41 protein-coding genes and 2 tRNA genes (2 of these 43 cut by a window edge) are annotated in these 57,671 nt (G+C 59.9%); 20 read left to right on the top strand and 23 right to left on the bottom strand.

The features are described from left to right. Positions 1-839, top strand: partial view of a hypothetical protein gene (locus KQI84_12600; GenBank protein MCB2155716.1) — the end only. It extends 1,216 nt beyond the left edge of the window; the window shows 839 of its 2,055 coding nt (coding positions 1,217-2,055); its start codon lies beyond the left edge, outside the window; the stop codon is at positions 837-839. A gap of 111 nt (positions 840-950) precedes the next feature. Here KQI84_12600 and KQI84_12595 read toward each other — a convergent pair whose 3' ends face one another. The 3 genes from KQI84_12595 to KQI84_12585 all read right to left on the bottom strand — a co-directional run bounded on the left by KQI84_12595 (position 951) and on the right by KQI84_12585 (position 2,219). After that, complete coding sequence (locus KQI84_12595; GenBank protein MCB2155715.1) at positions 951-1,880, bottom strand: ATP phosphoribosyltransferase; 930 nt, start codon at positions 1,878-1,880, stop codon at positions 951-953. 158 nt (positions 1,881-2,038) lie between these two features. Continuing rightward, positions 2,039-2,116: transfer RNA gene (locus KQI84_12590), tRNA-Asp, on the bottom strand. A 26-nt stretch (positions 2,117-2,142) separates the two neighbouring features. Continuing rightward, a tRNA-Val gene (locus KQI84_12585) sits at positions 2,143-2,219 on the bottom strand. 329 nt (positions 2,220-2,548) lie between these two features. On the opposite strand from KQI84_12585, the gene KQI84_12580 reads away from it, so the two are divergent. Next, on the top strand, positions 2,549-2,938 hold the full coding sequence (locus KQI84_12580; protein ID MCB2155714.1) for a hypothetical protein: 390 nt from the start codon (positions 2,549-2,551) through the stop codon (positions 2,936-2,938). Positions 2,939-3,026: 88 nt separating this feature from the next. Continuing rightward, positions 3,027-4,148 (top strand): response regulator, encoded by a 1,122-nt coding sequence (locus tag KQI84_12575; protein MCB2155713.1) that lies wholly within the window; start codon positions 3,027-3,029, stop codon positions 4,146-4,148. Here the strand turns inward: KQI84_12575 and KQI84_12570 are convergent, their stop codons facing one another. The 4 genes from KQI84_12570 to KQI84_12555 form a co-directional block, all read right to left on the bottom strand. Next, positions 4,149-7,502 (bottom strand): hypothetical protein, encoded by a 3,354-nt coding sequence (locus tag KQI84_12570; GenBank protein ID MCB2155712.1) that lies wholly within the window; start codon positions 7,500-7,502, stop codon positions 4,149-4,151. It abuts the gene before it with no gap. Positions 7,503-7,555: 53 nt separating this feature from the next. Then, positions 7,556-9,106: a nicotinate phosphoribosyltransferase gene (locus tag KQI84_12565; protein ID MCB2155711.1), complete on the bottom strand. Its 1,551-nt coding sequence runs from the start codon at positions 9,104-9,106 to the stop codon at positions 7,556-7,558. A 93-nt stretch (positions 9,107-9,199) separates the two neighbouring features. Further along, positions 9,200-10,264, bottom strand: a complete 1,065-nt coding sequence (locus KQI84_12560) for a dipeptidase (GenBank protein ID MCB2155710.1) — start codon at positions 10,262-10,264, stop codon at positions 9,200-9,202. Positions 10,265-10,305: 41 nt separating this feature from the next. Next, positions 10,306-11,667 carry a DUF1015 domain-containing protein gene (locus tag KQI84_12555; GenBank protein ID MCB2155709.1) on the bottom strand — a complete coding sequence of 454 codons (1,362 nt, stop codon included), beginning with the start codon at positions 11,665-11,667 and terminating at the stop codon, positions 10,306-10,308. Between the two features lie 378 nt (positions 11,668-12,045). Here KQI84_12555 and KQI84_12550 point away from each other — a divergent pair, with 378 nt between their 5' ends. The 7 genes from KQI84_12550 (at position 12,046) to KQI84_12520 (ending at position 21,723) form a co-directional block, all read left to right on the top strand. Continuing rightward, positions 12,046-16,521, top strand: coding sequence for a formylglycine-generating enzyme family protein (locus KQI84_12550; GenBank protein ID MCB2155708.1), 4,476 nt, complete (start codon positions 12,046-12,048; stop codon positions 16,519-16,521). Positions 16,522-16,743: 222 nt separating this feature from the next. Further along, positions 16,744-17,457 (top strand): DUF4190 domain-containing protein, encoded by a 714-nt coding sequence (locus KQI84_12545; protein MCB2155707.1) that lies wholly within the window; start codon positions 16,744-16,746, stop codon positions 17,455-17,457. A gap of 18 nt (positions 17,458-17,475) precedes the next feature. Beyond that, positions 17,476-17,979: a pantetheine-phosphate adenylyltransferase gene (gene coaD / locus KQI84_12540; GenBank protein ID MCB2155706.1), complete on the top strand. Its 504-nt coding sequence runs from the start codon at positions 17,476-17,478 to the stop codon at positions 17,977-17,979. Between the two features lie 199 nt (positions 17,980-18,178). After that, the gene (locus KQI84_12535; GenBank protein ID MCB2155705.1) at positions 18,179-18,922 is read left to right on the top strand and encodes a hypothetical protein; all 744 of its coding nucleotides are present in this window, start codon (positions 18,179-18,181) and stop codon (positions 18,920-18,922) included. A 199-nt stretch (positions 18,923-19,121) separates the two neighbouring features. Further along, positions 19,122-20,546 (top strand): B12-binding domain-containing radical SAM protein, encoded by a 1,425-nt coding sequence (locus KQI84_12530; protein MCB2155704.1) that lies wholly within the window; start codon positions 19,122-19,124, stop codon positions 20,544-20,546. Positions 20,547-20,596: 50 nt separating this feature from the next. Beyond that, entirely contained in the window at positions 20,597-21,061 is a 465-nt protein-coding gene (locus KQI84_12525) for a PaaI family thioesterase (protein MCB2155703.1), read from the top strand. 20 nt (positions 21,062-21,081) lie between these two features. Beyond that, positions 21,082-21,723, top strand: a complete 642-nt coding sequence (locus tag KQI84_12520; protein MCB2155702.1) for a hypothetical protein — start codon at positions 21,082-21,084, stop codon at positions 21,721-21,723. Between the two features lie 2 nt (positions 21,724-21,725). Here the strand turns inward: KQI84_12520 and KQI84_12515 are convergent, their stop codons facing one another. Continuing rightward, positions 21,726-22,619 (bottom strand): hypothetical protein, encoded by an 894-nt coding sequence (locus KQI84_12515; GenBank protein ID MCB2155701.1) that lies wholly within the window; start codon positions 22,617-22,619, stop codon positions 21,726-21,728. A gap of 18 nt (positions 22,620-22,637) precedes the next feature. On the opposite strand from KQI84_12515, the gene KQI84_12510 reads away from it, so the two are divergent. Together KQI84_12510 and KQI84_12505 are read left to right on the top strand one after the other, a co-directional pair. After that, on the top strand, positions 22,638-23,303 hold the full coding sequence (locus tag KQI84_12510; GenBank protein ID MCB2155700.1) for an HAD hydrolase-like protein: 666 nt from the start codon (positions 22,638-22,640) through the stop codon (positions 23,301-23,303). A gap of 153 nt (positions 23,304-23,456) precedes the next feature. Continuing rightward, a complete protein-coding gene (locus tag KQI84_12505) occupies positions 23,457-27,578 on the top strand; it encodes a protein kinase (protein ID MCB2155699.1) in 4,122 nt (1,373 codons plus the stop codon). On the opposite strand, the gene KQI84_12500 is transcribed toward KQI84_12505, so the two are convergent. The 14 genes from KQI84_12500 to KQI84_12435 all read right to left on the bottom strand — a co-directional run bounded on the left by KQI84_12500 (position 27,575) and on the right by KQI84_12435 (position 42,907). Then, entirely contained in the window at positions 27,575-30,757 is a 3,183-nt protein-coding gene (locus KQI84_12500; GenBank protein ID MCB2155698.1) for a serine/threonine-protein kinase, read from the bottom strand. The two genes, KQI84_12505 and KQI84_12500, sit on opposite strands and share 4 nt — an antisense overlap. An 88-nt stretch (positions 30,758-30,845) precedes the next feature. Further along, the gene (locus tag KQI84_12495) at positions 30,846-31,799 is read right to left on the bottom strand and encodes a MerR family transcriptional regulator (protein MCB2155697.1); all 954 of its coding nucleotides are present in this window, start codon (positions 31,797-31,799) and stop codon (positions 30,846-30,848) included. Positions 31,800-31,823: 24 nt separating this feature from the next. Next, on the bottom strand, positions 31,824-33,197 hold the full coding sequence (locus tag KQI84_12490; GenBank protein ID MCB2155696.1) for a TIGR01777 family oxidoreductase: 1,374 nt from the start codon (positions 33,195-33,197) through the stop codon (positions 31,824-31,826). Positions 33,198-33,288: 91 nt separating this feature from the next. After that, a complete protein-coding gene (locus tag KQI84_12485; protein MCB2155695.1) occupies positions 33,289-34,377 on the bottom strand; it encodes a radical SAM protein in 1,089 nt (362 codons plus the stop codon). A gap of 77 nt (positions 34,378-34,454) precedes the next feature. Next, positions 34,455-34,724: a hypothetical protein gene (locus KQI84_12480; protein MCB2155694.1), complete on the bottom strand. Its 270-nt coding sequence runs from the start codon at positions 34,722-34,724 to the stop codon at positions 34,455-34,457. A 16-nt stretch (positions 34,725-34,740) separates the two neighbouring features. Then, positions 34,741-36,180, bottom strand: coding sequence for a ribosome biogenesis GTPase Der (der, locus tag KQI84_12475; protein MCB2155693.1), 1,440 nt, complete (start codon positions 36,178-36,180; stop codon positions 34,741-34,743). Between the two features lie 12 nt (positions 36,181-36,192). Beyond that, positions 36,193-37,428 carry a lipid-A-disaccharide synthase gene (gene lpxB / locus KQI84_12470; protein MCB2155692.1) on the bottom strand — a complete coding sequence of 412 codons (1,236 nt, stop codon included), beginning with the start codon at positions 37,426-37,428 and terminating at the stop codon, positions 36,193-36,195. A gap of 30 nt (positions 37,429-37,458) precedes the next feature. Next, positions 37,459-38,469, bottom strand: a complete 1,011-nt coding sequence (locus KQI84_12465; protein ID MCB2155691.1) for a Gfo/Idh/MocA family oxidoreductase — start codon at positions 38,467-38,469, stop codon at positions 37,459-37,461. Between the two features lie 74 nt (positions 38,470-38,543). After that, a complete protein-coding gene (locus tag KQI84_12460; protein MCB2155690.1) occupies positions 38,544-39,503 on the bottom strand; it encodes a decaprenyl-phosphate phosphoribosyltransferase in 960 nt (319 codons plus the stop codon). Continuing rightward, positions 39,460-40,005, bottom strand: a complete 546-nt coding sequence (gene rimM / locus KQI84_12455; protein MCB2155689.1) for a ribosome maturation factor RimM — start codon at positions 40,003-40,005, stop codon at positions 39,460-39,462. The genes KQI84_12460 and rimM overlap by 44 nt, the downstream gene beginning before the upstream one ends. Further along, positions 40,002-40,250, bottom strand: coding sequence for a KH domain-containing protein (locus tag KQI84_12450; GenBank protein ID MCB2155688.1), 249 nt, complete (start codon positions 40,248-40,250; stop codon positions 40,002-40,004). The genes rimM and KQI84_12450 overlap by 4 nt, the downstream gene beginning before the upstream one ends. A gap of 156 nt (positions 40,251-40,406) precedes the next feature. Then, positions 40,407-40,709: a 30S ribosomal protein S16 gene (gene rpsP, locus KQI84_12445; protein MCB2155687.1), complete on the bottom strand. Its 303-nt coding sequence runs from the start codon at positions 40,707-40,709 to the stop codon at positions 40,407-40,409. A gap of 78 nt (positions 40,710-40,787) precedes the next feature. Next, positions 40,788-42,377: a signal recognition particle protein gene (ffh, locus tag KQI84_12440; protein ID MCB2155686.1), complete on the bottom strand. Its 1,590-nt coding sequence runs from the start codon at positions 42,375-42,377 to the stop codon at positions 40,788-40,790. 23 nt (positions 42,378-42,400) lie between these two features. Next, positions 42,401-42,907, bottom strand: coding sequence for a YlxM family DNA-binding protein (locus KQI84_12435; protein MCB2155685.1), 507 nt, complete (start codon positions 42,905-42,907; stop codon positions 42,401-42,403). A gap of 242 nt (positions 42,908-43,149) precedes the next feature. Between KQI84_12435 and KQI84_12430 the strand changes: the two genes are divergently transcribed. After that, entirely contained in the window at positions 43,150-43,767 is a 618-nt protein-coding gene (locus tag KQI84_12430) for a type II secretion system protein GspG (GenBank protein ID MCB2155684.1), read from the top strand. 3 nt (positions 43,768-43,770) lie between these two features. On the opposite strand, the gene dacB is transcribed toward KQI84_12430, so the two are convergent. Beyond that, a complete protein-coding gene (dacB, locus tag KQI84_12425) occupies positions 43,771-45,279 on the bottom strand; it encodes a D-alanyl-D-alanine carboxypeptidase/D-alanyl-D-alanine-endopeptidase (protein ID MCB2155683.1) in 1,509 nt (502 codons plus the stop codon). Positions 45,280-45,637: 358 nt separating this feature from the next. Here dacB and KQI84_12420 point away from each other — a divergent pair, with 358 nt between their 5' ends. From KQI84_12420 to KQI84_12390, 7 genes are all read left to right on the top strand, one after another. After that, on the top strand, positions 45,638-47,023 hold the full coding sequence (locus KQI84_12420; protein MCB2155682.1) for a KamA family radical SAM protein: 1,386 nt from the start codon (positions 45,638-45,640) through the stop codon (positions 47,021-47,023). Positions 47,024-47,467: 444 nt separating this feature from the next. After that, positions 47,468-47,893 (top strand): hypothetical protein, encoded by a 426-nt coding sequence (locus tag KQI84_12415; GenBank protein ID MCB2155681.1) that lies wholly within the window; start codon positions 47,468-47,470, stop codon positions 47,891-47,893. 441 nt (positions 47,894-48,334) lie between these two features. Continuing rightward, entirely contained in the window at positions 48,335-48,544 is a 210-nt protein-coding gene (locus KQI84_12410; protein ID MCB2155680.1) for a cold-shock protein, read from the top strand. A gap of 259 nt (positions 48,545-48,803) precedes the next feature. Then, positions 48,804-50,495: a DUF4173 domain-containing protein gene (locus KQI84_12405; protein MCB2155679.1), complete on the top strand. Its 1,692-nt coding sequence runs from the start codon at positions 48,804-48,806 to the stop codon at positions 50,493-50,495. Between the two features lie 56 nt (positions 50,496-50,551). Then, entirely contained in the window at positions 50,552-53,053 is a 2,502-nt protein-coding gene (hrpB, locus tag KQI84_12400; GenBank protein ID MCB2155678.1) for an ATP-dependent helicase HrpB, read from the top strand. A 127-nt stretch (positions 53,054-53,180) separates the two neighbouring features. Continuing rightward, complete coding sequence (guaB, locus tag KQI84_12395; protein ID MCB2155677.1) at positions 53,181-54,659, top strand: IMP dehydrogenase; 1,479 nt, start codon at positions 53,181-53,183, stop codon at positions 54,657-54,659. 134 nt (positions 54,660-54,793) lie between these two features. Further along, positions 54,794-57,671, top strand: the 5' portion of a protein-coding gene (locus KQI84_12390) for a DNA translocase FtsK (protein ID MCB2155676.1). 227 nt of this gene lie beyond the right edge of the window; the window shows 2,878 of its 3,105 coding nt (coding positions 1-2,878); the start codon lies at positions 54,794-54,796; its stop codon lies beyond the right edge, outside the window.

Below are 57,671 nucleotides of genomic sequence, written 5' to 3'. Positions count from 1 at the left end.
CGCTGTGTTGGCTGTATGGCGGACTGCTGGGGGGAGCGATCGCGTTGTACTATGTCAGCGGTCGCCTGCGCATGCCTCTTGTCTTCCCGGCGGTGATTCTTGCTGCCGTCGGACTGGTGAAGAGCGCGACGCTCGTTCGCGATCACCGACATCGGCTGCTGGCCGTCGCGTATGTGGGATTGCTGCTGGTTGGTATCGGGATGTCGTGGGGCGACTGGTGGGGCGTTCGCAGCGAGAGCTTCCGTTACGCCGACTTCACGCGCATGAGTAACGCGGCCTTCCGCGCCGGCGATGCGCAGCGCGCACTCGAATACGCCGATGAGGCCGAAGTGGAGAGACCGGGCTACCCCGCTGTTCCGCAATTGCGCGGACAGGCTTTGTATGCGCTGGGGCGATTCGACGAGGCGGCCGATGAGTTTGAAAAGTCGATGGCCGTGATGCCCGCCGATCCTGTGGCGCCGTACAACCTTGGAGTCATCGAGTACTACGAACGCGACGATCCGGCAAAGGCGCTGCCACTCTTCCTGGAGGCAGTGAAGCGTCAGCCCTCGTACCATCAAGCCGCCTGGCGCGCGGCGATGGCATCGATGCGACTGGGCGATTGGGAACGGGCGCGAACGGTCCTCATGCCCTATCTGCGAAACGAAGCCGCAGATCCACCGCTGCTGCTGGCAACGGCGCTTGCCGCATGGCATTGTCACGTGGGCGCTGCGGAACGAGCAGCCGCGCTGCAGGCCTATGTGCAACGAGCTTCTGGCAAGAGCGGAGTCGAGGAGTTCCGCGCGGACCTGGAGCGCATGGAACTGTCACAGTGCCTGGGTGAATCGCCCGCCACTTGATTTCAACGAGGCGAACCCACGCGGTTCGGCCGCATTCCGTGGGCTTGAGCAAGGATGCTCAAGTCACTTCAACTGTCCATCTTGTGTGCTTTTTGAGGCAACCGCCCCAGATCAATCCACGATCTTGTTGAGTGGATACTCGATGATACCGGTCGCGCCGAGTTTCTTGAGCGCGGGGATCAGGTCGCGAACGAGGCTTTCTTCCATCACGGTTTCAACGGCGACCCAATCGGAGTTCATCAGCGGGCTGACAGTCGGGCTGGTGATCGCGGGAAGGCGTTCGATGATGGTGTCGAGCTTCTTGCCCGGGACGTTCATCTTCAGACCAACGCGGCCTTCGGCAGCGATGGCGGCCTGGAGGAGAAGGGCGATGGCCTCGATCTTCTCGCGCTTCCAGGGGTTCTTCCACGATTCGCGATTGGCCACAAAGACCGTCCACGATTCCTGAACGGTCTCAACGATTCGCAGGTTGTTTGCACGCAGCGAAGAGCCCGTCTCGGTGACTTCAACGATGGCATCGACCAGTTCCGGGACCTTGATCTCGGTCGCGCCCCAACTGAACTCGACGTTGGCCTTCACGCCGTTGCGGCGCAGATAATCCTTCGTCAGATTCACGGCCTCCGTGGCGATGCGCTTTCCTTGCAGGTCTTTCACGCTCTTGATCTTCGAATCATTGTGAACGGCGAGCACCCAGCGGACCGGGCGACGCGAGACTTTCGAGTACACGAGGTCGCACACACGGTGGACCTTGGCTCGGTTTTCCTTCACCCAATCGAGCCCAGTGAGGCCGCAATCGAACACCCCGTCGTCAACGTAGCGAGCCATCTCCTGCGCGCGGATCAGCAGCGCCTCGACTTCGGAATCGTCGCAGGATGCGCGATAGTTGCGGTCGCCCACGTTGAAGTTGAAGCCGGCCTTGCGAAAGAGCTCGAGGGTCGCAGATTGCAGACTGCCCTTCGGCAAACCGAGGCGGAGCACATGACCCTGGGCTTCGCCTTTGGACTTCGCGGACTTGGATTGGCGAGCTTTTGATGCGGTCATGATGATCTCCTCTGAGGTTAGTCGTGCCGGTGCGGCCTTTGTGAGTGCGAGCGGAGCCCCCCCTCGATCAAGGGAAAAGGGCGTTTATGTCTTTGTAAATCGTGAGTTTGGCAGAAAAAAGCAACCGGCCCTCGGAATGAGGGCCGGTTAGAAGTGGGTGGCGGGAGCGACGAGACTCGAACTCGCGGCCTCCGGCGTGACAGGCCGGCGCTCTAACCAAACTGAGCTACGCCCCCGCAAATCTGTGAACTGCCTTGGGCTGTGGTGGGCGGAACAGGAATCGAACCTGTGACCCCCAGCTTGTAAGGCTGGTGCTCTAACCAGCTGAGCTACCCGCCCGCCGCCAGAGGCATCAGCCCCAAGCAGGTCCGCACTCTGCTCAGGACCCCCTGTCGCGTCAAGCGCGAAATGCAGGTTTTTGCAATCTTTATGACAGGGGCTGGAGCGGCTGTTTTGCCCCCCCGCGAATCCCGCTGAAATTCCCCCAGGAATGGAAACGCTTCATTTATTTTCACCTCCGTCAAACCCATCGCTTCGCCCGAACCCGTTGACAACAGAGCCAGGAGAGCGCTGGAATCGGACTGCATCGTCATTCCGGTTACATCCTGCCGGAGGGGCGCTTTACTTTGGGACCGAGGGATCGTATGCCGACAACAGGAGCACGCCGGATGGCCAGCCGTCATGACATCACGACTGAAGTGATGCTGAACATCATCAACCCGGAAGAGACCTTCACGCCGAAGTTCGTGAATGCGGAGCTGCAGGAGATTTCCGAGAAGGCCATTCGACTGCGCACGCACGAGCTCGACAAGGACGAATGCGAGAGTCTGTTGAAGACACGCTACCTGGCGAAGATCACGCTTGGAGCGTCGTTCCTGCCGAAGCCGCTCAGCTTGAAGGCGGATATCTTCTGGGCGAAGTACGTTCCAGCCACGGCCACCACGCCGCACAGTTCGGATCTTGGATTCAACCTTCGTGCGCCGGAGGAGATGGATCGCATCGCACTTCGGCTGCTGATCCGAACCCTGGATGAGATCAAGGCAAACCAGACCAAGTGAAGTAATTGGGATTCGGGACGAAGAATACTCTGGCAGCAGGTGAATCGGACCGCGCGCGGCCGAACACTCTCAAGGGGCTCTTTCGCCGATGGATCGCCGAATACTAGTCATCGATGACGAAGAACGATTGGCCGAGAGCCTGGCGGAACTTCTGCGTCAGGAAGGCTACCAGGTGGATTGCGCCGTGGGCGGACGCGAGGGGCTGGATCGCATTCGCAAGGGCGAGTACGATCTGATCATCACGGACCTGCGCATGCCGGAAGTCGATGGCTTCACGGTCATGGACTACGTTGGAAAGAAAAGCCCCGACAGCGCTCTGATCGTCATCACTGGGCACGCTTCGACCGAATCCGCCATCGAGGCTATTCACCAGCGCGTTGCCGACTACATTACAAAGCCATTCGAACTGGATTTCCTGATCGCATCGATCGAGAAGGTCTTTGCGCAGATCGAGACGGAACGGCTGCGTGAAGACATGATGCGTATGATCACGCACGATATCAAAGTGCCGTTGAGCAGCATCATCGGATACGCGCGATTCCTGGTCGATCGCAAGACGGGCAAGGTCAGCGAGAACGTACCCGAGTACAGCGAGAAGATCATCCTCAACAGCCAGAAGATTCTCGGCCTGCTTGAGAACTACCTGACACACGCCCGATCGGAAAGCGGACGCCTGGAAATCCACGCGCAGCCGATGCGACTGGAAGATGCAGCGAACGAAGCAGTGAAGTTACTGTCTGCGGAATTCCGTCGGCGACGGATTGAGTTGCAGGCCGAGGTCGCACCTCTGGACGGCCTGTTCTATGGGGATGAGCCGTTGATCTTTCGTGCGATCTCCAATCTTCTGAACAACGCCGCGAAGTACACGCCGAACGATGGGTGGGCGACACTGAGCCTGAGGCGAACGCAGAACGAGAAGGCCGGCGAGTGCGTGATCCTGGAGGTCCAGAACTCGGGGCCGGGGATTCCGGCTGATGAGATCCCGAACGTGTTCGATCGCTACTCGCGCGCGTCAGCCGCAAAGGGCATCGAAGGCTCCGGTCTCGGCCTGTACGTGGTTCAACACGTCGCAAAGGCGCACGGCGGTTGGGCAGAATGCCAGAGCGTCGAGGGGGAATGCACGACATTTCAATTGATCCTGCCCTGGCCGGGCAAGATCAAGCCGCAACGTGCCGATCTGTTCACGCCGACGCCGTGGCCGATCCACTGATCAGCGCAAGTACCATCCCGTTCTCAACATCGACAGGTCCAGGACAACAACGCGTCCATTGCGATAGCCAATGGCCAGGTCGGTTCCGTGCGCCTCGATTGCAGCAATCATCGATGGCCGCATGGGATCGAGTAACCACATGTGCCGCAGGGTGATGTCGAGGTTGTCCTCAACGAAGAAGAATCCAATGTCGCCGTCCGAATCTGCGACAGCCAGAAGATGATCGTTCAGCCAGGCAACGTCCTCAGCATGATCGAAGCCGAAATGCTCATCGCGCGAGTCCAAAACGGCCCCGTCTGCATCGAGCGTGTAGATTGAGAAACCGCGCCTGTTCCGCGCCACGGCCAGGTGATTGCCGGAGGGAGAAAGGTCGCTGCGCCAGAAACGCTGGCCCGCAATGTCCTGCGTCACTGTGCCGTCGGACGTAGCGTTATAGATGCCTTGGTCCACGTTCAGAAAAGTGAGTCGCTCATCGGTGAACGAGCCGATGATGCTTTGCGCCTGATCGCCGGTGGAGATGATCGGCCCGGAAGTGAACTCGCCGCTCGATGAGTCGCGCGTCAAACGCCGCAAGCCCCATTCCGACATTGTCATCCAGTAGGTATTCTGGCCGGCGGGCACAATATCGTAGCCTGCACCAGTGTAACGTTCGAATCCAGGCACAAACGATGAGAAGGTGAGATTGTAGACACCAAGGCCGCGCGCTCCATCCGCCATCAACAGCAGATTGTTGTCTTGGAATTCGACACGCTGTGTGTTCTGAAGACCGGGCTGGGAAACAAACTGGCCAAGCTCGTCGACGAGCAGCGTCGTCCATCCCGCCGCGATCGCGATGCGATTTCCCACCGGGTTGATCGCAATGTCGTAGACAGGAGAGTTCGCGTAGGTGTTGTCGAAGACCTTCGTCGGATCGAATGTCATCGCTGGAGTGGAGATGCTTGACAGGAATCCATCGACGGATCCGGTCGGCATTCGCCATGCAAACCAGTCGCCGGGATGGAGAATGAAATTCGCTTCCCGTCCGTCAACGATCAGATTGTCTCTGCCAGTAATCTCGGTGAGTTCCGTTTGTGAATCGGTGAAGTGCAATGTCGCGGCCAGGTCCCCACGCGTCACCATCGAGACGAGAAAGAGAACCGAGCCGCCATCCGGATGATCCGCCACCGTTGCCAGGACGTTGCTGTTCCCCGTGAGAATCTCGGTATGATTGCTAAGGGAGAGCAGTTCGTCGGTCGCCGCTTCGATGCGCGCATTCTCTTCGCGCCAGATGTCCGCTTCGGGCAAGGGGTTCAACTCGCGTGTTCGCAGTCCTTCCACGCCGCCAATCTGGTAGTAGGCGAAGAGCACGTAGCCGGTGCCGCCGTGGGCCATCGTTATTCCGATCAGCGCACGCGTCGCCTCTGGAGTCGGCGACCTCCAATACTCCGGTGTCGAGAAGACCTGGGGCCAGGCCCAGTACTCGCGATTGCGTTCGCGTGCGAGAGCGACTTGCTCATTCACATGAGCCGAGTACGTGGCGAGCCCTTGATCCATGTTGTACATGTCGACCGACCATGGATAGATGTCCGTCATGTGGATGATCGGCTTGATTGTGTCCCATTTGTCGGCACTGGCCGCCGCATGCCAGATGATCATGAAGGGGCGCTTCCACGCGGGTATTGCACCCGCAATGTCATGCGCCGCGGCGGCACGTTGCGTGTCCAGGTCTGTGAAAGGCTCGTCGATCTGATAGTACCCGAACGCCCACGGGCTTTCGAGCGCCACACCAAGTTTCTGGTTTACGAGATCGATGTAGTCTGCGCGATTGAAGCCGGTCGCGCGTGGCAATTCCTTCAGCGCGTTATTCACATCGAGATTGGCTGGCAGGAAGGGGAACTCGCGGCGGGCACAGGCTTCGACAATTGCCGGCCATTGGTCCTCCCACGCCCAAATCACGCCGAGATTGAAGCCGTCCGCCTGGGCCGCAGCAATGATGTCCGAGGCACGATCGGCGGTCAGGTTTTGCTCATTCAACATCCACAGCCAAACCCCGCGCCCGACGACGTCCGTTGTGAAGGCGTCGTTGTCCGCAACGGCGAGATCATCGTGCAACGTGAAGGGGCGATCGATGATCACGTTTGTGCCAGACGCATTGGCTAGCTTAAAGCGCGCTGTGTACTCCCCTGCCGCTTGTCCGTCGCCACTCCACTCTGCCGTTCCGACTCCCCGGTCTAGCAAAAGAGGGACGGAGTCGACCAATGCGTCCGAACCATTTCGGATTTCAACGGTCCCACTGTCGATCTGGCGAGGCCAGACAGCGATCAGCTTCAGCATCGGATTCGCCGAATCTACGTGCGGGAAATACGCTGGCGGAAAGACCGTCGTGGAGCCGCGGCTGAGGTCATCGATCAACAAATTGCCCGGCCCAGCGTTCTCAAAAGCGACGGTTGATGCCGCAACATTCTCGCGATTCCCAAGGGACACGAGAAAGCGGCCGGCAGATGTCGCAACGGCGACCGTGTACGATGAAGGGCTGCCCTGCGGTGAACCATCGGCCGCGAGCCATTCTTCCCGAGTTGAGAGGGTTGTCGCTTCATCTTGGGCCCGTACGATTCCGGCAAGGAAATACTCCTGCCCATCGAACATCGCTGCGGCGAATTGAGCAGCGCGACCTCCGACGCCCAATTTCAAGGCCTGCGACCCCACAAGCGAATCGGTCGTCAGTGCAGCGTCGCCTTCGAGCACCCAATGCTCGGTGTCGACTTCGAAGCCGCCGTTCTCAAGACCTTCGTCGAGCAGAAGTGCATCATCGGCGTCGATCCATTCGCGATCGCTCGCTCCGCGAACGCGCAACTCGAGTTCCGTGTAGCCAGGCAGGATCGGAATCGGTGCGAAAACGCGCGTGAACTTGGTGCCGACTGACGCGCGAGTTGTGTAGGCCTGGCCGTTTGTCCCGTCCCACTGGACCGATTGCAGTCCAGCGCGTTCGAAACCGGTCTCTCCACGCGCAAGGTATGAGAATGTCACATGCTGGTCCGCTGCGGGCTGCGTGAAGCGCTGCTCGTAGAATGACGAAGCATTCACGCGCACGTAGCGATTGCCTTCCTCTTCCAATAGGATAGGCGCAATTCGCTTGTTCCATCCGACAGGCTCGCCGGCGGCGATCGATTGGAAACCTGGATTGGCGAAGTCGCCGGCGCGCCCGAACCAAAGCAAATCGGCATCGCGCACAAAGCGCGTCTCCTGCCCCGATTCGCCGAGGATGTCGCCGTGTGGATTCGCGGTCGGTTCCCACTCAAGCGGCTGAGCAAGGCATGCCGTCAGGAAGAATACGCTGAACAAACCAGTCAGGATCAGGCGCATAGCGTTCCCCATGATTCAACTCTGTGAAGTATCAGACTTCGGTTCCGCTTCGGCAACAACCCGAGTCAGCCTGACATACGGAACTGGCGAATGAGACGCTGCTTCTCGGCCATCAGTTTCTCCGAAAGGGAGACGTGATACGTATACGGATTGATGAATCGCTTCACGCCAAGGTCCAGGCGTTCCAGGTCCGCGTCGCGGCGCTCGCGAATATCGCCGAGTGGCGGGGTTTGATAAACGCGACGCCCCTCGCGCAGCACTTCGACGTGCAGAGGCTCGATCTCGTCCAGTTCCGCCTTCGGGATCACGCGCTTGGTGTCGTATTCCACGGGATGCCGCAGAACGAGAGGCTCCATCACGTTCGGATCTTCATCGTGGAACGCGAGGAGGTCGGCCGTTGCCTTGTCGCGCTTGTCGTACAGGCGCCAGATCTTCTTGTAGCCTGGGTTCAACGTCTTGGCAGGCGTCTCTGACAACTTGATTGCCGGCGTCCACTCGCCGTCGCGTTCAATCGCGACCAGTTTGAACACACCGTCCAGGGCCGCATCGCCGCGGGATGTGATCATCCGCGTTCCCACACCATACACGAGCCGCCGGATGATGCGATCGGCGCTCATGCCCTGGCCAGGGGCTTCCTCCTCAATCTGATTCAGGATCTGAACCAGCGCCATCTCGTCCAGCAAATTGGAGAGCACGATCTTCACATCCGGGAAGCGCGCCTGGTCCAGCATCTTGGCCGATTGCACCGCGAGGTGCGCGAGGTCGCCGGAATCGAGTCGCACGCCAAAGGGCTCGTGCCCTTTCTTGCGCAGTTCCTGAAAGACCGTGATGGCGTTTGGAATGCCGCTGCGTAGCGTATCGATCGTGTCCACCAGCAGCAGGCAATCGTCCGGATAGACGTCCGCGTAGGCGCGGAAAGCAGCCAATTCACCTTCGCCGACGGCCATGAAAGCCTGCACCATGCTGTGGGCGTGCGTGCCTTTTGGGGGAAGCCCCAACGCGCACGAAACTCCAGTCGCTGAAGTAAAGTCTGCTCCGCCGATCAATGCAGCGCGAATGCCTGCGTTTACGCCACGATCGTGGCCACGCCGCATGCCAAACTCGAGCAACGTCTGGCCCCGTCCGGCCGCGCGAATCCGGGCAGCCTTTGTCGCGATCAGCGTCTGGTAATTGAGCATGTTAAGGAGCGCAGACTCCAGAATCTGCACTTTCGCAAGCGGGCCACAGACGACCGTCAGGGGAACGTTCGGATGGACGACGCGCCCCTCGGGAATCGCCATCATCGAGAGCCCCTCGAAGTTGCCCTCCTTGCGCAGCCAATCGAGGAAGTCGTCCTGGAAGACGCGCTCGCCGGTGCGCCCCTTCTGCGCACGCAGACACTCGATATCTTCATCGCGGAACCGGGCCGTCCGCATCCAATTCAGCAACCAATCCAGCCCTGCATTGATGCAAAATCCCGCCTGGTGCTCGCCGTAATCGGGGTTCTTGCGATAGAAGTGATCGAACTGGACGTTTGTGTCGTGCATGCCCATCCGAAAGAAGAGCTGCGCCATGGTCAGTTGATACTGATCTGTGAAGAGAATGCCTTCAGCAAGCCTCTGCTGGTCGGGCTTCATGCGGATTGCCTCCGTGATTGAAACTGAAGCGGCTGCGAGAACCACCAATCCCACTTTCACCATGGCGGGAAGTACCGCCGGTGCGCAAGAGGATCAAGCCCGGGCGGGATCGGGAGGCTGCCAGGTGGAGGCGAAAATCCGGCGCCAATTGAGGTGGCAGACGCGTTGGAGCTCATCCTCGGTGAATCCCGCACCGCGGAGGGCTTCGACCAGTCGGGGGAGCCCGGCGACGTCGCCTAACTCCTCGGGAATCTGCGTCCCATCGAAGTCCGACCCGAGGGCGACATGGTCGACTCCGGCTCGTTCGGCCACATACGCGACGTGACGAACAATCTCGGCAATCGGGGCATCGGCGGTCACATCGCCGTCGCTGCGGAGCATCGAGCAAGCGTATGGAATCCCGATCAGTCCCTTGGAGGCAGCGACGGCGCCGATCTGTTCATCCGTCAGATTTCGAGTTGAGGCGCAGAGCGCATGAGCCGCGGAGTGCGAAACGACGAGCGGCGCGTTGGAGAGCTCTGCGAGGTCCCAGAAGCCGCGTTCATTCAGGTGGGCGGCATCGACGACAATCCCAAGCTCATTGCAGCGCCGGACAAGCGCCCGACCAGCCGCCGAGAGGCCCGGACCAATTTCCGGTGAGAGAGGATACCCGAACGGGACGCCATACGCGAAGTCATTCGGACGACTCCACACGAGCCCGAGCGAACGCAGTCCCATGCGATAATAATCATCGAGCAGTCGAAGTTCGAGATCGAGGGCTTCGGCCCCTTCGAAGTGCAGAACCATTGCGAGTTGATCGGCGGCCAGGGCCTCGTCGAAGTCGGCGATGTCGCGGATCAGGCGCACGCGATCGCCCGCCTGTTTCAGAAGCCCCCAAAGGCCTTCCAGCACATTATCCGTCTCGGCGCGGGCGATCTCATGCGGGATCTGGTCCAGGTCATCGACACGATAGCCGCCTTCGAAGGGGCTGTATCGATCCCGGGGGGATGCTCCGTGAGAAATGAAGATGGCGAAGATTCCGCCGCAGTAGCCGCCCTCGCGGGCACGCGGCAAATCGATGTGACCGGCGGCATTGCGTGCGAAGAAGTCATGCGGCTCGTTCACGCGAGGTCCAAATATCCGCGTGAGAGTGTCGCAGTGCCCGTCGAAGACCTTCATGCGAGGCCCCTGTCTGGAGGGCGAAACCGGCTGTCAGTCTCTTAGCCGAATCCGACGTTCAAGTCGCGCACGACCATGCCGCAAGGCAACTTCGGCTCGAAGTCCGTGGAACGATGGGGAAGCAGCTCGCCGTTCTCGGCAATCGTCAGCATCTCATCCTTGCCGACGGCGTTCGTGAAGAACGCAACACAGCCCTTGCGCCGGGCGAGCAGTCGGAGCGCCGCACCGATGTCCGTGCGATAGAAGACGTCATCCTCGTCCAGTTCCACCTCCGGATTGCCGATCCAACCGCGCGAAATGACGAAGCGATGAAGAATCACGACGTCCGTGCGCTTCATATCCTCGGTCATCGTCTCTTCTTCGATCATCTCGTGGATGTCGGCATCCTTGCGGAGCGAGAGCTGCCAGGCGCGGCCGTTGGGAAGCACCATGGCGAAGCGCGTCTTGATCGTCTTGGTCGGGCTGATCTTGTCCTTGATGGTCGAGGTCGACTTCTCAACGTCTTCCATATCGAGCTTGAACTCGCTCGTCGTGAAGTACTCCTCGATGTCCTCGAGAATCTCGTCGATCTCGGTATCGGTGCCCAGTTCGCGGGCCAGAACGCGATGCACCGGCTGTGGGAAGAGAGTCTCGTCCTCGGCGCGCTGCAGATACATCATCGTGAAATCGTAGGGCTGGCGGCCGTCGCGGCGGCCGGTCATGTCGCGCATCTCATCGCGGAACTTCAGGGCAGTTTCGTAGCGATGGTGGCCGTCTGCGATGATGAGGCGCTTCGGCTTCATCGCTTCGTGAATGCGAAGAATGGGGTCCTTCTTGTGCATCATCCAGATGCGATGCTCGTTGCCGGCGTGATCCGTGAAGCTCTCGATCGGCTCCTTCTTCTTCATAATCTCTTCGAGGACGTTGTTCACGTCCTGCTCGGGATCGCGATAGAGCACATGGATCGGGCACGTATTGACCTGGAGCGTGCGCAGCAAGCGAAGGCGATCGTTGCGGATGCTCTCGAAGGTCTCCTCGTGGGCGCGGATCTTGGCACTGCGGAAGTCCTGCAGCTTCACCAGCGCGATAAACCCAATCCGGCGGACCGGATCTTTGCGCCCTTCGATGTGCATGGTCTCTTCATGCACGTAGAAGCACTTGCGCTGCTCGTCGACGAGAAGCTGGCGCGCCTTCCACTCGCGATAGCACTCCGCCGAGCGCGTGTAGCGGTTGTTCGACTCGTCGTCGCTGGCGGCCTCGTGGCCCAGCACCAGGCGCACGATGTTGTAAGCGTGCCGGTCGTGGAGCTCTCGCTGCACGGGAGGGGTGATCGCATCGAAGGGCGGACAGATCACGTCCGCCAGGTTGATGTTTTCTTCCTTGGTGGCAAAGCGGGTGCCGGCGAACGGGAGAACATCGGCCATGGAGAGAAGTCCCTTTCTTTCAGCCCGGTGGCTCGGAATCGAGGGGGCGCTGCCCGGGGGAGATCGCCTCCCAGTGCGAGCGGGGCGGAAGGCTGCCTAAGCCCCCGGAAGGCTGTCAACGTCGAACCCGGAGATATTTCGCCGGATATTGATGGAAAAAGAGTTGGAAGCGCGCTCCGGGGGAGGCGGCGCCATATGGACGAAATGCACGATTCGACGCATGTTTGTCTTGCACCCAACGTAAACCTGTGTAAATAGAATGGGTGTAGTGAGGAGCCTGGGAGGTGCGCCGTGAGAACTTCGTTGAAGACTCTTTCGTGTTGGTCTGCATTTCTACCGATCATTCTGACCTGTTTCAGCCTCTGCCCAAGATCGGCATTGGCTCAGGAAACCGAATACAATTTCTGGGGCGACAGCGAAGGCTGGCAACCGTACGCTGTTCCGCCGTTCAGTTCACCGGAATTCGATAACGTCCCCGGCGCTCCTGGCTCCCTGGATATCATCACAACTTCAAACGACGGGCAGGTTGGTGTCTGGGAATCGCCGGCGTTTCAGTTGGTGAGTCCCGAAGCGGAGGCCGATCGCGACGATACCTACAAGATCGACGTGGGACGCGTGGATGGCACGGCGGTCCTGAAGGCAACCTTCCGAATCACCTCTGATCTGGAAGACGCGCGGCTGGTGCCGGAGATTCGGTTGCGTACGACGGCCGAGAACAGCCAGCAGGCTGAGGTTTACTCAATCGTCTCGATGGGCGATGCGGCGTACTCTCCCGGCAGACTTCCTCGGGAGTACACCCTCTATTTCAGTCCCCCGACAAACAGCCCCATCTTCCGCGCGGAGTTCGATCTCCTGAACTTCGATCCGAACGACTCACCCGACGCCAGGGTGCGCCTGGAGAGGTTTCAGATGGAGGTCATGAATCCATCAGATCTGTCGTCTCCGCGACTCGAACAAACCTACGAGTTTCTTGGCGATACAGATGGTTGGCACACCTTCACAATGCACGAGTACTTCTCCAGCCCGCACTTTGGATTCGATGCAACGCTGGGTCGGGCAAGCATGGAGGTCGCCGATCGCCAGGGGTTCCAGTTCGGGTTCTGGGGCTCCACTCTCCAGCAGGAAAACAACATCACAATCGAACCCAATCGATTGTACTTCGCCGATTTCACGGTAGGCACGGACATCGAAGACAAAGATCTGGTGCCCGGCTTTCGGCTTCGCTTGAATGAATCGAGATTCCGTGCGTGTCAAACCACCGTTATTTCCTCGACCGGTTGGGCGCAGAACACGCCGACGATCGATGCGCCGAAGACCTACCGGGTCTTCTTCCCGCCAAACGTGGGGGTCGGCTCCCAATTGGCGTGTTCTTTCGATATCCTGGCCGACCCCGAGCATGAATTCGTCAAGATTGGCGGCTCCATCTTCCTTGAAGACGTCAAAATCTACTCGGTTCCGTCTCGGGATATTGTCCTGATGCTGCCGGGCAATCTGCCCCTGGAGATGGTGCGGATTCCTGCCGGCTCGTACTGGATGGGGTCGCAGGATGACGAGCGCAGCCGCAGCCCAGCCGAGGGTCCGCTGCACTTGGTGACGATTCCGCGCGATTTCTACATGAGCAAGTACGAGGTGACCTGGAAGCAGTACCTGAATGTCGCGGGCATCCCTTACGCAACGGACTACCGGATGCCCCGATCCTATGTCGACTACGAGAACGTCCAGGACTTCATCGAACTCCTGAAAGGCTACATGGAAGTCACAGGCCAGGATACTGTCATCCCAAGGCTTCCAACCGAAGCGGAGTGGGAATACGCCTACCGCGCGGGGACGAATTCGCGATTCTACTTCGGCGACTCCAGAAAGCCAAATGACGAATGCGATCTGGACTTTGGGCGTCACGCATCCATGTGGTTCTGTGGAAATGCTCCGTCGGATGGAGGCATTGAGATCGGCCTGAAGGAACCGAACGCATTCGGTCTCTACGACATGGCGGGAAACGTCTTCGAATGGGTTTCTGATGACTATCACACGGACTACAACGGAGCCCCGAATGATGGAAGCTCATGGGAAGAGGGAGGGGAACTGAAGGTCATTCGAGGAGGATCATTCGCGACAAAGGCAAAGGCCAATCGGGCCGCCGCGCGTCAGGCCTTCCCAATCGATGGCTACGCACCGAACCTGGGCATTCGCCTGGTGGGAGAGATTGTCCCCGGACCAGATGAGACTCCGATTTCCACGCCCACTCCGGCGCCAACACCCACCCCCATCGAACCCATCGACGAAACCGATCCGGAGGTTGAAACGCTGACCATCATGCTTCCCGGATCTGTTCTATTGAACCTGAAGCTGATCCCGGCCCGCTCATTCGAGATGGGATCACCGGAAACAGAAAGAGGCCGTTGGCGCTCCGAATCGCCGCTTCATACGGTCAATCTCGCGAAGAACTACTACATCGGAGAAACCGAAGTGACGCGCCTACAGATGAAATCCCTGTTAGGTCCCGCATGGGGAGGGGATGGCGATCTGCCGGCAACATGCGTTTCACTTGATGAAACCGAGGAGTTTATCACGGCGCTGAATCAGCACATCGCATCCACGGGACAGGAGCCGATCACGGTCCGGCTGCCAAGCGAAGCCGAATGGGAGCACGCCTGCCGCGCCGGCACTCAATCCCGATTCTACTTCGGCGATTCGCTGGCAGTCGGCGACGAATGCGAAATCACTGTGCCGCGAGTCGAGAACATGTGGTATTGTGGAAATGCAAACTCGCTGAGACCAGTGGGCTCCCGGGCGCCGAATTACTTCGGCCTGTACGATATGTCCGGCAGTGTGTATGAGTGGTGCGAGGATGATTTTATTGACGACTACGAAGGCGCGCCGACCGACGGCAGCCCCCGATATACGGACGGTTATTATGTCGGGAAGGTCCTTCGAGGTGGCTCATACGCTGCGGAGGCCGCTCGCTGTCGATCTGCTTCTCGGATGGCATATTATGATGCCTCGAGCGGGAATCAACGGGGCTTCCGAATCGCCGCGGATCCTGCTCCATGGGCCGTGGTGACCCCGATCCCTTCACCCACTCCGATCCCGTCGCCGACGCCGTCGCCGTCGCCTTCCAGGTCCCCAACTCCGCCGCCGACGCCGACACCAGCGCCGCGGGATATTCTTGAGGATTTTTCAGGCTACTGGGGGGGCACGGAGGGCGAGACTGCCCATCTCTACTATGACAATGGATTCGAGGGCAATGGGATCGGATTCGAGTCAACGACAGCAGACTACGATTCCTCTACGACTGCCGTGGCATATGATCCGAACCTCTCTGGTTACTTGAGAGAATTATCCTACTGCTGCTACATCACCGACAGTCGCGACTACCTCTTCGCGTTTGCAGTGAGGATAGACTCCTGGGTGACTGATCCAAACAGCAGTACCAATATTCCCCTGCCATCGGCGATGCAGGATGACTCAGTGTACTACCGTGGCGACTTCGCCCTAAATCTGCGCGGAGCCCAAGGAGACCTCACACTGAGTCCGATTCCCGATATCGGCTATGGCGGAGCCGGGTACACTGGAGGCGTCGTTCTTCCCGCCGCCGGTTCAGTCTGGGCGGGCGACGGCCAGTGGCACCATATCATCGTTCGGAAGTCCATGGAGTTGTATAGGAACTCCGAAATCTATGTCTACGTCGATCCTCCGAACCGGTTCAGTCCTCCGATCTTCTCAGAGGTCGGCTTTGAAAATGGACTTGCATACACGTACCCATACGGCTGGTTTATGGGTGAATACGAATACGAGTCGATCGGAGTTGGAGCATCGATTGTTATCGACAATGTTGGATTCTTCGATGTCTGGTGGGGTGATGCGGGACTGAGCGACAGCCTCGGTCGGGTATTCGAGAGGTATGCCCATCTGAACGAAATGACGACCCCGGCGCCAACGCCATCCCCCACGCCTTCGCCAACACCGTCTCCCACGCCTTCTCCATCCCCAACGCCAACTCCATCCCCGACGCCGACGCCGCGAGATATCGTCGAGGATTTCTCAGGCTACCTTGGAGGCACCGCTGGCGAGACTGCCAATCCTATCTATGACATTGGATTTCAGGGCAATGGGATCGGCCTCGAAGCGACGGCAGCCGACTACGACTCCTCTACGATTGCAGTGGGATATGACCCTGATCTCACGGGTTATTTAGTAGAACTCTCCGTGGTCTCCCATGTGACCAACAGCAGTGACCGCCTGTTCTCATTTGCAGTGAAAGTAGAATCCTGGGTTGCAGACGCAGACAGCAGCACAAATGTTCCACTGCCCTCGGCGATGCAGGATGACTCAGTGTACTACCGTGGGGACTTCGCTCTGAATCTGCATGGAACCACGGGAGATCTTCGGTTGGATCCAGTGGAAGATGATGGCTACGGAGGAGCTGGATACACGGGAGGCATCGTCGTTCCCGCCGCCGGTTCGAATTGGGCCGGCGATGGCCAATGGCACCACATTATCGTCCGGAAAATCATGCAACCGGATGAGGATTGCGAGATCCATGTCTACGTCGATCCTCAGAACCGATTCAGTCCTCCGGACTTCTCAGAGGTCGGTTTTGAAAATGGACTCGCCAACTTGTACCCATACGGCTGGTTCATGGGTGCATACGAATACGCCTCGAACGGACCGGGGGCATCGATTGTTATCGACAATGTTGGATTCTTCGACATCTGGGGGGGCGATGCAGGTGTGAGTGACAGCCTCGGTCGGGTATTCGACACGTGTGCCCGTCTGAACGAAGTTACGTCGCGGTCTGCGGCAGAGAGACCAATCGCTCGACCGCTGGCGGGGGCGGTGCCAATGCAGCAGTAAGACCAGCCCGCCGATCTGCCAAACCTGAAGCGGCCTCAATGCCATCCGCATTTGCAACGCGGATGGCGTTGGCGTGCCGACAAAGCCATTGACGCCCGGGAAGAGGGTCCCCACGATTTAGTCTTGAATGGCTGCGTCAGTGGAAGGGAATGCCTGTCCCCCTGGGATTGATGCCTTTGGCATTCCGATTACCGGAGAATTCTCCGCATTCGAGGATTGAGAATGATCAAGTGTACGGTTTGCGGTTATGAGAATAAGGACGATGCGAAGTTCTGTCTGAACTGCGGGTCGCCCATTAAGCATGAGAAGGTCAGCCAGGCGATCGATGACGTCTCGGAAGAGCGCACGGTCCTGCTCGACCCGGAATCGCTTCGCAAGAGAGCCGAAGAAGATTACAAGAAGGAACACGATGAGCAGGCGCCTCCCCCGGCCGAACCGCCGGCAGAGTCGCCGCCTCCTCCGCCGGCTCCGATGGGCGCTCCTCCCTCGCCACCGCCCCCTGTGGGTGCTGGTCAGGCGGCCGCTCCGCCGCCGAGTCCTGCGGCTCCTCCGAAGCCTCCGCGCCCGACGGGTGCTCCTCCCCCGCCGAGTGGGGGCGCAGCCCCTCCGCCGCCAGGAATGGCTCCTGCTCCACCGGTTGGAGGCGCCCCTGGCAAGACGAACGTTCTCGCGATCGTCAGCCTGATCACCGGCATTATCGCTGTGATCGGTCTGTGCTGCTATGGCGTCGGCGGCTTGGTCTTTGGCCTGGTTGGCGCGATCACGGGCTTCCTGGCCCGCAAGCAGATCGCAGAGAGCAACGGCATGGAAAGCGGAGACGGAATGGCCTTGGCCGGCATGATCTGCGGCGCCGCGTCGGTCGTCCTGGGAATCATCGGATTCATTCTCTTCGTGGTCCTGGGCGTGGCTGCAAACATGGGTGGCGGCGGCTACTAACGGAAGAGTTAGACTGAGATGACTGAACTCACTCCGCGACCCCGGGTAGCAATGTACCCGGGGTCGTTCGATCTTCTGACGAAGGGGCATATGGACCTGATCGAGCGGGCCCACGGGCTGTTCGATGAGCTGTATGTCGGCGTCGGCGTAAATCCGCGAAAGAAGGACTGGCTGTTTTCCCTGGAGGAGCGGCTGTCGATTCTGAACGAGTGCACCGAGCAATGGCCAAATGTCAAACCTCGCAAGATGGAGGGCTTGACGGTTCAATTCGCCAAGGAGATCGGCGCCCGGTTCATTATCCGCGGCCTGCGCGCGGTGTCGGACTTCGAGTTTGAGCTTCAGTTGGCGCTGATGAATCGGAGAGTCGAGCCGGCGATCGAGACGATTTTCCTGCCTAGTGAGGCCCGCCACATCTTCCTGTCCTCGAGCATGATCCGAGACATCTGGCGGCACGGCGGAGATATCGCCGAGTTCGTTCCCGAAGCAGTGCTAGTGGCTTTGAAAAGAAAACGGCGGCACTGACCTGTTTTTGTGCACCATTTTGTCGGCCGGGCGTGCAGAATTGCGAATCCGCGATGCTGGGAAATAAACCCTAATTGCCGATTTCGGCCACTTTTGCCCCGTGTGTAGCGGTGGTTCTCTTGACAGATGTATGGCACGGCTCTAGCGTATTGAAGAAGAAACTGTCGATATTTTCGACGCAAGCGAGCAGGTGAGAATCATGGCCATTCGATCCGCCCGAGAGTCCTTCTCGAAAGACGATGTAATCGAAATTCTGCGGCGCAACGTGACGTTGTACAAGAACGAGCCGGAATTCGTCGAGTATATCGTCAATTTGGCGCTGTATCTGATCGACCAGGCATATTGCCTTGGGGGCGAACGCTCCAGCGATCTGGAGTCGGTCCTTGAGCACTTCGAGATCATTCGCGAGCGCCGGGGCGCCGATGACGATGAACTCATCGAAGATGTCGGCGAATCGCCGACACGCAAGCTGCTTTCAGAGATGATTGAGCCGGTCATGAAGGCCCCTCCCCCTCCGATGGAGGAGGAGGAGATGGATATGACCACCGACCAGTTGCGTGCCCTGGAGTTGCAGCGCCTCCGGCATGAGCAGTCGCCAAAGGAGAAGCGGGCCCAGAAGGAAGACCGGGACGCCGGTTATGCCGAGCCGGATACGGAGCGGTTGGCCGCGCAGGACTTCGAGGACCTGGGCGAAGACGACGAGCCGCGCACGAAGCGGCTCTTCTCCCCCGGCGCCCTGACCCCCATTCCCGAAGGTGGGCTGGGTGGCAAGCACGCCAGCACCGAGAAGCCCAAGATCGAGGTGAACCAGAAGGGCCAGACGCGAGTCTATCGCGTGGTACGGTCCTACAGCGCTACCGATGGCGATACGCTCGTCTGTCCGATCTGTGGCACGGACACGAAAGGCGATCGGCGCTGCCCCAGTTGCGGCCATATCATGTAGGCAGATGCCATTGAATCGATTTGAAACAGGGCCCGGGTAATGTCCCGGGCTTCTTGTTTTGTCTGTTGTTCCGGCAAACCATCCATGAATCGGGGCACCAAGGTCCTTGACCTCCGTTGGGCACGGCAATAGCGTCCGGCGGTGTTGTTTGCGGGCGTCGGTCGGTTTGCGCCCGAACTTACAGGGATCCGCCGCTTGAATGAAGAAGCCTGAACGCGCATTGTTTATCGTTCCTCCAACGGGACGATTTATCCGCGAAGACCGCTGTCAAACCCCTATCGAGAAACTCCGCACCGTCGCGTTGCGCCCGCCCATCGATCTGATGTACGCGGCGGCGTGCTTCGAACAGGAAGGCGTCGAGTGTCGCCTGGTGGATTATCCGGGCGAGGAATGGGGCTGGGAGCGCCTGGAGGCGGACCTGCGCGAGTTTAAGCCCAACGCGTTGATTCTCTCGATCACGACGCCGTCCTTCGACGACGACATGAAGGCGGCAACGCTGGCAAAGAAGGTCGATCCCTCGATCACAACGATCGCAAAGGGCGCGCACTTCAATACGCTGGATGTGCAGTCCCTGGAGCGCTTCCCCGATCTCGATCTGGCCCTGCGCGGCGAGTATGAGATGACCTGCCTGGATCTCGCCCGCGGAATGGAAACGGCCGACGTCGCGGGGGTAACCTGGCGCGATGGCGAGCGCATCGTGCGGAATCCCGCTCGCGGATTGCCGGACAACTTGGACGAGATTCCCTTTCCCGCCCGGCACCTGGGAAACAACGCGCTCTACATCCGCCCCGACGTGGAGCAGATGCAAACGACCCTGGTGACCAATCGTGGTTGCCCCTTTTCCTGCACCTACTGTCTGGCGAACCAGGTCAGCGGCCTGAAGAATCGCTATCGCTCGGTCGAGAACGTGATGGCCGAGATTCGCGAGTGCGTTCACAAGTTTGGGATCCGGAATTTCCTGTTCCGCAGTGACCTGTTCACGCAAAACAAGAAGTGGGTGATTCGCCTCTGCCAGTCGATCATTGACGAGGGATTGGACATCTCGTGGGCGTCGAACTCGCGCGTGGATACGGTGAATCCGGAAGTGCTGGAGTGGATGAAGAAGGCGGGGTGCTGGATCATCGCATTCGGCGTTGAGAAAGGCGACGATGAGGCCCTCGAGAAGATTAACAAGAAGGCCACAGTCGATCAGGCGCGGGAAGCGCTGCGCATCACGCGCGAAGCGGGCATCAAGCGCTCCATGTACTTGCTGTTCGGCCTGCCTGACGACGATCGCGACACGCTGCAGAAGGACATCGATTTCGCCAAGGAAGTGGATCCCGACTTCCTGGAAATCTTCTATCCGTATCCGTTCCCGGGGACGGCGCTTTACGAAGAAGCAGTCTCGAAGGGCCTGCTGACGGACGGCGAGATTCCGAAGGAAGCCTACGGAATGCCGGCCATGCCGACGACGAAGATCCCCATCGAGGAACTGGCGCGTCTTCGTACGTGGGGACTGCGCCGGTTCTACATGCGGCCGCGTTTTGTCGCGCGCACACTGATGGGTGTCTCGACGATGCGCGAGTTCAAGAATTTCGTAAAATACGGCGCGTTTCAGTTGAAGGACATCGTGGTACGAGGATAACCGCCTTTCTTTAATCGAACGAAACTTGCGAGGACGTTGGAGAGAGACGCATGGCGAAGACGAACTTCTTCAATTTCATCAATGCCCGCACGGTTCTGCACGAGCCCGGCCATTGCGTTCAGCAAGTGGATATCAAGCCGGAATTCCTGCAGATGCTGGGCGTTGTCCATGGCGGCCTGATTGCGGCGCTGGTGGATGATGCGATTGGCGAGGCAATGAACGCGATGCTGGATCTCTCGCAGGAGATTGCCCTGACCTCGCAGCTCCAAATCACCTACTTGTCTTCATGCTGCGACGGCAGACTGACGGTGGAGGCGCGTATCCTGAATCGGGGGCGCACAACGGGCTATGGTGAGGCCATTGTCTCGCGCAAGTCCCCCGAGGGCGAAAAGGTTCTGGCCCGCGGGAATGCTCTGCTGATTCGCAAGAAGCGTCGTTCGGATAATCCCCTGCCGGATGAACTGGCCCGGGAGTGGAAAGATCGGTCGATCGGGCCTGAATCCGACGCGAACTAATAGACGCCGGGTGCAATGAAGTGAAGGCGAACGTTTCTCCAGAAATCAAAGCGACTCCAAAATCCCAGTACTTTATTTACGCCGCCTATCTGCTCGGGATGGTCTCTCTTGTTATCCTCGGGTTCATCAGGCACGAGGGCGACGATTTGCGCGATGCGTTCCGTGAGGATGGCCTGGTCGAAGTCCTGGAGTCGGTCAACTTCACACTCGCCGCAATTCTCCTCGGCATTGCGACAGTGATGGCCTGGAAGGCCGATCGCCGCATAGCCTACCCAATGATCTTCCTGACAAGTGCCGCGCTCTGGGCGGCCAATCGGGAAATGGATGGGGTTTGGGAAGGGCTTGAGCTCGATATCGTCTACGACACGCTGCGCGTTGCCTTCGCCCTGCCGGGGCTTGCTGTCGCCATCTTCAAATTCAAGGACTGCTGGTCGTTCTATCGCAGCAACCTGAAGAGTGCCCCGATCATCATGATGCATATCATGGCAGGCGGTTACATCTTGGCGCAGATCGCCGGCAAGACGTTGGCGACACTGGATGCTCCGCGTGAGTACAAGCGCGCTACCGAGGAGTCCATCGAGGGCGTTGCCGGGACTTTCCTGCTGTTTGCGGCCATCGAATTGATTTTCTTCATCCGCCGCGAGTTGCGCGCAAAGCGCTGAACTCACTCCTCCGATTTGTGCAGGAACCTCGTCGTCATCCCCCAGATCACGATGCACAGGATGAGCTTCGGAATGGCCAGAATCAGGTATTGCGAGAACATGAAGGCGGTCATCGCCCAGCGAGGATCATCGACCAGGTTCAGGTTCAGCAGCCACTTTCGGAAATCGCCCGTCAGCCAACTGTAAATCGGATCGACGCCAAGGCTTGTCGTTGCCGCCTGAATCGCCAGGATAAAGACAACCAGCGGAAAGAGCGCCCAGAGGCGCGCGTTCGTTCGCAGCCCCAGATAGAGCGCGACGAAGCAGATCAACGCGCCGTTCAGCGATCCTTCGGCAAGAATCCCGGCGACCTGAAACACAGGACGCCAATCGATCGCCCCGGGTTCCTGGGCGAAGAAGCTCTGAATGAAGCGCGGCGAGAGGACGATGCCCGTGTATCCCATCAGGATCAGCGCGGAAACAAAGAACGGGACGGCGATGATCCCCCACAGGAATTCCCCCGGCGTCAGGAAGGTCGTGCGGAAGGAACTATACAAGCCCATCGGGCGAAAGCTGACCAGCGCGCGCCAGACCATCATCGCGGGCAGAATAGTGCTCGGCCGAACGACGTGTCCGATCAGGAGATTCAGAAATCGCGAGAAGGGAGTGCCGGCAAGAATAACAAGCCCGCCGGCGATCCGTGCATGGTAGGCGTAGACGATTGCGCCCAGGACAAGCAGCACCATTCCCAGATAAGTAAACGGACGGGCACGCCAACGTCGGAACTCTGCCCGAATGACCGGATTGAACACCTTGCCCCGTGAGCCCGGAGACGGGATGGTGCTCTCGTCGACCAGCGGAGTACCGTAGTACTCGTTCGGATCGATGTCCGGCGGAATAGGATTGGAGTGACTCACCGACAAGGATAGAACCCCGTGAAACCCTCTGACAGTCTGATCGTCTTCGATCTCGATGGTACGCTGGTGGACGCGTTCGGAGACATCCGCGCTTCCGTCAACCAGGCACTGGCACGTCGCAATCTGCCAACGCACGACATTGAAGCGATTCGCGGTTTCGTTGGCAATGGTCTTCGCAAACTGTGCGAGCGCGCGACCCCGCCGGAAGCACGCGATCAGTTGAACGAGATCCTGGCCGAGACGCGCGAATACTACGCAAAACACCCGGTCGATCACGCTCGCCTGTATCCGGGAGTTGAGAAGCTGCTGCTGGACCTTCGCAGGCTTGGAGCAAAGACGTCCGTGCTCAGCAACAAGACCGATGAGCTTGTCCAGATGATTGCCGCCCACCTTGGCCTGTCTGATCTGGTCGATCGCGTGCTTGGTGAACGAGCGGGAGTCCCGATCAAGCCGGACCCGGCCGCACTGCACGAGTTGCGGGACTTCTTCGGGGCGAAACTGGTCGTACTGGTGGGCGATGGACTGCCGGATGCCAAGGTCGCGCAGCGCGGAGGCGCTCACTTCATCGGGGTCGGCTGGGGAATCGAGCCCGCCCCGGTGCTTGAAGGCTTCGGGACAGTTGTCGATGAGGTGCCGAGGATCTATGACGTTGTGCAGCGCCTGCTCGAAGATTGCCCGGAATAGCAGCCTCCCGAGATTCCCAAAATCGCCTGTGGGGTGCCGGAACCTGCAGTCGACGCAATACACGATTGCATCCCGGATGGTTTTGGAACATCCTTCTATGTCGCTGTGCGCCGGTAGGGGCCTAGCTGCATAGTGGGGGGATCGACACGTCCGATGGGTCCGGAAAACCAGGAGGCAGCCGCGCGCCGTAAGTCGCGGACGACTCGCAATCGACGCACTTCTCGTCTGCCTTTTGATAAGGACCAGATGCAGACGTTGGCTGCGCTGCGTCCATCGGACACTCTGAGCTGGAGTCGATCCGACCGGGAAGGCTACGCGGAGGAGGAAGAAGACACGGCGCTGCCGCTGCGCGCGACGGTCACTGTCGTCGAGCGCGACACGTCACCCTCCGCGGTAGCGGCAATGGAGTCGCTCCCGCCGGTGCGATTCGACGCGACGCCGGCCGACTTCGTTCTGATCCGGAAGATCGCACAAGGTGGCCAGGGCGAAGTCTGGGAGGCGTGGCAGTCGAGCCTGATGCGCCGCGTCGCCGTGAAGCGCCAGACCAGCGGCAGCATTCGCGATTTCCTCCAGGAAGCCTACACGACCGGCGAACTGGATCACCCGAACATCATCCCGATCTATGAACTCGGCCGCACGGAAGTGGACGGCACGGAGCGTCCTCTGCTGGCCATGAAGATGGTCAATGGCCGCCCCTGGGATCGCGAAATCGAGGAAGACAGGAAGAAGAAGGACTTCAATTTCGACCTGCATCTGTCGCGGCATCTGCGCGTTCTGCTGGATGTCTGCCACGCGGTCGAGTTCGCGCATTCCAAACATGTCATCCACCGCGACCTGAAGCCCCAGCAGGTGATGATTGGCGATTTCGGCGAAGTGCTCCTGATGGATTGGGGCCTGGCAATGAGTGTGAAGGACCCCGGCGACACGCAAGCCGGCGTGAACCTGCCGAAGTTCCGAACACGCGACAAAGCGATGAATCGGTGCGGCACGCCGGTCTATATGGCGCCGGAGCAGACCGCGGAAGATACGAATGAACTCGGCTTCGCCACGGACGTGTACCTGCTGGGTGCCATTCTCTTCGAGATCGTTGCGAACGTTCCGCCGCACGAAGCGGAAACTGCGGAAGAGGCCTTTGAGCTGGCGATGACGAACGAAGTCCTGCCTCTGCCGCAGGACTGCCCGGAGGCGCTGCGCGCCATCATCGACAAAGCTCTGAATGGCAATCCAACAGCCCGGCAGAAATCGGTGCGCGAATTCCGCGAGGCGGTTGAGGATTATCTGACCGGCGCGAGTCGACAACGCGAGAGCCGCGAGATCGCTCGCGACATCAGCCGCAAACTGGCGATCAGCGGCGTTCACGATTACGACGAGTTCGCGCAGATTGAGCAGAACCTGGCGCGCGCGACCAGCCTCTGGCCGAACAACCCGGCGGCGCTTTCTCTCCAGGAAGAAGTCCGCGCGGCGCACACGCGACTTGCGCTGAAACACGGCGACCTCTCGCTGGCGAAGACGCTCGTGCGGGGTCTGTATTACAAGAAGAATAAAGAGCCCCTCGAGCAGCGGATTCACGAAGAAGAAGACGCCATCCAGCGTCAACATCGCCAGCGCCGTCGTCTGAAAATGGCAATGATGACGGCGCTGGGCATTATCTTTATCGGAATGATGGGCGTGGCGGTTCGAGAGAAACTGAACGCTCACCGCGAGGCCCAGTTGCGTGAGGCCGCCGAAGTTGCAGAGGAACAGGCGATCGAGCAGAAGAAGATCGCGCAGGATAGTCTCACGCTGGCTGAAGAAGAACGTCGGCTGGCCCAAGAGAATCTGGCCCGCGCCGAGGAGGAGCAGTATTTCGCTTCGATCGGGTTCGCCGATTCAGCGATTCGCGATGGGCGCTACGATGTAGCGCGCATGACCTTGTTCGATGCACCCGCCCATCTGCGCCAGTGGGAATGGGGGCGTCTCATCTGGCGCAGCCATCCCGATTTGATCACGCTCTCCGGACACGGCGATCGATTGTTGAACGCAGAATTCAGTATGGATGGTGCGCGCATCCTGACTGCGGCCGCGGATCGAACGACTCATGTCTGGGACGCAATCACTGGTCGCGAACTGCTCGTTCTGCTGCGCCGCGATGCATTCCTCGAAGGCGCGACACTCAGCCCCGACGGCGAGATGATTCTCGCGAATTACCAGGACAATACGACCAAGATCTGGGAGACGCGCACTGGCGAACTGCTGGCGACAATCACCGGCATGTTTGACTGCCGCTTGAAGGGCCAATTCAGCCCGAATGGAGATCGGCTTGTCCTGACGTCGTTCGGCGAGGCGAAAGTCTGGAGCGTTTCGCTGAAGCGCGAGATCATGACGCTGCAAGGCCACATCAACGTCGTCAACAGCGCGATGTTCAATGCCGATGGCACGCGTATCCTGACCGCGTCGCGCGATAACACGGCGAAGGTCTGGGACTCCGAGACGGCCAAGTTACTTTACACGGTTCCGGAGCGATCTGCGTTGATGCAACTCGCATCGTTCAGCCCCGACGGGCGCTACATCGTAACGACTTATCAAGACAACAGCGCAGCCATCTGGAAGACGACGACGGGCCAGCCGGTCTCGAGGCTGGTCGGCCATTCCGACTGGATCACCGGAGTGAGTTTCAGTCCTGACTGCACGCAGATCGTTACGGCGTCTCGCGATCGCACGGCGCGCGTCTGGGATGTGATCAGCGGACAGCTTCAGCAGACTCTGATTGGGCACTCGGATGCCTTGCGCGATGTGTGTTTCAACAACGCGGGCGATCGGATTCTGACGGCATCGGCGGACAGGACGGCCCGGATGTGGGATGCGGAGAACGGCAGCGAAATCGCCGTCATGCGCGGGCATCTGGGTCCGCTCGTGACGGTTTCCGTCAGCGCGGACGACGAGCGCATTCTGACCTCGTCGGAAGATGGTTCGGCCCGCGTCTGGAACGTCTCGGCGATTCGAGGACGCCAGGTTGTGGAACGTTCCGCGCGCATGGTCGAGAAGGCTGTGACGAGTCCCGACGGGAAGTTCATGGTCAAATTCTCGCCGCACTATCGACCGGAGGGCGCGGAGGAACCGGCCATCGTGATGGACCTCGACAAGGGCATCGAAATCGCCCGCCTGGAAGGTCACTTGCACGGAATTCTCTCTGCGGCATTCAGCCCCGACAGCCGACGAATCGTCACGGGATCTTGGGATTCCACCGCCAAGATCTGGGATACGAAGACAGGCAACGTGATCGTGACGCTCGCTGGGCACTCCTCCGAAGGCGTTCGTTCGGCCAGGTTCAGCAATGATGGAACGCGCGTCGTGACGGCATCGAACGATCGGACGGCAAAGATCTGGGATTCCATCACCGGTAAGCTGCTCGTCTCGCTGGAAGGTCATACTTCGTGGGTTACGAGTGCCGCATTCAGCAATGACGACAAACGGATAGTCACCGCATCGGGCGATCACATGGCCCGCGTGTGGGATGCGACGACGGGAGAAGAACTGGCGCTGCTGACCGGGCACTCGGACGAGGTCCTGAGCGCATCTTTCAGTCCCGACGATCATCGCGTCGTGACGGCGTCCTCGGATGGCACGGTCAAGATTTGGGATCCCGACAGCGGTCGCGAGATACTGACGCTCGGCGAAACCAATGGAACGATCCTGCGGGCGCGCTTCAGCGAAAACGGCACGCAGATTATCGCTTCGGTCGAGGAAGACCAGGACATTATCTGGGATACGATTTCCTGGAAGAGGAGCGACGACCAAATCGGACCGCCGTGCATGACGGTTGCGGATCGCGTCGAATACTGGAAGCGCCTCGAACGCCTGAAGGCTCGTGTCGAGCCCGCCGACGTGCGGTGGTTCTACGAAGTGGTTCCTGGCGACGCGCAACCGATGTCCTCGTGGGAGAAGACGAAGATCGAGGAGGGCACCCCGCTGCACTTCATCGTGAGAATGGGGCGCAAAGATGATGGTCACTTCGTGTTCATCGCCGGCAGCACGCACTCGCTCGGTGATTGGACGCCCAACACGACTGCACTGAAGTACAAGGGACGCGTGGGAGGCGGGCACCTCTGGGTCTTCGATACGAAGTTCGAAGAGATGGAGTTCAAGTTCACTTACGGACGTCCCGGAGCGGACTGGCCGGGAACGGAAGAATGGACCGGCGGCCCGAATCGTGTGCTGCCCGATCCCGCTGTCACGGCGTTCAAGGGCAAGAAGGGCGACATCTACGTCGTCTACGATTTTGGCACGCGAAACTAGCCATCCCTTTCCTCAAGCATAGCCAGTCGCTTAGGTTCCCACTTGGCGAGAATGTCTCCCAGTCCGTGATCGATCAGTGCCCATTCGAGCGGCGGAGTCAGCATCTCTTCTTCATCCTGAAGGAAACGCCATATCAACTCCGTCCCTCTTTCTTTGTCCCCAAGTCTTGTGTATGCGATTCCAATCCAGACAATTTCCTCGCGATAAGGAATCTCTCCGGTTTCATCGAAAAGATTGATCACATTCTGCCATTCCTCCGCACTCTTCGATGAACCTTCCGACTGCAGCGCAACGCCAACCTGATAAAGAATCAACACTGACTGGTAGCGTCCTTGGTTGCTCTCGCTGAGCGAGTCGAAGTCAATCTCCAGCATCCGGTCGCGGATCTTCCCAAGCATGTCGTGGTGCATCTCCGGATTCATATATTCCGTGCTGTAGTAGAGAGCTCGGACACGGCGTGAGTCAGAATCCAGCCGTTCATACTGCTCCTCCCACTGGTGCTGGATTCCTTGCGCCTCCTGATCGCGTCCGAGGCGCGTCAGTACAGCGTAGTAGTCGCCGCGTGCCTGCACGGCATGCCGAACCTCGTCGTCCAACTGGTCGACGATGAAGATGTACTCCTTCAGATGAGCGGCCGCTTGCTCCCAGTTGCGAGACCGCACGTACGCGTCAATAAGGTCCTCCTCAAGATCGGCTGTTTCTTCATGGACGACACCGTATGCTGACTTGGTCGATGCGAGATCTTTCTCGCCGTACTCGGCGGCCTTTTCATAATTTCGCAGATCGAACTCCACGTAGAACAGATTCTCGCAGATCCATTGCAATTCCGGATTTCCCGGCTCCAAGTATCCCAGGTGAAGTTCGTAGGATTCCTGCAGAAGCTCGCGTGCCTTCTCCCAATGGCCGAGCTCCATGTGCTGAAGTCCCAGGTTTGCAATGGTGACGGCCAGATCGGGACTGCGCGGATCGCGATAGAGCCTCTTCAAACGCACTGCTTCTTCAAACTTCGCGATGGATTCTTCCTGGCGGTCGGTTTCCGACAGAAGAATCCCCCAGTTGTTGTAGCCATAGCTCAGGTCCTCGAGGACTTCATTGCGTTCCTCAATCGTCTCCGCGTCGTCCAGACGCTTCTGATCCGCATGAATGGCCTCCAGCAATTCCTCCTCCGCCTGATCGTACTCCTCAAGATCAAGAAGTGCCATCGCTTTGCCCAAACGAACGCCGTTCGGGAAATCCTTCTGTCTATCAGGGTAGAGTTCCAGGATTTCGAGCGACTTCGTATACATCTCCAGGGCAGTCTCGGTATCCTCGCGTGTCTTTGCCGCCTCGGCGAGTGCCGAATACGCGCGGGCAGTATAATACGAGTCCGGCGGAAATCTCTCCAACGCTTTCTGGTAACAGAGGTTGGTCAACTTCTCGCCCTCCTCCCATCGTCCGAGGCTGAACAATGTCGAGGCTGTTTCTGCCATGGTCATGATCAGCAATCCGGCGATCTCATCATCGTCGCGACTCAAGTCCATATCCGAGTAGTATTTGAGGACCTCCATCGCAACGCTCTCGGCGATTTTCTGATCTCTGGCCGATTGCAGATCGAGGTCGCGCGTCAGTTCCTCGAGCATGGCATTCGTGAAATCGTATGACTTATCCGCACGATCGGCCATGGCCTGGTTGCGAGCCATCACAACCGCATTCTTCTGGTGCACAACGGAGAGGAAGAAGGCCGTCGATATAAGGACGACGATGAGTAGGGCGAACGCCGCCGCAATGGCGCGCCTCCTCTGCTTGTCCTTTCGCGCCTTCGTCGCAACGGCCAGATCGATTCGGTTCTGCATTTCCTCGCGCGTTCTTGCATTCTCAAGACGGGGAATCTGCAGCGAGGCCAAGCGGTAATCTTCGGATTCGATCGCCAAGACGCAGAGGCGCTGCAGAAGATCCTGCTCGATCGCATGCACCTTCGGATTCTCTGGCCATAGCGTCCTGGCCTTGTCCAGACGGTTCAGTGCTTCGTTGAATGGACGGTAGTGCTGCTCGTTTGTAAAATCGAGCTCCGCGACATCCGCGGTGATACTCCGCGATTCCGCCTTCCGGGTTTCGCCGGTCAGGAAAGCCTCCAGCCGCTCGCGAAAAAGGCCCGCATTCTCGAGGCGTTCGCTCGGCTGCGGGCGCAGACAATCCATGCAGAGACGATCCAGCTCTTCCGGTACTGGGAAGTCTGGCTTGCGAACACTCGGAGGTTCAATCCGACACTGACTGGCTGCAACAAATGCGAACTGCGCCGTGGGCGCCTTGTGAGGGTGCTCGCCCGTGAGGATGTTATACAGCGTTCCCCCCAGCAGGAAGATATCCGTCGCGTAGTTCAACTCGCTGGGATCTTCGTGCGTTTGCTCCGGCGCCATGTAGGCCGGCGTGCCTGCGGGCGAGGAAGCATCCTCGCGAAGAGGAAGAACATTCGGATGTCCCTCCAACTTTTCGGACTCCGTCGGATCGCCCAAAAAGATGGCCAGTCCCCAGTCCATGAGAAGCACTTCACCGTAGCTTCCCAGCATCACCTGCGAGGGTTTGAGATCGCGGTGTATGATCTGTCGAGAGTGGGCATAGTCCAACGCATTCGCCACATCGACGAGGATGTTCAGGTGCTTTGCCAGGTAAGTATCGTACGGAAGAGCACCCAGGTCTTCCCGCAGAACATCATCCCACGGACGACCTTCGACGAGTTTCATCCCGATCAAAGGAGAGGCATTCTCATCGAAACCCAGATCGTGAATCGGAACGATGTTTGGATGTTCCAGTTGTGCCGTGATGAAGGCCTCGCGTTCGAAGCCGGCAACAATGAAATCCACTTCATCCTGCTCGGCAAACTCGATGCGACCCGCCCGAATGCGCTTGATCGCAATGGTGCGATGCAATGACTCCTGGCGAGCGGACCAGACTTCGCCCATTCCGCCCTGGCCGAGGCGCTGCATCATTCGATACGAAGGACCATTCCTCCGCGCTCCAGTCGATCCCGAGCCCGAGGGTTTGGAAGTCGATTGCGTCAAACACCAGGAGGCTGTGCGCTCCACCACCATTCGTGGAAGCAAAGTCGTCGGTGTGCCCGTGACGGTTGCGCCGACGTAAGTGAAGCCGGCGTCCTCCGTCAAATCGCCAGGAGGAACAACGCCCTCATTGTTGTTTGCCATGAGCCGATGCCTGAGAGAGAATGATATGCGTCTTTGTACATATCAGGAACCGGCGGTTGTCAAGGACAGGGGAGGAACGACTCCAAGCCTAGGCAGGTACGCTGGCGCTTCGGGCTTTCAGCCAATCCTGAAAGTCCTGGAGCACAGTAATCACGGTGATTCCGGGGACCTCACCAGGATCGGGCGCGCTTTCTCCTCCGCAGACAAGTTCCACTTCAGGATGAAGTTCTCTCCGGAGTGCGGTCAGATGCTCTCGAACCTGTGCCTTCGGCATCGTCGCAGATGCGCTGATCGCTACTATGGGAGCACCCGACTGTCGAACAGCTCGAGCAATTTCATCCGGGGGCGAGGAGGCGCCGACATAGATGGCCCGGCAATCCGCCAGCGTCACGACCGTAGCCGCCATCTGCAGTCCGAGATGATGCAACTCGTCAGGCAAAGTTGCGAGGACGACCTTCGGCCCGATCGTCTGTTCGTTGCGTCGCCTCCAAATGGAAGAGAGGAAATCGCCCAGGCGCTCGCCTGCGAAGTGCTCGTCGGCAATCGACAGTTCGCCGGAGGCCCAACTGTCCCCGACGCGCTTCAGAAAGGGAGCCGCGCGCTCCTGCAGAAACCGCATCGGCCCCAACCGCCCCCATGATTCCAGGAACCCGGAAGTCAGCGTGAGCTCATCGAACCGCACGGCCGCGTCGATCCAATCCTCGATCACTGCCAGGTCCTGCCGGTCCAGTTCGCTTCCGGATTCCGTGATGTAGGTTGGCAGTTCGCTCTTTCGACGCCCTGCGCGCAGCATTGCGCGCAATTGGTCGAGCGGCATCGCGGCAACCTGGCTGGCACGATAACCGGCCTGCAACGCCCTCGCCGCAATCTGCAGGCGCTCGACTTCATCCGCCGCATATCGACGGTGCCCGGACGGAAGCCGAATGGACTGGGGCGCCCCGTAGCGGCGCTCCCACATGCGCAGCGTGTCGATGCTCAATCCCGTCTCGCGGGCAACCTTGCCGATGCTCAGTAGCTTCTGTTTGGGCGACTTCGGGGTCATGAAAGGTTTCCTCGCGGAGAGATGCTATCGCCCGAGCAGATGCCGAAGGGCATCTTCCAGGCGGGGATAGAGAAATTCGTAGTCGGTTTCCTGCAGCTTCACGGGATGGACGTTGGCCCCTGCCAACAGAAGTTCATCCGCCATATCGCCAAGTGCCAGGCGCAGCGCAAACCGAGGCGCAGGCGGTCCTTTCGGGCGCCCCAGGACGCTCGCCAACGTCGCGGCGAAGTCATTGTTACTGACCGAATTTGGCGAAACCAGATTAATCGGGCCGGAAATGTGGTCGTTCCCCAGGACATGATGAATGGCGCCGACAACGTCGTCGAGGGCGATCCAACTGACACATTGTTCCCCGGAACCGAGCCGACCGCCGAAGCCGAACTTGAATGCCGGCAACATCTTCTTCAGCGCGCCACCCTTGGGGCTGAGGATCATGCCGAACCGCAAATTCACGACGCGAATCCCGGCGTCCGCTGCCGGCTGGCTCGCGGCCTCCCATTTCTCTGCCACCTGTGCCAGAAATCCGCGCCCAGGTGCGGCAGATTCGCTCAACTTCTCCGCCCCCCGGTCGCCGTAGTAGCCGATCGCGGAGGCACACAGCAGGACCTTCGGCTTCGTCTCGCACCGGGCAAGCGCTTCGGCCAGGACTCGAGTCCCCTGAACTCGGCTGTCCTCAATCCGGCGCTTCTGCGCGGCCGTCCATCGACCCGAGGCGATGCTCTCCCCCGCCAGATGAATGACGGCGTCAAAGCCCTCCAGTCGGGACGAATCGTCACACAGGCCGGTCGTTGGATCCCACAACAGAGAACTCTCGTCCCCCGGTCGCCGCGAACGCACAAGCCGGACAACGTCGTGCCCACCCGATGTCAGGAACGACACGAGACGGCCGCCCACAAGCCCTGTCGAACCGCTGATCAGAATCCGCATCGGCTCGGCGTCCCCCTTGAGATGGGCGTGCAAGTCATTACGTGTGACCTCGTGACGATAACGGAACATGCGATCGATCCGATGACGCACCATCGAACCTGCAAACTTCCGGCCAATCAAGCCCAACGGCACCTGATATTCGACCTGATCTTCCAGGTAGCTTGAGCGGTCATCCCGCGGGATCATCCGGTGACGGTGCTCCCACGAGGCGAACGGCCCGGCAACCTGGCGATCACGGAATTCCCGCCCGGGTTGTACACCGTGATGGCGCGCCACCCATTTCACCCCGATGGGACCATTGTTAACCTGAAGGACTACCTCGCTGCCGTCCTCCAAGCCGTCCGGCGGCGAAATGATTTCGACGTCTTCCCACGGTGGAGTCAGCCGCTCGAAGGCTCCAGGCCGGGTGTGCCAGGCGTAGAGCTCCTCGGCGGAGACGGGCATCAGGGTTTTGCAGGTGTAACGCGGCATCGGGTCGCTCCGGGTGATCGTGGATCATACCTGAAGCAAGGAGGGCGCCAGTTTTGTCTATATTTTTAGGATATTTGCGGTCGAAACCTGGTCACTTCGTTCGAAGGAGCTGATCCCGCGCGATTGCGGTCAGGGGCTTGCGGAAGTTGCAGGTCTTGATTCGGCAGGCGGCTTTGCAGCCGTGGATTTCGATGCGGCGCTGGCGAGCAGCCATGGATTTCCAGATGTCCCGCGGGTGCATCTCGCGCACGTTCCCCACGGTTTCCATGACGTCGCAGAGGCGCACATCGCCGTTGGGCTCGATGTCGATGTTCGCAACGCCGACCTTACAGGGAATGTCCTGTTCGCCCTCGGGATTGAGCAGATAGCGGCGCATGTACTCCATCTGCTCGACGCTGTTGGTGATCGGGGCACCCCCCCGGCGCATCTCGATCAATTTATCCATGCCGCGATTAATCTTGTCCGCATCGTCATCCCAGAAGGGACTGCTCTTGTACCATCCGGGCTCATAATCGTCGTTGCCGCTCTCGAAGTACAGGATCTGGAACGTAATGCCATCCAGTCCCTTCTCCTCGACCCACTTCACCATCTCGGGGAGGTGATCGATGTTGAAGCCCATCAGGATCGTCGCCAGCGTCAAGCGGAAGTGCCTGTCGGCGTAATTGAGCTCATCGATGGCTTTGAAGATGCGCTCTGCGCTGCCGGGAAAGCCGCGTGTCTCGTCGTGTTTCTCCGGATCGAGATGATTCAGAGAGAAACTGATCTGGTAAATCGGCGTCTTCTTCAACTGCTCAATCCGCCGCGGGGGAAGCAAGCTCCCGTTGTTGACGGTGATCGTGCGAATGCCCAGCTTGTCGGCCTCGTTGAGCAGATCGAAGATCTCCGGGCGCAGGAACGGCTCGCCACCTGTCAGGCCTAACTCGAATGGCCCCAGCCATTCACGGAGCTGACGGAGCAGCTTCACCATTTCGTCAAGCGTCAGCTCGGTTTCTTTGACACTGTCAGGCGTCTTCCAGAAACAGCAGGTCGGACAGCGCAGGTTGCAGCGATCGGTAAGCGACAGCGTCACGTTGCTCGGCTTCACGAATGATGCATCCGAAGCATAGGCGATCGGCTCCAGCGTTCGACGCAGGAGTTTATGCAGATTCACACTGTTGATCGCGGAAACGTTCAAAGCCATTCTAACTGTCCCGACCCAATTTGCAGCAAGACCCTCACCAACCCAGATTCAGTATGGGGCAATCTTGCCAGCGCCCACTACTCCTCTTCGTGGGCGTCCTTGTCATGGCAAAAGGCGTGCTCGGGAATATCGTTTTCCTCAACGGGGTTTGTCGTGCGGTAGATCGGGACCAGCCCGCCCGGGCCGTGATCGTCGACCTTATCCTCGGGGAAACCCAGCAAGCCGAACTCGTAGTGCTCGTGCTTGTTGTCCTTCAGGATCACGTGGTCGTAGTAGAACACGGCGCAAGAAGACAGCATTGATGCCGTCAGTACGAGAACTGCCAGAATTGCAAACCGTCGCTTCATAAGTGCACCCTCCAGTCTATTCGTCTTCCTGTTCGTAGACGCCGGCTTCGAATTCCGATTCGTCTAAATCATATACGCGCTGCATGGGGGGAGCCTTCGCGGGACCGCGAGAATCTTCGCGAAGTCGGTCCTTCCCCTTGCGGCGGAATCGGAAGCGCAGCGGCGTCCCCTCCAGGTCCAACTGGCGACGGAACTGGTTCTGCAGGTAGCGCTCGTAACTGAAATGTAGAAGGTCCGGGTCGTTCACGAAGAAACTGAGGGCCGGCGGGCAGTAGCCGGTCTGCGTGACGTAATTGATCTTCAGCGCCTTGCGCCCGGTGATGGGCGGCGAAACGTGGGCCTTCGCCTGTTCGAGGATGCGATTCAAATCAGAGGTGGACATCTCTCGGCGGTAATTCTCGGCGCACTTGCGAATCAGTTCCCAGATGCGATGAGTGCGCTGGCCAGTGGAGGCCGAGATTGTCAAGATTGGGGCCCAGCGCAAGAACTTGAACTCCTCGCGCACGCTCTGGATGTACTTGCCGTAGTCGTCGCGATTCTTCACGGCGTCCCACTTGTTCAGGACGATCGCGCATGCACACCCGGCCTCGAGAATGTAGCCGGCGATCCGGGCATCCTGGTTGGAGATCTCCTGGGTCGCATCGAGAATCAGCAACGCCACGTCGGCTCGATCGATCGCCGCAAAGGAGGAGTGCACGGACAGCGTCTCGGCTCCCTTCTCGGTCTTGGCGCGCCGCCGAATGCCCGCCGTGTCAATGAGGATGAATTCTTCGCCATCGACACGAACGACCGAATCGATCGAGTCGCGCGTCGTGCCGGGAATATCCGACGCGATCATGCGATTCATTCCGAGCAGACGGTTGGCGAGGGTTGACTTGCCGACGTTGACCTTGCCGACGAGAGCGATCTTGATCGGCCCCTTGCGCGGGTCGACTTCCTCATCGTCGCGCTCGCTGAATTCCTCCGTCAAATCATCGAGGAGATCGAAGACGCCTTCGCCGTGCAGCGCGGAGATCGGGTAGACCTGGTCCAGACCGTAGAGCGAGAAGTCCGAGATCGCCTGGAGGCGGCGATTCGGATCGTCCGACTTGTTGACAACCAGGTAGAAGGGCTTTCCCGAAGCGCGCAGGCGTTCGATGATTTCCTGATCGATCGGATCGTTGACGATCTCGTTCTCGGTTACAAAAACGATACGGTCGGCTTCCTGAACTGCGATCAAGGTCTGCTCGCGCATCAGCGTCAGCATCGGCGAGTTGGTCGCATCTTCGTAGCCGCCGGTGTCGATTACGGTGAAGGGACGCTCGCGGTAGACCGCATGACCATAATGCCGGTCGCGGGTCAGGCCCGGTTGGTCATGCACCAGGGCCCGGCGCTTGCCAATGATTCGGTTAAACAGGGTAGACTTGCCGACGTTCGGCCGGCCCACAATCGCAACAATGGGGAGACGCTTACTCATGGGAAACTTTGATTACTCGATCTCGTCTGTAGTTTGATTTTCAGGGGAGGGTTTTTCCGCTTGGGGAGCTTCGATTGGGTCGACGCCGCAGACCTCGAGAACGGCGCGCGCCGCCTTCTCCGATGCACCCGGGCCGCCGAGCTTGTCACGCACTTCCGCCAGGTCCGCGACCATTTCGTCGTAGGCCTGCTTGTTGGTCATGTAGAAGTGTGTCTTCTCTGCCAGGTTGCGCGGGGTGAATTCATCCTGCAGGAGTTCCGGCACAATGCGATCACCGGCTACAATGTTCGGCAATCCGATGTGACCGATAGAGAAGACTTGCTTGCCGATCACCCAGGTCAGGAAGTTCACGCGATAGACAATCAGCATCGGTGCCGCAAGGATCGCGGCTTCCAACGTCGACGTGCCTGACTTCACCCAAGAGAAGTCAGACCAGTTGCGCATGTTGTAGCGCAGACGATCAACGATCACGGGCTCGAAGTCGAGCTCGACGCGATTGATGACTTTCTCAAGTTGTTCGCGCGCGATGGTCGTGGCGCGAATGATCACGAACTGCGTATCCGGCACCATCTCGTGATAACGCTGGGCGCCCTCGAGCAACAACTGCAGGAAGTGATCGACTTCTTTTCGACGGCTGCCGGGAACAATGCTGATGATGGGGCGATTCGGATCGAGGCCGAACTCGGCGCAAACTTCCTCGCGCGTCATGTCGATCTTCACAAGATCGAACAACGGATGCCCGACGTGCACGACGTCGACATTCTCTTCCTTGTAAAGGCCGACCTCGAACGGGAAGATGACGATCATCTTGTCGACGAGTTTCGCCAATGTATACAGACGGCTGCGATGCCAGGCCCAGATTTGCGGGCTGATGTACCAGATGACCGGGATGCCAAGGCGTTTCGCTTCGCGGGCAATACGAATATTGAAGCCGGGATAGTCGACAAGAAGAATGGCGTCGGGCCGCTTCCTCTCGAGGAACCTCACCGTGTCGTTGAAGAGGCGCCGGATTTCCGGAAAGTTCGTAATCACGCCGACGATGCCGATGATGGCAAGGTCCTCAACGATGTTGGCGCGCAGCTTGACGCCGACGCTTTCCATCTGCGGCCCACCGAGTCCCCACGCGCGGAAGCGCGGGTAGATCCGCTTCAGACCACGGAAGAGATTCGCGGCGTGAATGTCGCCGGAATTCTCGCCCGCGATTACAAAGAGGCGGATCTCACGCTGCTTGGGGTCGTCGGTGGCCATAATCGGTCGCGCGCCGGCTTGAAGTCATGCCTAAGCGCCACTCTCCTCGGTCGGCGGCGGCACCGCCGGAACGTCGATGAAAGGCACTGTCGTCTGGCGGATCATCTCGGTGATCTTGATGACGATATCGAGCGCTTCCATTGCCTGCTCGCCGGTGGTTTGCGGCGTGCGACCCTGGCGGATACAATCCAGGAAATGCTCGAGCTCGAGCTTGAGCGGCTCCTTGCGCTTCACGCGTTTCTTCTCGGTTTCGATGTAGTAGCGCGGTTCGTTCGGTTTCAGCGAGCCCTTGCGCTCGAAGCGCCGGTGGATCTCCATCGTCTGCTTCGCGTAATCGAGCGAGATGTAGGCGTTGTCCTGGAAGACGCGCAGCTTGCGCATTGGCTTCGGCGTGACGCGCGAGCACGTGATGTTCGCGATGCAACCATTCTGGAAACGAATACGAGCGTTCGCGATGTCTTCCTTGTTGGTCAGAATCGCGACGCCGGTCGCTTCAATGTGCTCGACCGGGGAGTTCACAATGCGAAGGATGATGTCGATGTCGTGGATCATCAGATCGAGCACGACGCCAATGTCCTTCACGCGCGGGTTGAACGGCCCGAGGCGGTGGCATTCGATGAACAGCGGCTGAGTCAGGACTTCCTTGAATCGCTGGACCGCGACGTTGAAGTGCTCGATGTGGCCGACCTGAAGAATCAGGTTTTTCTGCCCGGCCAGGATGGAGAGCTTCGCGGCTTCCACAACGGTCGTGCAGATCGGCTTTTCAACGAGACAATGAACGCCGCTCTCGAGCAACTCGTGCGCAATATCGAAGTGGCTAACGGTGGGCGTCGCGATGCTGACAGCATCCACCTTGCCAATCATGTCGCTGTATTTCTTCGTCGCCTTTGCGCCAAACTTGCGTGCGATGGTGCGGCCCTGATGGCCATGCGTATCGCAGACGTAGAGCAACTCGGCATTCGGGCTTTCTGCGTAGATGCGGGCGTGGTGCTGGCCCAGGTGGCCAACGCCGATTACGCCAACGCGAATTTTCTCACTCATGATTGCCTCTACCAGTTACGGGTCGAAGATTCAGAGGGTGAAACGATCCCGCTTCCCCCGTTGAGTTCAGCAGCCTAGCGCAGGCGCGCCAGGACTGCAACGACCGTAATCATCCAAAGCACGACGGTCGTCAGAAGGGGGTAATCCTCCAATAACAGCAGTTCGGGCGCGCCCCCCTCGTCGCGCTTGAACACCAGCCAAAGATACCGAAACATCCCGTACAGCACAAACGGCAGCGTCAAGACAAGCAGGTACGTGTTGCCGTTCCCGGATTCCGATCCGCCCGTGGCGAACTGGCCCTGCGTGGTCCAGAGGGCATAGCTGAACAGCGTGCCGGCGGTTGCAACCGTCAGCATAACGTCCAGGAATTCCGTCGAGTAGTCTTCGAGAACCTTGCGGTGGCTGCCAGCGCCGGTGCCCAGCATCACGAGTTCATTCCTGCGCTTCGCAATGGCCAGGAAAAGAGCCAGGAAAAGCGTCGTGAGCAGGAAGTACGACGTCACCTCGATCACGGCGCCTTCGATGCGGATGACTTCGATGCCGGCCAGCGCCCGCAAAACAAATCCGAGCGCAATCAGCAGAATATCCAGCACGACCGCGTGCTTCAACTTCAGCGAGTAAAGCGAGACCAGGATGAAGTAGGTCACTGCCAGAATCGCGAACGGCAATGGCAGATACAGGAAACTGTAACCGATCGCGATGGTGGCCAGGATTGCTCCGCCGATGCCCGCCGCGACGGGCGAAATCGCCCCGGAAGCAATGGCGCGCTTGCACTTCTTGGGATGCTTGCGATCCTGCTCGACGTCGATGATGTCGTTGACAATGTAAACGACGCCACTGAGCGCACAGAAGACCACAAAGCCGATGACGGCATTCATAATCATCTGGGGATCGTCCCAGCGCCGGGCGAACACGATGCCCGCAAACAGGAGCAGGTTCTTCACCCATTGCTTGGGCCGCAGGGCTTTCAGAAAGGCAACGATCATCGGCTCAATCCAACAGTCCTTCCGGAATCCGGACTTCAACGAACCCATCGGCGATATTCATCAGGGGAACGAAGTCGGGAAGCAGCGGAAGCATGGTCTCCTTTGCCTTCACACCTTCAAGGCTCAGGATAAGATAATCGTGGGCAGATCCGTTGTCGGCGCGGAGGACCTTGCCGATAGGTTTGCCCGCCTCATCGCGAACTTCGAGACCAACGAGGTCGTCGGCGTAGTACTCGCCCGCGGGCAAGTCCCAACGCTCGTCTTCGGGAATCACAAGATCGCAGTTGGTGAACTTCTCAGCAGCAGTTCGATCATGAATGCCTTCGAAGTGGACGTACAAAAGCCCCTGACGCAGGGTGCCGTCACGGAGAGTGAGCGGCTCGTCCATCACGCGTCCCTTGTTTCGAACGCGGAACTGACGAATCCCGACCTGTAGAAGGTCGTCATCCTGGCCTGTCAGGGGCTTGAGGCGCATGGTTCCGTCCAACCCGTGGGGCCGCAGGACGACAGCCACGGCCACCCACGGATCAGATTGATTGTCCGGGGTCATTCCACAATCTGCAGAAGTGATTTCTTGCGATGTTTGGTCGCGGCGGCACTGAGGATCTTGCGAAGAGCCTTTGCCGTCTGGCCGCCCTTTCCGATGACCTTGCCAACGTCTTCGGGATGGACCTTCAATTCGATAATGACGCTGGTCTCGCTCTCCACAGCCGAGACGCTGACGTTCTCGGGGTCGTCCACGAGCGCCTTGGCAATGAACTCGATCAGGTCCTTGAGATCTGGTTCTTGGTACATGGTATCGGTCAGCCTCCTGGGGCAGGTGCGAAAGGATCGAGGGCGGGAAGAGTTCCTGACGCTATAATGCGTACGCCGATGACGCCCCGGCCGGGGCCACCGCTGCAAGAAAAAACCGCGTCTTGCGGGTCCCGCGGCCGGAGCTTCAGCGTGGTCTTATCCCTGGGCGGCAGCCCGCGCTTTGCGAGCCTCAACCTTGCCCTCGTGGAACTTCTTCAAGATTCCCAGCTTCCGAAGCAGCGCACGAACCGTTTCCGTGGGCTGGGCGCCGTTGTTCAGCCAGTACAAAGCCCGCTCTTCTTCGCAGACGATCTGCTCTTCGGTGTTCTTGTTCAGCGGCTGATAGCGGCCGATGATCTCGATGAACTTGCCGTCACGGGCGCGCCGCGAATCGGCGACGACCAGGCGGTAGTAGGGGGCTTTCTTGCGTCCAACGCGGGTCAAACGGATCTTAACCATCTTCTGTACTGTCTCCTTTGGAATTGCTTCTCGGCATCTTGCCTAAGCTGTGTGTTTTCAAATCTAAAGCCGCATTAATCAGCGGCGGGATTTCTTCTTTTTCCGCTTCTTGGCCTTCTCGCGCGCGGCCTTCAGCGAGGGGCGTGCGGCCTGCTTTTCGAAGGCCTTCATCTGCTTGATCTGCTTCTGGTACTTCCGGAATTCGGGAGTTCCCGGCTGCGGCATCGGGGGCATGTCCCCCATGTCGGGAGGCATTCCGCCTCCGCCGGCCAGAATCTCCGACGGATCGGGCATCTCGGGGGCATCTTCGCCGTCACCTCCGCCCATCATCCCCTTCAAGCCGCCGAACAGACCGCCGCCGGCCATCTGCTGCATCATGCCGCGCATCTGCTCGAACTGCTTCACGAGCTCGTTGACCTGCTTCAGCGTATGGCCGGAGCCCTTCGCGATGCGGTCACGGCGGTGGCCTTCGGAGCGCACCAGGTCCGGGTTTTCCCGTTCCTGAACCGTCATCGAGAGGATCATGGCCTCGACGCGCCGGAGCTCGCCGCTCAGAAGATCGCCATCGATCCCGCGCATCATGCCACCCAGACCGGGGATCATCCCCAGCAGGCCCTTCAGCGATCCCATGCGCTTGATCGTCTTCATCTGCTTGACGAAATCGTTGTAGTTAAACTGCCCGGTTCCCAGCTTGTCGCGCAGCGCCATGGCGTCCTTCTCGTCCATGGCCTCCTGGGCCTTCTCGACCAGCGATGCGACGTCGCCCATGCCGAGGATGCGCTGCGCCACGCGATCCGGGTGGAAACGCTCAAGATCGGTGGACTTCTCGCCAATACCGGCGAAGACGATCGGTTTGCCAGTCACGGCCTTGATCGAGAGCGCCGCACCGCCGCGGGCATCGCCGTCCAGCTTGGTCAGGCAAACGCCGTCGATGCCGACTTCCTCGCTGAAGGCCTTCGCGGAATTCACCGCGTCCTGGCCTGTCATCGCGTCGGCAACAAGGAATGTGTAGTCGGGCGCGTGGCGGTCGCGCAGATCACACAGCTCATCCATCTTCACTTCGTCGATGTGCAGACGACCGGCTGTATCGACAATCAGGACATCGCGGCCGGATTCGCGAGCCTTCTTGCGAGCCTCGGCGACAATCTCCGTGGGCGTGTGATCGGTGCCCATCTCGAAAACGGGATAGCCAAGCGAGTGACCAACTTGCCTCAACTGCTCGATAGCGGCCGGACGATAGATATCGCAGGCCACGAGCATGGGCTTGCACTTTTTGTCGGCCAGGAAACGAGCCAGCTTGCCGCAGAACGTCGTCTTGCCAGCGCCCTGCAGGCCGAGCATCAGGATCGTGCTGTCCTTGCCCGGTTCGATCTCGAAATCCGCTGCGCCTTCGCCTTCCTCGGCGCCGGAGATCATCCGGACAAGTTCCTTGTGAACGATGGAGAAGAACTGCTGGGCGGGATTGACGCCCTTGACGACTTCCTCGCCGACCGCCTGCTCGCGGATCCGGGCGACGAAATCCTTGACGACCAGATAGTTGACGTCCGCCTCCAGAAGCGCCATGCGCACTTCCCGGAGGGCGTCCTTAATATTGTCTTCCGTCAGGGTCTTTTGACCCCGTATCTTCTTGAAGACACCTTCGAACTTTTCGCCAAGCGATTCAAACATGCGTTACGGATTCCGTCTCTAAGTTACTCGCCGCTCGCCGCGACCTTTTCCAACTCGTCGGCCAGGCTGCCGATCTCTCGTGTAATGCCTTCGGCATTGTAGATGATGCCGCCACTGCTGCGCAGCTTCAGGAAGATCGCGCGCAATCGCTCGGCGGCCTCCTTCACGGCGGGGACCTGGTCGCCGGCCAGGGCTGCGCCCGCGCTTGTGGCACCTTCGCTCTGGCTCTCGCGGGCATCTTGTGCCGCGGCGCCGGTCGGGCGCGTCACGCCGCCTGCGAGCAGACCGAGCTTCGACTCGTAGTCTTCGAGGCTCTGCTCGGCGTGCTTCACCGCATCGTGAATGGCCTGGCGCGAGACGCCGTGCTGACGAGCGACTTCGCCGAAGGACATGTCGTCCTCATAGTGAAGTTGCACGAACAGGCGCTGCCGATCGGTCAACAGACCACCGTACAAGTCCATCAACTGGCCAATACGCACGACCTTGTCGAGCGGATCGGCTTGAGATTGAGTCTGATTTTCAGCTTCCATCGGGCATCTACACCCCGTCTGGTCTGGAAAGGCTGTCAGCCTTTCAATCTTTACAGGCCGATGTTCACGACACGCGGAGGCTGCCTGTCAAGGTCAAATGGGTGGCACGCAGAATTGCCCGGTTCTGGGGCTGTTCTATGCCAGAATTCGCATGCGCTTTCCCGTTGTGCCCGTGTCCACCGTCGCCCACAACACGGCCGCCTTCGGAATGACGAGGGCCAGTCACACTTGGGGGAGCGCTTGTGAAGCGAACCGGATTCACCCTGATCGAATTGCTCATCGTTGTTGCGATCATCGCCATCCTGGCGGCGATCGCGGTTCCGAATATGCTGGAGGCCCAGACCCGCGCCAAGGTCGCTCGGGCCCATGCCGATATGCGTTCGGTCGCCACGGCCCTGGAGTCCTACCGCGTGGACAACAATGCCCCTCCAACGATGCTGGAGCGCGGCTTCACCGGCGGCGTTCCTCCGCTGGTCGGTGCGGACTTAAAGTGGTGGTACGTGCCGGATGCGCTGAGCACGCCGATATCGTACCTGTCGACGGCGGACCTGCGCTGCCCGTTCGGAGGCAACTGGGACAAGGAGCCGTACTTCCCGGATGAAATCTGGCGGCGGTACGGGTACGAGAACATCCGCGATCTGATGGCCGCGCGAGACGCGTTTCCGATTCTGGCGAATCGTTATCGGGACGAGGCTATTGAGTGGAGTGGCGACTGGCGGCTGCAATGTGTGGGGCCGGATCGCATCTGGAATCCTTCGCGTCTGTATGATCCGACGAACGGCACCGTCAGCGAAGGCGACATCATCCGCACGCAACGCAGCCCCGAAGGAAACATCAACCCCGACAACCTCGCGCCCTGATCGTTACGGCAGGCGCGCCTCCAGTCGTTCGAGCATCTCGTCCAGCACCTCGCGGTGCAGGTGGGTGGTGCCCGCGGCGCCGTCGATCATGAAGACAGCAATATAGTCGTTGCCAGCTTCCGTTTCCAGATAGCCAGCCAGATTCGATGTACCGGTCAGCGTTCCGGTCTTGCCGATGAAGCGCCCCTTCAGTCCGGCAAGCCGGCCCCTCAGGCTGCCGGATTCGCCGGCTCGTGCCAGCGACTGACGGAAGATCGCTCTCTTCTCGCCCCAGCCGCTCATCGAATCGAGAACTTCGCCGATCGATTGAGCCGAGATCCGATCGTACGTTGAGAGCCCGGAACCGTCGGTGACGAGAAATCCGCTTCGGGCGAAGCCGTTCTGCTGCGCCCACTTAGTCAAGGCATCCGCAGCGCCGTCGAACGATGGCGGATGGCGCATCTCCACGGCGACGGCGCGGAGGATCGTCTCGGCATACATGTTCTGGCTTCCTGCAAGAACAGCGGGAAGGATCTCCGCCAGCGTCGGCGAGTAATGCCGAACGATGACCCAAGGCTCGGTGCCAGGCGGATCGATCTCCTGGCCGGGCCAGGGCGTCGTGGCCTGGCCCGAGACCTCGATGCCTTCCCGAGCGAGGACTTCCTGGAAAACGTAAGCGGTGTAGTGCGCCGGGTTGCGAACGGCGGTGGACTCGACAACCTCCGCTCCAGCATCGATCAGGCCACGGGCAATCGTTTTGCCCTGATCGTCGGCCCGGTAGTTTGAGATCGCGGCGGGGCTGCCGGGAACCCGGCCGATCTTCACGCCGGATTCGAAGTTCATGTAAGTGGTGGGCGGGCTGAGCTTATAGGCAGCTGACTTGCCCTGCGAACCGGCGCCACGCCACCGAACGTCGATGCAACCATCGTTGAACGTGAGAGCCGAAACCTCCGCCGCGTACCACTCGCCGAAGTCGACGGGATCCCAGCCGATCGCGTGGGGGTCGCCCTCGAAGAGGCGATCGTCGCCGATGATGTTTCCCTGGATCGCCAGGATGCCGGCGGCCTTCAAGTCGGCCGCCCACTCGCGGAAGACCCGGGTGGTGTCCGAGGGATCGGGCTGGAAGTGCGGCCCGAGCGTTGGGTCTCCCCCGCCGCGAATGATCAGATCGCCGTGGAGAATGCCCTTCTCATCCACCTCGCCGTAGGTTTCGAGGCTGGTCACGAACCGGTGGGACGGCCCCAGAACATCCAGCGCGGCAGCCGCCGTGAGGAGTTTCTGCAGCGAGGCCGGCCGGAGAACCTGAGTGGAACTGTAATCCACGAATCGGCGACCCGTGTCGGGATCGAACACCAAAACGGCCAGCGAGGCATTCTCCCCCAGTCGGGCCTCGAAGAACGGCGCAGTGACGGAACTCGTGAAGTCGTCCATGGGCCGCGTGGAAAGGGCAGCGCTCGCGATCGAGACCAGCATGACCATAAGGGCAACGCTGAGAGTGATTCGTGTGCGAGAATGGAAGGACTGGCGGCGCATGAAGGAATTCCCCCCGAGGGCGTGATCGAGGGCGACCCTGGGCCTGGGAAGCACTGTGCGGCAACGGTTTTTCGCGATTGCGGCCGTTATCGAGTCAATCCGTCTGGAAAGGCGGAAATCAAGCATTACCAATGGGCGGCAGGGGACTTGCGTGCCCCCTCGGAGGCCAGCGAATACAGGCGGTTCGGCAATCGAATCATCCGGGGCTGACCTTGACAAACCGGGGGTCCTTAAGACACTCTTAAGTGCCTCGTTATTTGCCGAATCGGCATGGCGGGGATTTTTTTGGCCTCGGGATTGGCCGAAGAAACTCCCACTCGATAGATATGAGCAAATTACTCTCAGGAGATTTCATAATATGACGATGGATAACAGCGCCCTGAACCCCGTGACGCCGGGGACTGCGCAGAAGGAAGAGTCCACTCCGGACCTGCGCCATCGGGAGCTGCTCGGCGGAGAGTTCTGGAAGAAAATCCCCGCCTACGCGAATGTCAGCAAGGAGCAGTTCTACGATCACACCTGGCAACTCAAGAACTCGGTGACGAGCGTTTCGAAACTCCTCGATACGCTCCGCGACGTGATCAGCGAAGACTTCCACAAGGACGTGGAGAAGGGCTTCGCCAAGGCACCGATGGCCGTCCGCGTTTCCCCGTACGCCCTCAGCCTGATGGATTGGGATAACCCGTACGACGATCCGCTGCGCCGGCAGTTCATTCCGGTGTCGACTCGCCTGTTCCGCGATCATCCGGAGCTGCACCTGGATACGCTGATGGAGCAGGAAGACTCCCCGGTTCCTGGCCTGACGCATCGGTACCCGGACAAGGTCCTCTTCCTGGCGCTGGATATCTGCCCCGTTTACTGCCGCTACTGCACGCGCAGCTATGCGGTGGGGTTCGATACGGACGAAGTCGAGAAGGTGAAGTACTCTCAGGACGAGAAGCGCTACGCCCAGGTCTTCGACTACATCCGCAGCCGCCCCGAGGTCGAAGACGTCGTGATCAGCGGCGGCGACGCTTACATGCTGCGCCCGAAGCGCCTGAGGCTGATCGGTGAATCCCTGCTGAACATCCCGAACGTCCAGCGCATTCGGTTCGCCAGCAAGGGCCCGGCGATCATGCCGATGAAGGTCCTTACAGACAATGAGTGGTACGAAGCGTTGCGCGATGTGGTGGAGATGGGCCGCAAGATGCACAAGGAAGTCTGCCTGCACACCCACTTCAGCCACCCGAACGAGGTGACCGAGATCTCGAAGGAAGCGATGGACCGCTTCTTCGAGGACGGCATCACGGTGCGCAACCAGGCGGTGCTGCAGCGCGGCGTCAATGATACGCCCGACACGATGATGATGCTGGGCAAGCGCCTGAGCTACTTGAACGTCCACCCGTACTACGTGTACATTCACGACCTCGTCCAGGGCGTCGAAGACCTGCGGACGACCCTGCAGACCGGCATCGATATCGAGAAATATGTGCGTGGCTCGACGGCGGGCTTCAATACGCCGACGTTCGTGGTCGATGCTCCGGGCGGCGGCGGCAAGCGCGCCATTCACAGCTACGAACATTACAACCCCGAAACCGGGATCAGTGTCTACACGGCGCCTTCGGTGAAGCCCGGCAAGTACTTCATGTACTTCGACCCGGTCGACACGCTGAGCTCCGACATCCAGAAAGCCTGGTTCGATCCGAAGCAGCGGGAAGAGATGAAGGCCGAAGCCGTTGCCGAGGCCAAGAAGTCTCTGCACTAAAGACCCTGTCACAAGAAGAGAAGGATGAGCCCCGGAGCCGTGACTCCGGGGCTTTTCTGCCATAAAGGCCATATTCGGCGTTTGGGGGCAAATTGGGTGGCAATACGAGCCCTTTTTTGATTGCCAGAACACGGCTTGAAATGACACGTTGTCACTAGGGTTGTGCGGAAATTTGCATTTCCCACAAAAGCAGGAGCCTCACTCCCCCCTAAGGCAGGTCCGCCGGCGATTGGTGCGAGTCGTCGGCGGACCCTCTTTTTAGCCAATCGGTAACATTGCGGAATATCCCCGCCTTTGCCCTCACAAAACATCATGTTCGCTTGACTCAACTGTCTCGGTTTGCCAATTTGCCCGCTGGGTATGATGGGATACCAGAGGGTGCTAGGGGTACTCGGTTCTCCTCTTCCGTCCCGTAACTGAGTTGGAGGCCATCAATTAGAGTACATGGATAGCAAGCCGATTAGACTTCAGCCGAGCCTTTCCGCACGAGACTTCGAAGAATTCAAACAACTGGCGACTGCATACGGGTGGGGAAACATCCGCAGCGATTCGGAAATGGTGCGCCTGGCGCTCTTTGAATGGATCCAGATCCGCAAGGAATGCCGGCTGCCGATTCCCGACCTGATCGAGAAGTTGGGTGCCGATGCGCAGACGCCCCCGCCGGTGGTCACGTCGATCCGCCTGCAGGTAAGCCTTGCGCCCGAAGAGCACGGCAGTTTCCGCGAAGCCGCGGAGCGCATGGGTTGGGCCCGCGTGCCCGAGGCCCTGATGACGCGCCTGGCACTGATGGAATGGTGCGATATCCGCCGGGTGACAATGGGACGTCCGGGAGAAGTCATTCAGAACCTGGATGGGAACGGGTCCGTCTGAAGATCCAACCAACAAGATCATCGCTGAGGGCGGCACGCACGGCTTCGGGTTAAGAATCTGTGCGCTTTTTTCGCTCGATCGGAACATACGAACGAGTCTTTTTGCGATTCGTTTGTAACGCAACTCGTGCGTTTTGAAGCGTCCATGGCAAATGACGATTTGATTGACGAAAAGGCCGCCGATTTCCGTTGACCGGGGGGGGAAAGTCCGGATGATTACCCGCGCATGATCAAGAACAAAGAAGGCCTACGCAAGTCGCTTGAAGAACCACGCACACTATTTACGAAGTTGATGTTTCTGTTTCGCCTCGGACCCGTGGGAAGTGGGTTTGAGGCGTTTTGAACGTCAACCGGCCGGTGTCGAGGAAGATACTTGTTGGTTTCGTCAGGTCAGGTTCAATTTGATCAGCACTGAATCCACCCAATAGCAGGGAGTAGTACTATGCAGACAGGAACCGTGAAGTGGTTCAACGACGCCAAGGGTTACGGCTTTATTTCGCCGGACGACAATGGCAACGATCTTTTCGTGCACCACACGGCGATCGTGATGGATGGTTTCCGCACGCTTGAAGAAGGCATGCGGGTCCAGTTTGAAGCCGTCCGCGGCCCGAAGGGCATGCAGGCCTCGAACGTCTCCAAGGTCGAAGCCTGACCCCAACCGGACCTGGCCGACGCCGTCAAGACACGGTATAGGCTGAGTCGTAAACGCTCAACCAACAGACCAAGACACTTCCCCCGCCCCGGTTCGCCGGGGCGGTTAACTTTTTTATCTCTGCGCACTGGCACAGGATTCGGAGAAACGGTGGACGGGCACCGATTTGCCGCCGATACGTGGCAAGCCCGCAATGCAGCGATGCAATGATGCACATTCGTTTCTCGATGGTAGATCGATACGAGAGAGGGGGCTTTCCGTGGATGAGAATCGTTACGCCTGGCAGCCGAGACCGGAGGAACACCAACCAACATTTCAGTCAATGAGCGGACCGGGAGTCGCAGAGCCGCCGAGTAAACCGCCAGCGTCAAACGCGTTCCTGCCACCAAGACCGGGACCAGATGTCCCGCCGTTCAGTTGGACCGAACTGGTTGGGCTCGGGTTGTTGATCGTCGCCAGCGACATCTTTCTGTACGGGGGCCACGGGGGTTACTTCGGATGGGGCGTGTGGTTCATCGTGGCGCCGCTGCTGCTGTTACCTGGATCGGTTCATCGCAAGTGGAAGGGGACGTTCCTGCTGGCCACCGCGCTCCTCTTTGCGCTTGGGGTTCGCCTGATGGTGTTGGGATCGCCGCCGACAAGACCACTGGGACTGATACTGGTCTACATGGCCGGAATGAGCCTCGCCACGGGACGCGGCTTCTTCGTCGAACTCTTCTACTTTTCAGTCGTCGCGCTATTCTCACCGCTCTGGAATCTGGCGTTCTACGCACATGGAAGTCCTGATCCAGAGACCGGAAAGAAATCCGGCAAACGTGTCGACCATTTCATCATCCCGGCAGTCGTTGTCCTCATCTTCGCCTTCGTGTTCATCATGGCGAATCCAAGCCTGCGGGATTTCCTCCGCGAGTCCCTCAATAGCCTTCTGCGCGTGATACGGTTCGAGGATCTCAGCCCGGTACGCGTGCTGTTCTGGATCCTGATCTTCTGGCTCGGAAGTGGTCTGATCCGGCCGATTCTCGATCGGATGATCCTGAAGTGGATCGACGCGAAGGGCGAGAGGATCGATCCAGACAAGGTGAAATCAGGGACGGAGTTCGCCTTCCTGTCTTCCCGCAATACGCTGTATGCTGTGATCGGACTGTTCGCGGCCTACCTGCTCTTCGAGTTCGGGACGCTCTGGTTCCGGAAGTTCCCGGAAGGATTCCACTACGCCGGCTACGCGCACGAAGGCGCAGCCTGGCTGACAGTTGCTCTCGCAATCTCGACCGGTGTGCTGGGCCTCGTGTTTCATGGGCCACTCACGCAGCATCCAAAGGTTGCGGTGCTGAGGCGTGCAGCGTGGATCTGGTCGGTCGAGAATCTTCTTCTCGCCATGGCAACATTCCACCGCACATGGATATACGTGGACTACAATGGAATGTCGCGGATGCGCGTCGTTGCGATTCTCGGCATCTCGGTCGTTGTGGCAGGCTTCGCGTTGGTTGTGTGGATGGTTAAGCGCCAGCACAACCTGCAGTGGCTGATTCGAAGGCAGCTTTGGGCGTTGGCCATTACGCTGGTCGTGCTCTTTGTCGCGCCGATCGACTGGTACGTGACGCGTCAGAACGTGAAGGGCATCCTGGCGGGAGAAGACGCTCCTCTGGTTCAGATCGCAGCCCATCCGCCCAATGCGCTCGGCGTGCCACAGTTGATCCCGCTGATGGGTCACGAGAGCAGTGCCGTGCGGAATGGAATGCAGGCAGTCCTGGCGAAAGAGTATCTCAAACTGAAAGCCAGGGTCGCATTGAACACGCGCCGAGGCTGGGCCGGACGCCAACTGGCGGCGGATCACGCTCTGAAGGTGTTGGAGAATGCCAGGCCTGATTTCGAACGCCATCTGGAGACTGCGTTCGAACGCGAAGCGGCGATTGTCGAGTTCTCGGATTACGCCATGCAGTGGTATGACTAGCGGAGGCGATGCTCGTGGGCCTCGACACCCATGAGGCGAGCAAGTAGCCTCCGCCCATGAAGCTCTCTCCCCTGCCGATTGATGAGATCGTACCGGACATTGTTCGGTCGCTGCGCGGGCGGCCGAACGCGGTTGTGGTCGCTCCGCCCGGCGCCGGGAAGACGACCCGAATTCCGCTGGCGATTGCCGAAGCGAACATCGGCAACGGCGCCGTGGCGATGTTGCAACCTCGTCGCGTGGCGGCCCGTGCGGCGGCGGCTCGGATTGCGACGGAGCACGGCTGGCGCATCGGCGAAGAGATTGGCTACCAGGTGCGATTCGACAATCGCATCGGTCCGCGATCGCGCGTCCGCGTTGTGACAGAAGGCATTCTGACGCGTTGGATTCAAAGCGATCCGTTCCTGGAGAAACTCGGGACGGTGATCCTGGACGAGTTCCACGAGCGCAGCATTCATACGGATCTTGCCCTTGCGCTACTGCGGGAAATCCAAACATCGGTGCGCGAGGACCTGCGCATTGTTGTGATGTCGGCGACGATGGATCCAGGGCCCGTGGCGAGATTCCTCGGGGATGCGCCTGTTTTTGAGAGCGCCGGACGCTTGTTTCCCGTCGACATCGAGTTTGCTCCTCGGCACACGACCGATCCGATCTGGGATCGCGCCGCCACGGCTGTCCGAGAAAGTGGGGACGCAGCAACAACCGGTCACATTCTGGTTTTTCTGCCGGGCATGGGAGAAATCACTCGTACTCAAGAGCGCATCGGCGGCGTGGCGGGCTCTGTCCATATTCTGCACAGTTCCGTTTCAAACGAAGATCAGGATCGTGCGCTTCGCCCGTCGGGCGAGCGAAAGATCATCCTGGCGACAAACATCGCGGAGACTTCGCTGACAATCGACGGCGTGCGTACGGTGATCGATTCCGGGCTGGCGCGCGTGCTGGTGAACGATCCTCGCCTGGGAATCGATCGATTGGAAGTGCAACGGATCAGTCGCGCCTCCGCGAATCAGCGCACAGGCCGTGCGGGGCGCACGGCGGCGGGACGATGCGTGCGTCTGTGGACGCGCGGAGAAGACGCTGCGTTGGATGAAGCGACCCCGCCGGAAATCGAACGCATCGATCTGGCGGCGACGTTGCTGGCATTGCGAGCCTATGGCATTTCCGATCCGACGCAGTTCGGTTGGTTCGAATCTCCGCCGGAGGCGGCGCTGCGGCGTGCGGAAGAATTGCTGCGACTGCTTGGTGCGGTCGATGCGCGCGGGCAGTTCACGAAACTCGGAAGGCAACTCGCGAACCTCCCACTTCATCCGCGATTGGGTTGCCTGCTGATTGCCGGCGCAGAGGCCGGCATCCCTCGCGAAGCCGCAGCGATGGCTGCGCTACTATCGGAACGGGATATCCTATCGGGCGGACCACGATCACGCCGCAGGCAGGCCGACTGGCACGGAGAATCGGATCTGCTCGAACGCCTCGATTGGCTCGAGGAAGGCCACGCGCGTCTCGATCCCACCGCGGCGCGTTCGGTGCGGCGTGTGCGCGATGATCTTCAGCGCCTTGTTGCCGATATCAGGCCAAAATCAAAAAGAGGGACGGACTTTTCAAAGCTGCCACTGCATGCATACCCCGATCGCGTGACTTTGCGACGAGAGAATGATCCATCGCGGGGTGTGATGGTAGGCGCCCGGGGTGTGATTCTGGAACCCTCGTCGGTTGTGCGACATGGCCGTCTGTTCCTGAGTCTCGATCCGCGCGATGTCGGAAGCGAAGCGCGCGTGTCGCTGGCGAGTGCCATCGAAGAGGAATGGCTCGCGGAAGTTCATCCGGACCTCTTGCAGCGGAAGCTCGTGCATCGGTTCGATGAAGAACGAGGCCGCGTTGTGAGCGAACGCGAGATCGCATTTGCAGGACTCGCCATCCGCCGCGATGCGGTCGGTGCGGCGGACGACCCGGAGGGCGCATCGCGCGCCCTGGCGGAATGGCTAAGATCACATGGTGTGGAGTTCTTCGCCGCGAACGATTCCGCGGCGGAATTCCTGGCGCGCGTCCGATTCCTCAATTGCGCCATGCCGGACTTGGATATGCCGTCGTTCGATGAAGCGGGATTGGGCAAGATTGCCGCAGAATCCGCGGCCGGGCGGACGTCACTGGATGCCATTCGCAAGTTGGGCCTGCGGCATTTGTTGGAAGCGAAGCTGACGTGGAAGCAGCGCGAAGCGCTCGATCGGCACGCGCCGGAACGCATCGAGGTCCCGAGCGGCAGCCGCATTCGACTGCGCTACGAGCCGGGGCAGTCGCCGGTGCTGCCAGTCCGCTTGCAGGAAATGTTCGGCCAGCGCGAAACGCCAACCGTGGCCGGCGGCCGCGTGCCCGTGGTGGTGCATCTGCTGGGGCCGAACTTCCGACCGGTTCAGATCACGTCCGATCTGGCGAATTTCTGGAAATCAACCTACGCCGAAGTCCGCAAGGAACTCCGGGCGCGCTATCCGAAGCACCCGTGGCCCGAGGACCCGCTTTCCGCTCAAGCCCGCGCCGTCGGAGGTCGACGGCGCGGCAAATCCTGACTTTTTCCTTCTACGACGCACGCGCGGGTTGCGTCCGGCGCGCGGCTGTGGCGGAGGTTGCTGTCGAGCAGCCAGCCTACGAAAGGACGCGCCGCCTATGCCCGTCAATGTTGCGCTCGACGATTTCATGGAGGCCCATCGCCACACGGGATTGTCGTACGATGACGTGTCGATGGTTACGCAATACGCTGATTTTCTGCCCGCAGACGCCGACCCCAGCAGCTTTCTGACCCCCGCAATTCGACTGAATGTCCCATTCGTCTCCGCCGCGATGGATACGGTGACCGAGGCGGATATGGGCATCGCGATGGCCTTGGCCGGTGGGATCGGCATCGTGCACAAGAATCTGCCCCCGCACGATCAGCGGATGGAAATCAAGCGCATCAAGTTCTACCTCAATGGATTCCTGACGAAGGCGCGAACGATCGAACCGGGCCAGACGCTGGCGCAGGTGGAAGACTGGAAGCGCGAAAAGGGCTTCCGCTTCAGCAGTTTCCCCGTCCTCGACGGCAACCGACGGCTGCTTGGCATCGTCACGGGGCAGCATTTCCGCTACGCGCGAACGATGGACGCGAAAGTTGATGACGTCATGGAGCGCGATCCCGTGACGGCGGCGGTCGGCACGACCATCGGCCAGGCCTTCGACATCATGGTCGACAACCGCATCAGCATCCTGCCGGTCGTGGACGATGCCGGCGTGTTCCACGGACTCTACAGCTTCAAGGACGTGCGGCGCATTCTGAGCACGGACTCGCCGAACCAGTGCGTGGATGACTCGTATTCCCTGCGCGCCGGCGCGGCGATCGGCCCGTCGGATTTCGAGCGCGTTGAAACCTTACTCGAAACGGACGTTGACGTGCTGGTGGTGGACACGGCGCACGGGCACTCGAAGGGCGTTCTGGAAATGGTGCGCTGGATCAAGCAGCACCGCCCCGAGCAGCAGGTCGTCGCGGGCAACGTGGCCAGCGCGGAAGGCGCCGTTGCGCTCGCAGACGCGGGCGCGGATGCGGTGAAAGTCGGCGTCGGGCCGGGATCGATCTGCACGACGCGCGTGATCGCGGGCGTCGGTGTGCCGCAGTTCAGCGCCGTTTACATGGCGGCTCGGGCGCTGCGCGGCCAGCCAGTCGGCGTCATTGCGGATGGCGGGATTCGCTACAGCGGCGACGTGGCGAAGGCGCTGGCCGCGGGCGCGACAGCCGTCATGATGGGCAGCGTCCTGGCTGGAACCGACGAGAGCCCCGGCGAGCGTGTACTGATCAGCGGCCGCCAGTACATCAGCTATCGCGGAATGGGCTCACTCGGTGCCATGAGCCAACGGCACGGGTCGGCGGATCGCTACGGGCAGCGCGGTGCAGCCGCGCCGAAACTGGTCCCGGAGGGAATCGAGGGCCTGGTGCCGTATGCCGGGCGGGCCGAAGCCGTGCTGCACCAGTTTACCGGCGGCCTGCGTGCCTCGATGGGATATAACGGGTGTCGCACGATCCCGGAACTTCAAGAGCGCGCTCGCTTCGTGCGCGTGACAGCCTCTGGCAAGCGCGAATCCCACCCCCACGATATCCATCACATGAAGGACGCTGCGAACTACCACGGGCGGGATGAGGACTGAGCGCCGCAGACTGCTACAAACGTAGATCAATGACTTAGCCACTTCCATTTCTGCGAATCTCTTCTTGCCGTTGTTCCGGCCCACTTTCGATCCTCGGGAGCCAGTATGGTAATTTGCCCGAGGAGTCTCCGGTTATGCCGTCCAGGTCCAGATCGGAACAAAGCGCAGTGATAACGAATGACGAGATGCCGACGCCGAGGTTGGATTCCAGCCTTTTGCGGCGCGAGGTGGCCGGAACCGTGCTTGTTCTGGCGGGGATTTTCATCTTTGTCAGCTTGCTGGTAGGGGGCGACGGGCGTTCGCTCGTCGGTCCTGTCGGAGAGATGATCAGCGCCGCGCTGACCATGTTCTTCGGCGTCCCGATGTCGTTCGGTGTGCCCGCCGTGCTGGTCTGGCTGGGCATTCGGACGTTCCGCGGATTGAAGGCCAAGTGGCCCGGCGCGCGCGCGCTGGGCGTGGCTTTGGTCATCATGGCGATCAACGGCCTGCTGGCGCTGCCGGGGGCAGACAACCCGGAGCTGAGCCAGGAAACCTTCCGCCGCGCGGGCGCCTTGGGGTGCTTCCTTGTTGAATGGGAAGGCCTTCGGATGGTCGGCCAGTTTGGCGTCGTTGGCGCCGCGCTGATCCTGTCCGGCATGACGCTGGTCGGGTTGGTGCTGATGACCAATTTGGGGTTGTCGGCCCTGGCGGCGATGGTTCTGCGCCGCACACGCGGCATGGAGCCCGTGCCCGCCGATGGCATCATCGAAGACGAGGAAGAAGAGGCCGTGGAGACGCCGCGGGTGAAGCAGCCGTCGCGTGTTGGGCTTTGGCTGAAGAATGCGCTTCGCCGCCGCGAGAAGCCGGCCACCGAGCGCCGCATGACGTTGCTCGGAGAGTTGGATGAGCCCACTGGCTGGGATGACCCGGCGGACGATGACGTGGCAGCCGCCGCGCGCGCTCTCGAAGCGCACGACCTCGAGTTGCGACTGCAGCGCCGACTGCGCTCGCGCGTCGTGGAAGAGGACATCGAAGAAGATTACGAGGAAGACTACGCAGACGAGTACGACGACGAGTACGAAGAGCTTCCAGATGAGGAAGAGGACTTCGAGGACGATGAAGCGGCGGAGCTTGAGGACGAAGAGGAAGCGGAAGAAGAAATCCTCTTTGAAGACAACTCGAAGCCCTTGCCGATCCGTGAAGGCAATCCAATGCAGGAGAAGAGCCCTGCGCTGGGTGCGGGACTGGCCAAGTTGTTCCCGACGCGCTGGGAAGATGAAGGCGTCCCGGCCGGATCACGGAAGAAAAACGAAGAAGAGACTGAAGAAGACATCCGAAGCAAGGCGGAGGAGCGCCTGCTGCGTCAGACTCGCGAGAACGACGAAACCCCCACGGAAGACGATCCGCTGTTCAATGAGGAGTTCGATACGCGCCCGCACGGCCCGAACGGTCAGCCGCTCGAGGGTGAGCAGTTGGAGATGGAACTCAGCAGGACGCCGCGCGAATATCATCTGCCGGAGATTCAGTTGTTGGCGGATCCGCCGGTGGTCGACCACCGGATGTCGCGCGAGGAGGTCTACGAACTGAGCAGTACGCTGACCGAGACGCTGTCGCACTTCGGCGTCGAGGGCCGCGTGACCCAGGTCAAGCAGGGCCCCGTTGTGACGCGGTTCGAGTTCAAACCCGCGGCCGGCATCAAGATCAGCCGCATCACAGGCCTGGAGCACGATATCGCGATGGCAATGAAGGCCCTGAGCGTTCGTATCCTCGCTCCGATCCCAGGCAAGTCAGTGGTCGGTATCGAAGTACCGAACAAGAAGCGCGCAGGCGTTTACCTGAAGGAGCTGATCAGTTGCGAAGATTTCTGGGAGCACCAGAGCCCGCTCGCGTTTGCGCTGGGTAAGACGATCGACGGCGCGCCGTACTTCGCGGACCTGAAGAAGATGCCGCACTTGCTGATCGCCGGTGCCACGGGCGCCGGTAAGTCGGTGTGTCTGAACACGATCATTGCGTCGTTCCTCTATCGCCAGCCGCCCGATCGCGTGAAGCTGATCATGGTGGATCCGAAGCGCGTCGAGCTCTCGGTCTATGGCGATATTCCGCACCTTTTGGCTCCGGTTGTTTGCGAGCCGAAGTGCGCGGCGGCCGCTCTAGATTGGGCCGTCGAGCAGATGGAAGAGCGCTACAAGCGGCTGGTGGAACTGGGCGTGCGCAACATCGACGGCTACAACAAGATCGTCGAAGATCCGGAAGGCCACCCGAAGCTGAAGGGCCGCAAGCTGCAGCCGATGCCGTACATGGTCGTCATTGTGGACGAGTTGGCGGACCTGATGATCATCGCGAAGGCGGACGTGGAAGAGTCCATCCAGCGGCTGGCGCAGATGTCGCGCGCCGTCGGTATTCACCTGATCCTCGCTACCCAGCGCCCGTCCGTTAACGTCATTACGGGTATCATCAAGGCGAACTTCCCGAGCCGCATCGCCTTCCAGGTTTCGCAGAAGGTGGACTCGCGGACGATTCTCGACATGAACGGCGCCGAGTCGCTGCTCGGCCGCGGCGATATGCTGTTCCACGGCGGCGGAATGCCGAAGCCCATCCGCATCCAGGGCTGCTTTGTCAGTGATGATGAAGTCGAACGGATCGCCGACTGTGTCCGTACGCAATGCCCGGCCGAATACGAAATCGAGGAGTTCGAGCCGAAGCTGAGCGAAAAGGAACAGCGCGAGTTGGCTCGTATGATGGGCAACCCAGATGGCATGGACGATCTGGATGCTCAGGACCGCATGGTCCGCGGCACGAATCGCGTGATGGGCAAAGTCCACGCCGGTATGTTCATGCCGCATCAAGGTGGTTCGGCCCGGGCAGGCGACGAGGAAATCGACGAAGCGCTTGTGCGGGCTGCCGCTCGCCTGATTCTGGAGGCGCGTAAGGCCAGCGTTTCGCTGATTCAGCGGCGCCTGAAGGTCGGCTTCGCGCGAGCCGGTCGCCTGATGGACATGCTCGAAGAAATGGGCATCGTCGGCGAGTTCAAGG

Source organism: bacterium (assembly GCA_020444065.1).
Classification (GTDB): domain Bacteria; phylum Sumerlaeota; class Sumerlaeia; order SLMS01; family JAHLLQ01; genus JAHLLQ01.
Note: the sequence above shows the minus strand (reverse complement) of the source record. Positions and strands in the feature narration are given on the sequence as shown.

Excerpts from the sequence above, each read along its gene's own strand:
- KQI84_12595 (MCB2155715.1), bottom strand. The coding sequence starts at position 1,880 with ATGACCGCATCAAAAGCTCGCCAATCCAAGTCCGCGAAGTCCAAAGGC.
- KQI84_12580 (MCB2155714.1), top strand. The coding sequence starts at position 2,549 with ATGGCCAGCCGTCATGACATCACGACTGAAGTGATGCTGAACATCATC.
- KQI84_12575 (MCB2155713.1), top strand. The coding sequence starts at position 3,027 with ATGGATCGCCGAATACTAGTCATCGATGACGAAGAACGATTGGCCGAG.
- KQI84_12570 (MCB2155712.1), bottom strand. The coding sequence starts at position 7,502 with ATGGGGAACGCTATGCGCCTGATCCTGACTGGTTTGTTCAGCGTATTC.
- KQI84_12565 (MCB2155711.1), bottom strand. The coding sequence starts at position 9,106 with ATGAAGCCCGACCAGCAGAGGCTTGCTGAAGGCATTCTCTTCACAGAT.
- KQI84_12560 (MCB2155710.1), bottom strand. The coding sequence starts at position 10,264 with ATGAAGGTCTTCGACGGGCACTGCGACACTCTCACGCGGATATTTGGA.
- KQI84_12555 (MCB2155709.1), bottom strand. The coding sequence starts at position 11,667 with ATGGCCGATGTTCTCCCGTTCGCCGGCACCCGCTTTGCCACCAAGGAA.
- KQI84_12545 (MCB2155707.1), top strand. The coding sequence starts at position 16,744 with ATGATCAAGTGTACGGTTTGCGGTTATGAGAATAAGGACGATGCGAAG.
- coaD (MCB2155706.1), top strand. The coding sequence starts at position 17,476 with ATGACTGAACTCACTCCGCGACCCCGGGTAGCAATGTACCCGGGGTCG.
- KQI84_12535 (MCB2155705.1), top strand. The coding sequence starts at position 18,179 with ATGGCCATTCGATCCGCCCGAGAGTCCTTCTCGAAAGACGATGTAATC.
- KQI84_12530 (MCB2155704.1), top strand. The coding sequence starts at position 19,122 with ATGAAGAAGCCTGAACGCGCATTGTTTATCGTTCCTCCAACGGGACGA.
- KQI84_12525 (MCB2155703.1), top strand. The coding sequence starts at position 20,597 with ATGGCGAAGACGAACTTCTTCAATTTCATCAATGCCCGCACGGTTCTG.
- KQI84_12505 (MCB2155699.1), top strand. The coding sequence starts at position 23,457 with ATGGGTCCGGAAAACCAGGAGGCAGCCGCGCGCCGTAAGTCGCGGACG.
- KQI84_12500 (MCB2155698.1), bottom strand. The coding sequence starts at position 30,757 with ATGGCAAACAACAATGAGGGCGTTGTTCCTCCTGGCGATTTGACGGAG.
- KQI84_12495 (MCB2155697.1), bottom strand. The coding sequence starts at position 31,799 with ATGACCCCGAAGTCGCCCAAACAGAAGCTACTGAGCATCGGCAAGGTT.
- KQI84_12490 (MCB2155696.1), bottom strand. The coding sequence starts at position 33,197 with ATGCCGCGTTACACCTGCAAAACCCTGATGCCCGTCTCCGCCGAGGAG.
- KQI84_12485 (MCB2155695.1), bottom strand. The coding sequence starts at position 34,377 with ATGGCTTTGAACGTTTCCGCGATCAACAGTGTGAATCTGCATAAACTC.
- KQI84_12480 (MCB2155694.1), bottom strand. The coding sequence starts at position 34,724 with ATGAAGCGACGGTTTGCAATTCTGGCAGTTCTCGTACTGACGGCATCA.
- der (MCB2155693.1), bottom strand. The coding sequence starts at position 36,180 with ATGAGTAAGCGTCTCCCCATTGTTGCGATTGTGGGCCGGCCGAACGTC.
- lpxB (MCB2155692.1), bottom strand. The coding sequence starts at position 37,428 with ATGGCCACCGACGACCCCAAGCAGCGTGAGATCCGCCTCTTTGTAATC.
- KQI84_12465 (MCB2155691.1), bottom strand. The coding sequence starts at position 38,469 with ATGAGTGAGAAAATTCGCGTTGGCGTAATCGGCGTTGGCCACCTGGGC.
- KQI84_12460 (MCB2155690.1), bottom strand. The coding sequence starts at position 39,503 with ATGGGTTCGTTGAAGTCCGGATTCCGGAAGGACTGTTGGATTGAGCCG.
- rimM (MCB2155689.1), bottom strand. The coding sequence starts at position 40,005 with ATGACCCCGGACAATCAATCTGATCCGTGGGTGGCCGTGGCTGTCGTC.
- KQI84_12450 (MCB2155688.1), bottom strand. The coding sequence starts at position 40,250 with ATGTACCAAGAACCAGATCTCAAGGACCTGATCGAGTTCATTGCCAAG.
- rpsP (MCB2155687.1), bottom strand. The coding sequence starts at position 40,709 with ATGGTTAAGATCCGTTTGACCCGCGTTGGACGCAAGAAAGCCCCCTAC.
- ffh (MCB2155686.1), bottom strand. The coding sequence starts at position 42,377 with ATGTTTGAATCGCTTGGCGAAAAGTTCGAAGGTGTCTTCAAGAAGATA.
- KQI84_12435 (MCB2155685.1), bottom strand. The coding sequence starts at position 42,907 with ATGGAAGCTGAAAATCAGACTCAATCTCAAGCCGATCCGCTCGACAAG.
- dacB (MCB2155683.1), bottom strand. The coding sequence starts at position 45,279 with ATGCGCCGCCAGTCCTTCCATTCTCGCACACGAATCACTCTCAGCGTT.
- KQI84_12420 (MCB2155682.1), top strand. The coding sequence starts at position 45,638 with ATGACGATGGATAACAGCGCCCTGAACCCCGTGACGCCGGGGACTGCG.
- KQI84_12415 (MCB2155681.1), top strand. The coding sequence starts at position 47,468 with ATGGATAGCAAGCCGATTAGACTTCAGCCGAGCCTTTCCGCACGAGAC.
- KQI84_12410 (MCB2155680.1), top strand. The coding sequence starts at position 48,335 with ATGCAGACAGGAACCGTGAAGTGGTTCAACGACGCCAAGGGTTACGGC.
- hrpB (MCB2155678.1), top strand. The coding sequence starts at position 50,552 with ATGAAGCTCTCTCCCCTGCCGATTGATGAGATCGTACCGGACATTGTT.
- guaB (MCB2155677.1), top strand. The coding sequence starts at position 53,181 with ATGGAGGCCCATCGCCACACGGGATTGTCGTACGATGACGTGTCGATG.